The sequence below is a fragment of the Pseudomonas pisciculturae genome (assembly GCF_015461805.1).
GTDB classification, from domain to species: Bacteria; Pseudomonadota; Gammaproteobacteria; order Pseudomonadales; family Pseudomonadaceae; genus Aquipseudomonas; species Aquipseudomonas pisciculturae.
The window spans coordinates 112,260-168,442 of record NZ_JACVZE010000004.1 but is presented as its reverse complement, the minus strand read 5'-3'; the positions used below and the strand labels follow the sequence as shown (position 1 = coordinate 168,442).

Genomic DNA, 56,183 nt, shown 5'->3' with positions numbered 1-56,183 from the left:
ACATGACCAACGAGCTGACGCCTAAAGCCGCTCCGGCCAAGAAGAAGTAAGCAGGAATGACCATGCAACAGCGTATCGAAACGGCGCTTGCCGCCCTGGGCACCGACCACCTGAGCGTGCTGGATGAAAGCCATATGCATAGCCGTGGGTTGCAGACCCACTTCAAGGCCGTGCTGGTCAGCCCGCAGTTCGAGGGGCTCAACCGCGTCAAGCGCCACCAGAAGGTCTACGCCACTTTGGGTGACCTGATGAGCGAGTTTCATGCGCTGGCGCTGCATACCTATACGCCTGAAGAATGGGCGAAAATCGACGCAGCCCCGGCCTCGCCGACCTGCGCCGGCGGACATTGACGGGGTATCCCTGATAGAATCCGCAACGCGCCGCTTAGTCGGCGCGTTTTTTTTTGCATCCGGTTCACCCTTTACGAGGGTAGCCACCTGGAGAGAACACCCATGACTCAACCGATTGTCGTGGCGGCACTGTATAAGTTCGTCACCCTCGAAGATTACGTCGCCCTGCGCGAGCCCCTGCTGCAGGCGATGGTCGACAACGGCATCAAAGGCACCTTGCTGATCGCCGAAGAAGGCATCAACGGCACCGTTTCCGGCAGCCGCGAAGGCATTGATGGCCTGATGGCGTGGCTGAAGAACGACCCACGCATGGTCGACATCGACCACAAAGAATCCTACTGCGACGACCAGCCGTTCTACCGCACCAAGGTCAAGCTCAAGAAAGAGATCGTGACCCTGGGCGTCGAAGGCGTCGACCCGAACAAAAAGGTTGGCACCTACGTCGACCCGCAGGACTGGAACACGCTGATCAGCGACCCGGAAGTACTGCTGATCGACACCCGTAACGACTACGAAGTGTCCATCGGCACCTTTGAAGGCGCGATCGACCCGAAAACCACCAGTTTTCGCGAATTTCCTGACTATATCAAAGCCAACTTCGACCCGGCCGTGCACAAGAAAGTCGCCATGTTCTGCACCGGTGGCATTCGTTGCGAGAAGGCGTCGAGCTACATGCTCAGCGAAGGCTATGGCGAGGTTTACCACCTCAAGGGCGGCATCCTGAAGTACCTCGAAGAGGTGCCGCAAGAAGAGACCAAATGGCAGGGCGACTGCTTTGTTTTCGACAATCGCGTGACCGTGCGCCACGACTTGAGCGAAGGCGACTACGATCAATGTCATGCGTGCCGAACCCCGATCAGCGTCGAAGATCGCACCTCCGAGCACTATGTGGCCGGCATCAGCTGCCCGCACTGCTGGGACAAGCTGCCGGAGAAAACCCGTCGCAGCGCGATTGACCGGCAAAAGCAGATCGAGTTGGCCAAGGCCCGCAATATGCCGCACCCGATTGGCTTCAACTATAAGCAATCCCCTTCCGAGGCTTGAGCCATGTCTGCGCGCCTGCTCTATGTAATGGACCCGATGTGTTCCTGGTGCTGGGGCTTTGCCCCGGTGGCCGAGGCATTGGTGGCGCAGGCCCAGGCGGCCGGCGTGGAGCTGCACCTTGTAGTGGGCGGCTTGCGCACCGGCAGTGGCGCGGCCCTGGAGCCGACCACGCGGCGTTATATTCTTGAACACTGGCAGGCGGTCACCGAGGCCACCGGCCAACCGTTCAAGCGCGAAGGCGCGTTGCCCGACGGTTTTGTGTATGACACCGAGCCTGCGTGCCGCGCCCTCGTGACGGCTCGCAGCCTGGCGCCGGATTGCGCGTGGACGCTGCTGGGGCTGATTCAGCGTGCGTTCTATGTCGAGGGTCGCGACGTGACTCTCGCCAGCGTGCTGGTGGAGTTGGCCGAACAGGCGGGCATCCCGCGTATCGAGTTTGCCGGCGCCTTCGACCAGGCTGAGCAGCATGCTGCCACGGCGGCCGACTTCACCTGGGTGCAAGACCTGGGCATCGCCGGTTTCCCGACGCTATTGGCCGAGCGCAATGGTCAACTGGCCTTGTTGACCAACGGTTATCAGCCGTTGTCCGAGTTATCGCCGTTGTTAGCCCGATGGCTGGAGCGAGCAAGCTGTGCATGAACCCGCCCAGCGCGCTGACCGACTGACCTGGGCGGAAATTCGCCGTCTGGCCCTGCGCCACAAAAAGTCACTATGGATCGCCAATGGCGTCGCCGTATTCGCGACGCTGTGCAGCGTGCCCATCCCACTGCTGCTGCCGTTGCTGGTAGACGAAGTGCTGCTGGGGCACGGCGACGCCGCCCTTAAAGTCATGAATCACGCATTGCCCATGGGTTGGCAGAAAGCGGCAGGTTATATCGGCCTGATGTTGCTGGTGACTCTGTTGCTGCGTTGCGGCGCATTGGTGTTCAACGTGGTGCAGGCGCGCCTGTTTGCGCGGCTGGCCAAAGACATCGTGTACCGCATCCGCGTGCGCCTGATCGAACGGCTTAAGCGCATCTCTTTGGGCGAATACGAAAGCCTGGGCAGCGGCACGGTGACCACCCATCTGGTCACCGACCTGGATACCCTGGACAAATTCGTCGGCGAAACCCTCAGCCGTTTCCTGGTGGCCATGCTCACCTTGGTGGGCACTTCGGCGATTTTGGTGTGGATGCATTGGCAACTGGCGCTGCTTATCCTGCTGTTCAACCCGCTGGTGATCTACGCCACGGTGCAGTTGGGCAAGCGCGTCAAACACCTTAAGAAACTGGAGAACGACAGCACGTCGCGCTTCACCCAGGCGCTCACTGAAACCCTCGATGCGATCCAGGAAGTACGCGCTGGCAACCGCCAGGGCTTTTTCCTCGGGCGTCTGGGCCAGCGTGCCCAGGAAGTGCGCGACTACGCCATCCACTCGCAATGGAAAACTGACGCCTCTAGCCGCGCCAGTGGCTTGTTGTTCCAGTTCGGTATCGACATCTTCCGCGCGGCGGCCATGCTCACGGTGTTGTTTTCGGACCTGTCCATCGGCCAGATGCTCGCGGTGTTCAGCTACCTGTGGTTCATGATCGGCCCGGTGGAGCAACTGCTGAACCTGCAATACGCCTACTACGCGGCGGGTGGCGCGCTGACGCGGATCAATGAGCTGCTGGCGCGTGCCGACGAGCCGCAGTACGCCGGGGGCGAAGACCCGTTCACCGGGCGTGAAACCGTGGGTATCGAAGTGCGTGGCCTCAACTTCGGCTACGGCGAAGATCGGGTGCTCGATGGGTTGAACCTGACCATCGCACCGGGCGAGAAGGTCGCGATTGTCGGTGCCAGCGGCGGCGGTAAAAGTACGTTGGTGCAACTGCTGCTCGGGCTCTATACGCCCCAGGCCGGGAGTATTCGTTTCGGCGGTGCGACCCAGCAGGAAATCGGCCTGGAGACCATCCGCGAAAATGTTGCGGTAGTGCTGCAACACCCGGCGCTGTTCAACGATACCGTGCGTGCCAACCTGACCATGGGGCGCGAGCGCAGCGACCAGGCGTGTTGGCAGGCACTGGAAATTGCCCAGCTGGATGCTACCGTCAAGGCGCTGCCGTTAGGCTTGGACAGCGTGGTGGGGCGTTCCGGGGTGCGGTTTTCTGGCGGGCAGCGCCAGCGTCTGGCGATTGCGCGCATGGTGTTGGCCGAACCCAAGGTGGTGATACTCGATGAAGCCACTTCGGCTCTGGACGCAGCCACCGAGTACAACCTGCATCAGGCGCTGGCGCGGTTTCTCAGTGGGCGTACTACACTGATCATCGCCCACCGTTTGTCGGCGGTTAAGCAAGCAGATCGAGTGTTGGTGTTTGACGGCGGTCACATTGCTGAAGATGGCGATCATCAGCAACTGATTGCCGACGGCGGCTTGTACGCCAAACTCTACGGGCATCTGCAGCAAGTGCGTTGAATTAGCCTAGGCTGAGCGAATGGAAGCGGTTTTTCGCGTGCGTATCCAGCGGTGCATGTGCAAGGGGCTTCATGAAGCAAAAGCGGACTCTCGGAACGCCAAGGCTGCTGGGCATTGTCTGGCCATTTATCGCCGTTGTGCTGTTTCAGGCATTACTGGGCTGTGTCAGCCTTTATATGCTCTCGGCGGTGCGTGGCTATGTGGCCGGTGAAAGCCTATGGTCCAAGGGCCAGAAAGACGCCATCTACTACCTCACCCTCTACGCCGACAACCGCGACGAAACCACTTACCTCAAGTACCAGCAAGCCATCGCCGTGCCGCAGGGCGGTCATGAGCTACGCATCGCCCTCGATCGCCCCACGCCTGATCTCGCCGCCGCCCGTCAAGGCATTCTCAAAGGCGGCAACCACCCGGACGACGTTTCCAGCCTGATCTGGCTCTACCTCAACTTTCGCCATTTCAGCTATCTGGAAAAAGCCATTGAGCTGTGGACAGTGGGCGATGGCTACCTGGTGCAGTTGGACGATTTGGCCCAGGAGATGCACCAATCGATCATTCGCGACCAAGTCAGTGGCAACGATGTACGCCAATGGAAGGCGCACATCATTGCGATCAACGAGGGCGTGACGCCTGCTGCCAAGGCCTTCAGCGATGCACTCGGGGAAGGCTCGCGGATGATCCTGCGCCTGCTGTTGATCACCAATCTGGCCACCGCGCTGGGCCTGATCGTGCTGGCGTTGTTGCGCACGCATAAACTGCTGGCCCAGCGGCATGCGTTCGCCGACGCTTTGCAGGCGGAAAAAGAGCGGGCGCAAATCACCCTGGAGTCGATTGGCGACGGGGTGATTACCACCGACGTCGACGGTGCCATTACCTACATGAACCCGGCAGCCGAAGCGCTGACGCATTGGAAGTCAGAACAGGCCCAGGGGCTGCCGTTGGCCGCGCTGTTCAACCTGCTGGATGACAACGCCCAGCCCGACGGCTTTACCCTGATCGAGCACATCGTCAAGGGCCAGCTCAGCGGCGGTAGCGAACATTCGAAAACCATCCAGCGTGTAGACGGCAGTACCGTGTCCGTGACCCTGGTGGGCGCGCCGATCCGCAGCGCCGGTAAGGTCAGCGGTGCGGTGCTGGTGATGCACGACATGACCCAGGAACGCCAGTACATCGCCAACCTGTCGTGGCAGGCGACTCACGACGCCTTGACCGGGCTGGCCAACCGTCGCGAGTTCGAGTATCGCCTGGAGCAAGTGCTGCACCCCGCAGGGCTCGCGCAGGGTGGGCGACATGCCTTGATGTTCCTTGACCTGGACCAGTTCAAGCTGGTCAATGACACCTGCGGCCACGCGGCGGGTGACGAGTTGCTGCGGCATATTTGCGCGCTGCTGCAATCGGACCTGCGCGAAGGTGACACCCTGGCGCGCCTGGGGGGCGATGAGTTTGGCATCCTGCTCGAGAACTGCCCGGCGGCGGTGGCGGAGAAAATCGCCGAGAGCCTGCGTCATACCGTGCAAAGCCTGCACTTTGTGTGGAAGGGGCGGCCGTTTATGACGACCGTCAGTATCGGGCTGGTGCATATCTCACACACGCCAACCACCCTGGAAACCTCGCTGCGGGCCGCGGATATGGCGTGCTACATGGCCAAGGAAAAAGGCCGCAACCGCGTGCAGGTGTACCACGCCGATGACTCGGAATTGTCCCTGCGTTTTGGCGAAATGGCCTGGGTACAGCGCTTGCACATGGCGCTGGAAGAGAATCGATTTTGCCTGTACGCCCAAGAGATTTGCCCCCTGGGCCACACGGACGGTGGCAATGGGCATATTGAAATCCTGTTACGGCTGCATGACGAAGCCGGGCGTATCATTTTGCCCGACAGTTTCATTCCGGCCGCCGAGCGTTACGGCTTGATGACGTCACTGGATCGCTGGGTGGTGGAGAACGTATTCAGGATCATTGCCCAGTGCATGCAAGAGCGTGCGGGCGCTCCGATGGCGATGTGTGCGATTAACCTGTCAGGCATAACTATTGGTGATGAAGACTTTCTTGGGTTCTTGCGTGAGAAGTTTCTTACTTACAATATCCCGCCGGCGATGATCTGTTTTGAAATCACCGAAACCAGCGCGATTGCAAACTTAGGGAGTGCGATTAGATTTATTAATGAACTCAAAGCCTTAGGGTGTCATTTCTCTCTGGATGACTTTTGTGCCGGTATGTCCTCATTCGCCTATCTCAAACATTTACCTGTAGACTTCCTGAAGATCGATGGAAGTTTCGTAAAGGATATGCTGGACGACCCGATTAACCGAGCGATGGTCGAAGTGATCAATCACATCGGCCACGTCATGGGTAAGCGCACAATTGCAGAGTTTGTCGAGACACCGCAAATCGAACAGGCGTTACTCGAGATAGGTGTGGATTACGCTCAGGGCTACCTGATTGAACGACCGCAATTGTTTACCTTTGATAGTTTGCAGTGTCGACCTGTGCGACCGCAGCCTTTGCTGTTCAAGGCGCCCGGCACGTTCCGCTGAAACATTTGCTGGTCTGTACAATCACACTTGAAAAGGAGCTTTAGCAGTGATCGACACATTCATCAGAACCGGCCCGCTTATGGAAGCCTCAAGTTACCCCGCCTGGGCTCAGAAACTGATCCTGGACTGTAGCGAGAGCAAGCGCCGAGTTGTCGAACACGAACTGTATCAGCGCATGCGTGATAACACGCTCAGCGCCAAGACCCTGCGCCACTACCTGATCGGTGGCTGGCCCGTGGTCGAACAGTTTGCTTTGTACATGGCACAAAACCTCACCAAGACCAAGTTTGCCCGCCACCCTGGGGAAGACATGGCGCGACGCTGGCTGATGCGCAATATTCGTGTGGAACTCAACCATGCCGATTATTGGGTGCATTGGGCCGGCGCCCACGGTGTCAGCCTCGAAGAGTTGCAGGCCCAGAACGTGCCGCCGGAATTGCACGCCCTGAGCCATTGGTGCTGGCACACCAGCTCATCCGATTCGCTGATCGTGGCCATTGCCGCGACCAATTACGCGATCGAAGGGGCGACGGGGGAATGGTCCGCGGTGGTGTGTTCCACTGGGGTCTACGCGGCAGCCTTCCCCGAGGAAGACCGCAAGCGCGCGATGAAATGGCTCAAGATGCACGCCCAATACGATGATGCGCACCCTTGGGAAGCGCTGGAAATCATCTGTACCCTGGCCGGGATGAACCCGAGCAAGGCCTTGCAGGTCGAGCTGGGCCAGGCCGTGCGAAAGAGCTATGACTACATGTACCTGTTCCTGGAAAGCTGCATGCGGCTGGAGCGAGAAAAAGCGCCAACCCAGGTGCGCGAGCGCCAGTTGCGGGTTGCCAGCGAAGCGTAATGGGTAAATAACCTGTGGCGAGGGAGCAAGCTCCCTCGCCACAGTTATTGAGCGTTACCCCGCCATTGCCAAGCGGTTGCGGCCTTCGCGCTTGGCCACATACAGGGCGCTGTCGGCTCGACGCAACAGGCTTTCGGCGGACTCAGCGGCCAATAAGGTCGAGCAACCCAGGCTCACCGTCAGTTCGATACGCGTACCATCGGCCCAATAATCCTGGGCCTGTGCCGCCTGGCGCAGACGCTCACCCACCAACGCCGCCGCGTCCCGGCCGGTGTTGGACAGCAAGATCAGAAACTCTTCCCCGCCAAACCGAAACACCATGTCCACGTTGCGCAACTGGCTCTTGATCGCTGCCGCCACGGCACGCAGCACGCTATCGCCCGCAGTATGGCCGTGGGTGTCATTGATGATTTTGAAGTGGTCGATGTCCAGCATCAGCAAGGACAGCGGGTTGAGGTGCCGGCGCGCCATGTCGATCTCCCGTTGCAGGGTCTGGTCCATGGCGATGCGGTTACCGGTCTCGGTCAAGGGGTCGCGCAGGGCGCTGCGGGTGGCGGCGCGGTAGAGCAGGGCGTTGCGCATCGGGTACAGCAGCGTCGCCAGCAAGGATTCGAGCTGGCCGAGTTCTTCTTCCAGCAAACGCTGGTTGCGGCGAAAGATCAGCTCACCCAAGTGCTCCCCTTCATGGCTCAGGCTGTAGCTCACCGAATGGTGGCCGCGATGGCCGAACTCCAGGCGCAAGTCGCTGGCATCGTGGTGATATTGCAGGGCGTCCAGGGGCACCAGTCGCTGGATTTCACGGAAGAACACCCCGAGGATGCGCTCCGGTTCAAGGCTGGTTTGCAGTTGCATGCCCAATTGCTGACGCAGTTGGGTAATGGTAATCGGACGGCGTGGGAGAAGGGATGGCTGACCAAACCCCAGGCGTTGCAATTTGGCACTGTCGAAGTCAATTGCGTTGGTCTGGGTTGGTGTTTTCATAAGCGAACGGCCTCTAAGCGCTTTGCTGTCTTACAGGCTCGATGAGAGTGGCAAATGCCAAGCGTCTTACTGTTCCTTCAGTTCCGTAAAACATGGGTAACAGTTTAGACCGCTTTGCAGAGGGTTATAACCCCTGGGCTCAACCGCACGTCTTGTCATCGCTTAACCTGCTTGAACGAGGTTAGAGCTAGATTCATGCCAAAACGTTTTAATTAAATAAAAAGCCTTATAAATCAAGCGGCTGTTTTTATCGCTAAAAACAGCCGCTGGATGATGGCGCCGGTTATTTGGCAACTAAGCACCGAGCAGCGTTAGACCAGGGTCGTTCGGTCAATCTGTTCGATGGCGGTGACGCCGGTGAGGGTCATGGCCACGCGCATTTCCTTGGCGAAAATGTCCAGCAGGTTTTCCACGCCATGCTGCCCATCGGCGGCGAGTGCGTAGGCGGTGGCGCGCCCCAGCAGGCAGGCCTTGGCGCCCAGGGCGAGCATGCGTACTACGTCGAGCCCTGAGCGTATGCCCGAATCCACCAGCACCGTGAGGTCATCGCCCACCGCTTCGGCAATGGCTGGCAGGGCCTTGGCAGTGGATAGCACGCCGTCCAGCTGGCGACCGCCGTGGTTGGACACCACGATGCCGTCTGCGCCGAAACTTACCGCGTCCTTGGCATCCTGGGGGTCGAGGATGCCCTTGATGATCATCGGGCCCTTCCAGAATTCGCGGATCCACTCAAGGTCTTTCCAGCTGATGGAGGGGTCAAAATTGTTTGCCAGCCAACCAATGTAATCTTCCAGGTGGGTGGGCTTGCCCAAGTACTTGGAGATATTGCCCAAGTCATGAGGGCGGCCCATCAAGCCCACATCGAAAGCCCATTGCGGCTTGGTGACAGCTTGCAGCATGCGCCGCTGCGCCGCGAACGGCCCGGACATGCCTGAGTGGGCGTCACGATAGCGTGCGCCGGGGGTCGGCATGTCCACGGTAAATACCAACGTCGTGATGCCCGCAGCCTGTGCACGCTCAAGTGCATTGCGCATAAAACCACGGTCTTTGAGCACGTAGAGTTGGAACCAGATCGCCTGGGGGCTTTGCGAGGCAACCTCTTCAATCGGGCACACCGACACTGTCGACAGGCAAAACGGAATGCCTTTGTTCGCCGCCGCCTTCGCCGCCTGCACCTCACCGCGCCGAGCGTACATGCCCGTCAAACCTACCGGGCTGATGATCACCGGCATGTCCAGCGTCTGGCCAAAGAGCGTGGTTTTGAGGCTCAGGCTGTCGACATTACGCAGGATGCGCTGGCGCAAGCTGATCTCGGCCAAATCCGAACTGTTCGCCCGCATCGTGTGCTCGGCGTAGGCGCCGCCGTCGATATAGTCGAACAGAAAGCGCGGCAGCTTGCGCTTGGCGGCTGCGCGGTAGTCGGAGGCGGACGAGATGATCATGAACGGTATCTCCACAAGGCACGGCAGGTCAGCATAGGTAAAAATCTGGCATGATAAAAACAACTTTTATCACTAGCAGCCAGTCGCAAAAGGAATACCAATGAATCTTCGAACATTGCGCGCCTTTGTCGAGGTCGTGCGCCAGGGCGGTTTCTCCCAGGCGGCCGATGTGGTGTCCCTTACCCAGTCCACCGTGAGCAAGGCGGTCAAGACCCTTGAAGATGAACTTGGCACTCCGTTGCTCAACCGCCTTGGCCACCGCAACGAGCTGACCGCCGCTGGCGAAATTGCCTACCGCCGTGCTCTGGTGCTGCTCGCAGAACACAATGACCTGGTAGCCGAGATAGACGACCTGCGCGGTCTCAAGCGCGGCCAACTGCGCATCGGCTTGCCGCCGGTAGGCTGTGGCGTGCTGTTCGCGACCATGTTCGCCACTTACCGCAGCCGTTATCCGGACATCGACATCGAACTCACTGAGTACGGCAGCAAAAAACTACGTGAATGCCTGGAAGCGGGGGAGGTGGACCTGGCGGCCCTTTTATTGCCCGTAGATGAAGGCTTCGATTTTCAGCCCGTGCGCAATGAACCTTTGATAGCCGTGCTGCCCATCAGCCACCCCCTGGCCCAGCGCAAGCGCATCGACTTCATTGACCTGGCCGACTCCCCCTTCATCCTGTTCGAAGCAGGGTTTGCCCTTAACGCCAAAATCCTCGCGGCCTGCGAGCGCAAAGGCGTCACGCCGAGAGTGACCGCCCGCAGCGGTCAGATCGACTTCATCGTCGATTTGGTCACCGCTGGCCTGGGCGTCGCCTTCTTGCCACGCATGCTGGCGCACAAGCACCAACATGACGGCATCGCCCTGATCCCCCTCGACGAACCCCACACCGACTGGCACATCGCCCTGGCCTGGCGCGCCAGTGCCCACCTGCCACCGGCTGCACTGGCCTGGCTGGAACTGGCCCAGGAACAACAAGTTGCAGGCGACCCTCCGGTTTAAACGCACCGACCGCCAGAGAAAGCTTGACTTCCTCTTTTTAATCAGTAACATACGGCGCATTCCGCGATAGCTCAGTTGGTAGAGCAAATGACTGTTAATCATTGGGTCCCTGGTTCGAGTCCAGGTCGTGGAGCCAGATAGAGAAAAGCCTGCAGAGATGCAGGCTTTTTTTTTGCCTTGGATTTGGCCCAGTAAGCGAGCAGGTGGCGCTGTACCACCCGCCACCTCTGTTACCAGCGATAAGTCAGCGAGCTGACCAACTGCCGCTCATCCCCATACCGACAAATCGCAAACTCGCAGTAGGTGTAGCGCTTGTTGGTAACGTTATTGGCGTTGAGCGCCACTTCCCAGTTGGGGTCGATTTCATAGCTGGCGCGGGCGTCGTACAGGGTGTAGGCGGGCATCGATGAGGGTACGCCGGACGCTTGGGTGGTGCCTTTGTATCGTGCGCCACCGCCGATGCGCAGCTGTGGCACGCCCAGTGCGGCGAGGCGGTAATCAGCCCAGAGGGCGGCTTGGTGGTAGGGGGTGTCTTCGCTGCGTTGGCCGATTTCGCTGGCAATATCGCTTTGGGTGATGCGTGCGTCGATGTAGGCATAGGAGGCGATCAGGCTGAGGTTGGGGCTGACTTCAGTCTTGGCTTCCAGCTCGAAGCCTCGGGAGCGCACTTCGCCGACCTGCACCGAAAAGTTGATATCGGTACGGTCCTGGCTCAATACGTTTTTCTGCTCCAGTTGGTACACCGCCGCACTCAGCAGAGTGGCGCTGCCTTCGGGCTGGTAGCGAATACCGATTTCGTACTGCCGGCCTTCGGTGGGCACAAAGCTTTGCTCGGCTTTGTTGGTGCCGGCTACCGGAAAGAACGATTCGCTGTAGCTGATGTACGGCGCCAGGCCATTGTCGGCCTTGTACACCAAGCCTGCACGCCAGGTGGTGGCTTCATCGCTTTTACCGCTGTCGACCCCGTTGCGGAACAGTTCTGTGTGCTGGTCGGCCCAGTCATGGCGGCCGCCCAACAGCAGAATCCAATGCTCGTCGAACTTGATCTGGTCCTGGAAATAGATGCCTTTTTGCAGGGTGTCGATCTGCGAGCCGCGGTCGGTAGCGGGGTTCTTATTCACCACCACGGGTTGACCATATTGGTAGGTCGCCAGGTTCAACGACGGCGCATTGCCGCGGAAATTGTGGGAGTCGTAGCTGGTGTCATAGCCGTCGAAGCCCAGCAGGAAGGTGTGCTGCCAGTCGCCGAACTGCCATTTGCTCTCGATGTTGGTGTCGCTGGCCAGGCCGCGCGAGCGTTCTTCGCGGTCGCTGTATTGGCGGCGCAGGATGCCGGTGGTTTGCGCGGTGGCGATACCGGCGGTGTTGACCTGCAAATAACGCCAGGTCACTGCCGACTGGTAGTAACGCAGCTTGTTGCTGATACGCGTGTGCTCATCGAAACGGTGCTCGAACTCGTAGCCGATCGCCGACATTTCGCCGTTCATTTCGTCGTAGTCGGGCTCGCCGATAAAGTCGTGGCGGCCGATCTGGAAGCGGCCGCTGCCCACGCCTTTAGTCAGTTGATAGGGCAGGGGCGCGGAGAAGCCGGTTTCGGTCTTCTGGTAGAACGACAACAGGGTCAACGAGGTGTCGTCATCGGGTCGCCAAGTCAGGGCCGGGGCGACGTAGACCTTGTCGTTGTTGATGTGGTCGGCAGCGGTGTCGCTCTTGCGGTCCAGCAGGGTCAGGCGATAGCTCAGGGTGTCACTGTCGCCCAGCGGGCCGGTGAAGTCGGCAGACAGTTGCTTGCGATTGTTCTGCCCGGCTTGCAGGTTGATCTCATGGTAGGGCGTTAGGCTTGGGCGCTTGCTCACGGTGTTGATCAAGCCGCCCGGCGACAATTGGCCGTAGAGCACCGACGCAGCGCCGCGAATCACCTCGGCGCGTTCCAGCCCGTAGGGTTCCTGCACGCCGTCGTAGGAGTTGTTTTGCAGGCGCAGGCCGTCGCGTAGAGAGCCGCCGGTGGCCGACTCCACATCGAAGCCACGAATGCGGAAGCGGTCTGAGGTGCGGTTGAAACTGGTGGGTTGACTGGTGAAGCCTGGGGTGAGATCGAGGGTTTGCGACAGGGTTTCTGATTGGCGGTCGCGGATCTCATCGCTGGTGACCACCGACAACGATTGCGGCGTTTCGATGATTGGCGTGTCGGTCTTGGTGGCGCTGAGGTTGTGCGTCGCGACGTAGCCTTTGACGTGTTCGGTGCTGCTTTCTTCGGTCAGGCCGGTAATCGCTGTAGGGCCAAGTTCCAGCGAACCACCGGTATCGAGTGGCGCGAGCACGTAACCGTTGGGGCCTTGCACCGCCTGCAAACCGCTGCCGCGCAGCAATTGCGCAAAGCCCAGGGTGACGGGGAAGTCACCTTGCAGGCCCGCAGTCGTGAGGCCTGCGACGGTCTTGCTGTCGAACAACAACGCCACATGCGCCTGCTGGGCAAACAGGTTCAACGCCGGGCCGAGCGGCCCGGCGGCGATGGCGTACCGCGCAGCTTCTTGCGCGGCCACCGGGCTGCTGATGGCCAGGCCCAGGGCTGCCAGGCTGGCCAGGTTGATCGCCAGGGCGAGGGGCAAGGGGGAACGCTTGAGGTGGCGCGGCATGGAAGAAATTCCTGTTATTTGAGGTGCTTTCTTCCTTGACGGGGCGCTAGGCAAAAGCGGAACCCCACACGCAACATTATTTTTCCTGGCGTTCGATCTGCAACCACAACGGACTGAACGAGCGGATGCGCACCGGCAGGCCATCGGCAATCAGTTGCAGGGCGCGGCGAGGGTTATCCAGTGGCAGAACAGCGGATACCCGTAGATCAGCGAGCTGCTCGCGATTGAACTGCACATGCCCGCCGTATTGGCGCGCCAGTTCGTCGAGCACTTGCGGCAATGGCCAGTCCTGCACCACCAGTTGATGGCGCTTCCAGGCGTCGTCGGTGGTACTCGGGTCGATCTTGCCCAGCCGTGTCACTGCGTGCGGTGTGATGCGCGCCTGCTCGCCCGCGCTGACCTTCACATCGTCGTGGTGGCCTGCATCGGTGGCGGCGACTGTGGATTCGAGCATGCTCAGCAGGGTGCCCGAGGTTTCGCGCTTGACCGTAAAGCGCGTGCCGAGCGCGCGCATCTGGCCGTCGTCAGTGACCACCGTAAACTGCCGCGCCGCATCGTGGGCCACCTGCACCAGGATCTCGCCGCGCAGCAACCGCACTTGGCGTTGCTGGCCGTTAAAGGTCAGGTCCACGGCGCTGTTGCCGCTTAAGGTCAATTGCGAACCGTCTTCCAGGTTGACCTGTTGCCATTGGGCCGGCGCGGTTCGCTGGTCGGCCAGCAGGTAGCTTGGAGGATATACCCGCAGTGCCAGGGCCACCGGTAATGCGACGAGCACACCCAGCAGCACACGACCTGCCGGGTTGCGCCGACGCACCCGCGCCGCTTCCAGCGCGGCCTGCACCGGCGCCTGTTGCGGGCGCAATGCCTGCAAACGCCCGACAAAACCTTGCAGCCGCTCAAACGCCGCGCCATGCCGCGGGTCGGCGGCTTTCCAGCGTTCGAATTGCTGATGCTCGCGCTCGCTGAGGTGGCCTTCGTTCAGGCGGATCACCCAGTTGGCAGCCTGTTGGTCGAGGTCGGTGCTCATATATCCAGCGCGTGGTTGCAGTGCATCAGCGCATTCATCAGATGCTTGCGCACCATGCGCTCGGAAATCCCCAGGCAGTTGGCGATCTCGCTTTGGCGCAGGCCTTCGAGGAAGTACAGCAGGAACGCCTGTCGCGCATTCAGGGCCAGGCCGTCGAGCACGAAGGCAATCTGCTCCAGCGCTTCAAGGGTGACCAGGATCTGTTCTGGCGATTGCTGGCACTGCTCCATCATCTCGACGGTCAGCGCCAGCTCCCGCAGGTACGCGTCTTCGAGCTGGCGACGGCGCGCGCGGTCGATGATCAGGTGGCGCGCCGTGGTGGTGAGGAAGGCCCGAGGTTCGCGCATACCGCCAAGGGCATCACGGGAGGCGAGGATTCTTACAAAGGTGTCGTGGGACAAATCCGCAGCGTTATGGGGGCAACCGAGCTTTTTGCGCAGCCAGCCGAACAACCAGCCATGGTGCTCAGTGTAGAGCGCATGGACGGCCTGATTCAGGGGAAGTTCGCTGGCCGACATGGGGTAAGTCTGCGGATAAGAATTATTCGCAAGAGTAGCGGGGTGCCATTACGGAAAGCAAGTGGGGGCAGGGCAATCAGTCGCCTTTAAGGCGTGGCGCCACAATCGAAGCGCTTAGATCCCAGCTCATCAGCAATTGTGTGATCGCGGCATCGATCGCGCCATGGGGGACGTTATCACGCGCCAGGATCGAAACGCCCTGCAAGAAACTGTCAAACACCGTCGCCATCACTGCCGGGTCAGTGGTGCCGGGCAACTGGCCGGCATCCACTGCACGTTTCACGCAGGCCACGATCCCGGCACGTGTGCGCAGGCGTGACTGGGTCAAGGCATCCGCCACTCGCGCATTCTCCGGGCTCGGCGCACTCATCACCCCCAGCGCCACCATGCAGCCCTTGGGGTGCCCGTCTTCACATTGCATGCGTGCCGACTGGCGCAGGGCGGTTTCGATGGCCTGGCGTGGCGGCAGGGTTTCGTCCCACAAACATTCGGTGACCTGGGCGTAGGTCGCCAGGTAGCGCTGCACGCACTCATCGAACAGCGCCTCTTTGGAGCCAAACGCGGCGTAAAAACTCGGCGCAGAAATACCGCCACCCAAGCCGGCCTTGAGCTGGGCCAGCGAGGTGGCGTCGTAGCCGTGCTGCCAAAATAGGTGCAGGGCCTGATCCACGGCCTGGTCGCGGTCGAAGTTACGGGGGCGGCCCATTTGTGCCATGTCAGGTCTCCGGTGGGGAAGGCGAGATAAATACTAGTCGATACATAAGTCGTTGACAATGTGCTGCGGGCACCTGCAACATTTATATCGATCAGTATCTAAGTCCCTCTCAAGGAGTTTCCCGTGACACCTTCACTGACTTTATCGGCGTCATCCGACCGCCTGCCCATCGGCGCCTTGCTCGCCCTGGCCATGACCGGCTTTATCTGCATCGTCACCGAAACCTTGCCCGCCGGCCTACTGCCGTTGATCAGCGAGGGCCTGGCAGTTTCGCCGTCGATGGCGGGGCAGATGGTTACCGCGTATGCGCTGGGCTCGGTGCTGGCGGTGATCCCCATGACCATTGCGACCCGTGGCTGGCGTCGGCGCAATGTGCTGTTGCTGACCATCGTCGGCTTTCTGCTGTTCAATTCCATCACCGCGTTGTCGTCCCACTATGGCGTGACCCTGGTAGCGCGGTTTTTTGCCGGTGTGGCGGCGGGGTTGGCCTGGAGCCTGCTGGCCGGTTATGCCCGGCGGATGGTCGCACCGCATCAACAGGGCCGGGCGTTGGCGTTGGCGATGGTGGGTACGCCGATTGCGCTGTCGCTGGGCGTGCCGTTGGGCACCTGGCTGGGTGGCCTGGTGGGCTGGCGCACCACGTTTGGGCTGATGTCGGCGCTGACATTGGTGCTGATTGTGTGGGTGCTGGTGAAGGTTCCGGACTATCCACCGCAGGCTGCGCACCAGCGCTTGTCCCTGGGTAAGGTGCTGACCACGCCGGGTGTGCGGCCGGTACTGGCGGTGGTGATCAGTTGGATGCTGGCCCACAACATTCTCTACACCTACATCGCGCCGTTCGTGGCACCGGCGGGTTTGGCAGAGCGGGTTGACTTGGTGCTGTTGGTGTTTGGCATTGCCGCCTTGGTCGGGATCTGGCTCACGGCCAAGCTGGTCGAGCCACTGTTGCGCAAAACCGTATTGGTTAGCCTGGCGACCTTTGCACTGGTCAGCGTGGCGTTCGGTTTGCTGGGCAATCAGCCCCACGTGATTTACCTCGGTGTGGCGGTGTGGGGCCTGAGCTTCGGCGGTGCCGCGACCCTGCTGCAAACAGCCTTGGCCGATGCGGCGGGGGAGGGCGCCGACGTGGCGCTGTCGTTGAATGTGGTGGCGTGGAACAGCGCGATTGCCGGCAGCGGCGTGGTGGGCGGGGTGTTGCTCGACACATGGGGCGTGGCGTCGTTTCCCTGGGCGATGGTGGTGTTGATCGGCGTGTCATTTGCGATTGCCTGGGGGGCGCGTGGGCATGGGTTTAAACCTGGGGCGCGCAGTGCGGATAATCCTGCGGTGGCCGGGCACTAATCTGACAAAGATAGGTCAATAAACCCTGCAATATCATCCACTTGGCTCCGTGCTTCGGAGCCTGTCGCTTTACTCCCTCTTGAAGACTTAACCCATGCACTTACGCAAAATGGCCATTGCGCTGTCGGCCCTTGTATTGCTTTCCAGCGGTGCCCACGCCCGGGCCGTGGCGGATCTGTATTCCCATCAGGAAAAACAACTGTCGTTCGACAGCTGCGCCGAACTGTTCCCCACCGCCACGCCGATCAAGACCGCTACCGTACCCACCGCCATGAAACCTCTGGCGCTGTGTTCCGATCACTTTGCCGTACTCTATTCGCAAACCAGCAAGACCCCGCTGGTGGTGGTCGAACGCCTGAACGCTGCCCAGTTGAAAGACGCCAAGGGTGAGGAGCGTACTAACCAGTTCTACGCCGACCCACGTATCCCCAAAAGTGGGCGCGCCGAGCTGAGCGACTACCGCGCCCAGCACATGGACCGTGGTCACCAATCCCCGGCCGCCGATGCGCCGGATGCCAATGCCATGGCTCAGTCATTTGCGCTGTCGAACATGGTGCCGCAAGACCCTACCAACAACCGCAAGATCTGGAGCAAGGTCGAGGCCGATGTGCGCAAGTTCGCCTTGCGTGCCGGCGGCGATGTGTACGTGTTTACCGGGCCGCTGTTTGACGCGGGCTACAGCACCATCGGCGACAACAAGGTGTGGGTGCCGACGCGGCTGTTCAAATTGGTGTATGACGCCTCGTCCAAACGTGCCTGGGCCTATGTGCTGCCTAACGCTGAAACACGTATCCAAAAACCGATGGATTACGACACCTTCGTGAAAAGCACCGGCCTGAAGTTGCTCGGCAACCTGCCGGTGTCGGGCTCGGTGGGGCGTGGCTGATCGTTACTTGGCTTTTTTCAGCGCCTTCAAGCGTTGCGTGGCGCGTTGCACGGCGGCCATCTTTTCGGGGCGCTTCATGCGTTTCCATTTGCGGATGTCTTCCTTGCTGCGCCCGCAACTGACGCACAGGTCGCCGCTGAGCTGACAGGTGGAAATGCAGGGGTTTTCAATGTCTTTTGCCAAGGGAGTCGTCCTTTGAAATGCAGTCAGGTGTGGGAGCTGTCTTGACAGCGATAGCGGTGGTTCAGGCCCAGCATCTCTATCGCCAATACCGCCGCCTTCGCAGCCTCGCTAAAGCTCGACAGCTCCCACATTTACACCGCGCACACCCGTTTGGAATGCGGTCAGCTGTGGGAGCTGGCTTTGCTGCGAAAGCGGCGGTGCAGGCTCAGCATCTCTATCGCCAATACCGCCGCCTTCGCAGCCTCGCTAAAGCTCGACAGCTCCCACATTTACACCGCGTACACCCGTTTGGAATGCGGTCAACTGTGGGAGCTGGCTTGCCTGCGAAAGCGGTGGTTCAGGCCCAGCATCTCTATCGCCAATACCGCCGCCTTCGCAACCTCACTAAAGCTCGACAGCTCCCACATTTACACCGCGTACACCCGTTTGGAATGCGGTCAACTGTGGGAGCTGGCTTGCCTGCGAAAGCGGCGGTGCAGGCACAACATCTCTATCGCCAATACCGCCGCCTTCGCAACCTCACTAAAGCTCGACAACTCCCACAGGTGTTTAAGGTGTTTTTCGAGTGGCGGGCAACCATGCCATCATTCGCTATCCCTATTCAAATAAACCGAGATACACGATGACCCCCACTCTTCCCATGACGCCTGCGCGCAAGCCTCTTGCGCCGCTGGTGGCCTTTATCATCCTGGTGCTCGGCGCCTTGTTCCTCCAAAACAGCGTGGGTTCGCCCCAGGTGCTGTTGCTGGTGGTCGGCGCCGCACTGGGCCTCACGCTCTACCACGCCGCCTTCGGTTTCACTTCGGCCTGGCGCGTGTTCATCAATGAGCGTCGGGGCGCGGGCTTGCGTGCGCAGATGGTGATGCTGGCGCTGGCGGTGTTGCTGTTTTTCCCGGCGCTGGGGGCGGGCACCTTGTTCGGGCAGCCAGTGGCCGGGCTGGTGGCGCCGGCCGGCGTGTCGGTGGTATTCGGGGCGTTTATCTTCGGGATCGGCATGCAACTCGGCGGCGGCTGTGCCTCGGGCACGCTGTTCACTGTGGGCGGTGGCAATGCGCGCATGCTGGTGACGCTGTTCTTTTTCATCTGCGGCTCGTTGATCGCGACCCACCACGTGGACTGGTGGTTTGCATTGCCGGCGTTCCCGGCCGTATCCATCGTCAAGAGCTTTGGCGCAGGGCCCGCCATGGGCTTGAGCCTGGCTGTATTCGCGCTGATCGCCTGGGCGACGGTGCGCCTGGAGAAAGGTCGTCACGGCCAGCTGGAAGAAGGCGTGACCAGTGAGCACACCGGTCTGCGCCGCTTCCTGCGCGGCCCGTGGCCGTTGCTGTGGGGCGCCATTGGCCTGGCACTGCTCAACTACGCCACCCTCGCATTGGCCGGTCGCCCTTGGGGCATCACGTCGGCGTTCGCGTTGTGGGGCGCCAAGGTCGCGAGCGGCCTGGGTGTGGACGTTGCCAGTTGGGCGTTCTGGCAGATGCCCGGCAATGCCAAGGCTTTGGCCGCGCCGGTGTGGGAAGACATCACCAGCGTGATGGACATCGGCATCGTCCTCGGCGCGCTGTTGGCCGCAGGCCTGGCCGGACGCTTCGCCCCCAGCCTGAAAATCCCCGCCCGCTCGCTGGTGGCGGCAGTGATCGGCGGCCTGCTGCTCGGTTACGGTTCGCGCCTGGCGTACGGCTGCAACATCGGCGCGTACTTCAGCGGTATCGCCTCAGGCAGCCTGCATGGCTGGGTATGGCTGGTGGCAGCGTTTATCGGCAACAGCGTGGGCGTGCGGTTGCGGCCGTGGTTCTTTGAAGGCGAGCGGCGGCAGGTCGGTTTGACCGGCTGCTGAAACCCCTCAACTCTCGGCAGGCGGCACCGGCGTTTCAGCAGACTCTGCGTCGAGTTTCAACCGGTCCGCTTTGCTGATGTACCTGTCCTTGGATTTGGGCGCCAGTTTGGCACTGGCCTTTTTGGCTTTGGCCTTGAAGAGTTGCTGGAGTTTTTTCTGGCGGTTCATGGGGTTTTATCCGGCGGGTGAAGGTCGGGATGATACCAGCTTAAAAACCCCCGCCAGAAAATCGCTGATCAACCCCACCACCTGCTGCTGAATCACCTCTCGCGGCCGAGCCCCTTCGCCATCGTGGCAAATCATCCCGTCCCCTGGTGAGCTCTCTTCAATCAGCGCTTCACCCGTCGGTTTGCAGATCGCCATAAAGCTGAAGTGGGTGGCATCGTTGATCTTCAGGTACTGCGTCGAGGCCTTGGGCAGGCGTCTGGCCAGGTCGGCCGACTCCAGCTCCGCTGGCAACTCCGGCGTCGTCACACCTGCTGTGAGTACCAGCACCGGCACCTTCATCGCGGCCAGGCTGGCATCGGTCATGCCGCGTGACAGGCCCAGGTCCAGGGACACCACGGCGCTGATGCGTTTGTCGCGTAAGTCGGCGGCCAACTCGGCCTTCGACGCGGCGGTGCTGGCGGTGTTCACCTTTTGGTAAGCCTTGCAGCCGGAGAGTTGCGGGTGGGCTTTGCAATCCTGGGTGAACAAGTCGGGGTCGAAGCGTGCGCCGCCGCTTTCCAGCACGGTCCAGCCGCCGAGAGAGTGGCCCACTGCGGCAATCCGACCGCTTGCCACCGCGCCGAATTGCTTCGGTTGCGCGAGTACCGCGTCGATGGCTCGGCTCAAGTCTTTGGGCCGCTGCCACAACTGCGCAGCGGTTTCAGGGTTGCGATCCTTGCTGGTGGTGCCGGGGTGGTTGACTGCCGCGACGATATAACCGCGCTGCGCCAATGCACTGGCCAACCACACCTGATTGCCCCAATTGCCGCCGTTGCCGTGGGACATCACCACCAAGGGGTGTTCACCACTGGCCGGTGGCGCATCGGGTACGGCGAGTGCGCCGAAGAACACGGCGTCGTCGCGGATCAACTCCGGTGTGGCGGTGGTTGCGGCGGGATACCACACGACCATTTGCAGCGGGCGTTGATTCTGCGGGGCGGGAAGGGTGGAGCTCTGGAAGCCGATGGGCAGTGTGTCGGCGAATACAGGGGCGGCGAAGCATGTCATTAACAGAGCGGCGAGGCGGATTCTCATTGTTTTTATCGTCCTTGAAGTGAGGCGCGAAGCATGCCCGGGTATCGCTGTTTTGGGTAGAGGGGAGGCGGGACTAGGAGCTTACTTACTTATTCCTACTGTTAGGGATGACGGAGTTGTCCTGCGTGATTTTAGGAAGTGGGTGGGTTTATTCGGTTAATAAATCGTGCAATGGTAATCGCGTGATTCTTACAGTTTTATTGATTTGAGCCTGAAGTGTTAATTTCTGACTTGAAGGTGATGATTATGAAATGGTTAGTTACTTTTCCAAGCACTATGTTTTTGGCTCTCTTGGGGGGTGTTGGACATGGTTCAGCTTTTGCGGCAGAAGCCGTTATTACTAAGTCGGTCGCCCCCGGTCCTATACTGATATTGTCTAACTCTAACGTTGAGCCTAGTGTTGGCTTCTCTCGCTTTAATGTTTCTCCATCGGATATTCCCGGCGAAGTAAGTCTAAAGCAAAAGCAATTGTTGGGCATTCAATGGAGCACAACCTATTATCCTCAGACGCTCAATGACGAGGTCGAACTCTGTTACTACCGGCCCTATAGTTCTGACCGAAGTTGCGAGCCCATTCAGCCCAATTCGTCAGGGGTTGTTGAGCGTTTTAACGACCAGCCTTTTGGACGTGGGTCCACTGTTGAGATCAGGCACCGTGTGTTAGGTGGTATGCGTCCTTACGCTCGCCCAGCGGGCGTCGATTCTGTGACGTTTCGGTATCGCTATTAATGAAGTACGAACACTTATGATCCATTGGGCTTCAAGTGTTCTCTAGGTCGCTCAATGGAGTCTCGTACAAAACCGGTGCGCCTTTTTGCAAGGTGAGTATTCATGATCACTCTCAATGCTTATACCCTGGCATCTAACAATCGGGTGGCAAGTAATACCGTCGATGCTGCACTGCCGATCGTCATGCCTGATGACAGTAGGATCGAGGTTCCCACTCTTTCGAATAGCAGCGATACCACCACCGTCTCGACCCTGGCCCGCCAGTTGAGCGAGGCGGCAACTCGGGCTGAAGCGCGTGTGGGGCAAACTAGCGCCGATAGGCTTGGCTCAATTACAGGCGACAGGTATTTAGCCAACAAGGCGCAACACGATACGCAAACGCCAAATACCAATAACCCCGAACTTCTGGCACGAGCAAGGCAAGCGACCGGTTTTATCAATGGCACTGACAGCAACCCCTTTAAAGGGCTGACGCGTGATCAACTCAATCTGATTGCCCACGACGATGGCGGCTCTTTCACCATTAACGAACGACGCGCAGCTTGGCAGGCGGTGCAACCGACGGCCTCCCTAGAAATTTCGAGCTCGACGTCGGGTTCCGTTAACGGTCGTGAAATATTGATTTCGCGTTATTTTGGCGGCAGCGAACCGCCGGTGGCGCTTCCACCTGCGACGTTGTACAACGCCTTTATGCGCCCCGGCAGTTTTCTTAACCGCGATGATCGTGCCTTGATCGCCGATATGTACGCTTATGCCCAGGCGGAGGGCGCTGATCTGGCATTCGTCGATCGGTTGGCCAGCACACTCGGAAACTATCGTAATTACAGTGACGGCCGTCAGATGCTGAGCTGCAATATCAGCAGCTACGATGCGGATCGGTATTGGGTGACTTTTGACTTTGCGCCAGAGGAGAGCGCAAGCGCTTCACGCATCCTGAACGGTTCGGCGATTGGCAGCACCCGCCTTGATCAAGGGTTTGTGCGATACATCCTGGACCCGGGTTTCGGAGCGCTCCAACACGCGGGGGGCATATCCTTCCTGGAACGGATGGTAAACAAATTCTCCAGCGAAGGCGCTGATCAACCCCCGCTTGGCAACGAATTCGCCAACCTCGATTGGAGCAAGGTAGAGGACCAGATCGTACGTACCGTACACAAGGACGTAAGGTTGCCCCCCTTTACGGAGCCCGATGGGGTTCGCACGCTGAGCGAAGAAGCCAAGGCCGCTGGCGACCGCCTCGATGACACTACCGGTGATGCGCGCCTTCTGCCACGCAGGTCTGGCAATCGCGCAACGCAACCCGTTGAGGAGTTGCCGGTGCGCCGGGTGAAATTCCGCGCATTGGTTGACGTCATCGCGAGTACTCAAGCGCCTCTCGCGGTTAAACCTAAAGGGTTGAGTAGTCTGTTCCAGGTGCTGCGCAATAACAGGCCTTGAGGTTTTGCAATGGGTTGGTTAGCCATGGGTCAACCCCGTCAACGTATCCGCAGCGCCGCTGCTCTCCTACACAGGAGGAGTGCCCGTGAATACTATTAACCCGCATGTAGCGTCTAATAACCAAGCAATAACAGACCGTTCGGTCACGGCACCTACCGTTTCTTCGAATCAATCGGATAAGAAGGTGATGCAAGCGCTTACATCTACGCGCCGCGTCGGTACCGACAGCACCGTCTCAACCTTGGCGCGTCAATTGAGTGAAGCCGCAACGCGTGCCGACAAGCAGGGCACTAACCCGCTGCACGCAATTACCGGCGACAACTACTTCGCCAACAAAGCACAACACGATGCAGAGCGCCCCAACACTGATGATCCAGAGCTCCTCGCGCGGGCCCGGCAAGCCACCGGCTTCATCAGCGGTGCCGACAGCAACCCTTTTAAAGGGCTGGCACGCGATCAACTCAGCCTGATTGCACGGGACGAGGGCGGCGCTTTCACCATCAACGAGCGACGTGCCGCATGGGAAGAACTTCAGATAATGGCCCCCCCAGCGGCGACTGACCCGAAACCGGTGCCTATTAACGGCCGCGACATTATGATTTCTATCCTATTCAATGGCACTGAACCTCCGGTCGCCAAGCCACCGGCCACTTCAGAGAATGGCGCCCAAAACGACAGCGATTTTCTCAATCTCGATGATCGGGCCGTGGTCGCAGATATGTACGCTTATGCAAAAGAACAAGGTGCCGATCTTGCTTTTGTCACTAAGTTGGCCTCGCTGCTGGGCAACTACCGCCATTACAGTGACGGTCGTCAAAACGGGGGGGGCAATACCGGCTATGACGCCGACGGGTATCGAGTGACGTTTGATTACAAGCCGGAGGGCGTCGCACTGGCCGCCAGCATCCTGAACGGTTCGGCGATCAACAGCACCCGTATCGACCAGGGTTTTTTGCGATATATCCTGAACCCGGATCATGGCGCGTTCCAAAATGTGGGCGGCATACCCTTTCTGGAGCGGATGGTGAAGAAATTCTCCGATGAAGGCGCGGATCAACCCCCACTCGGCAGTGAGTTCGCTACCTTCAAAAAGGTCAGGTTTGAGGACCATATCGTTCAAACCACGTACAAGCACCTCAGGCTCCCGCCCTCCAAGGCACTCGTCATTTACGACAACGGCGCCTGGACCCTTACCGAGCTCGGCAAATCCCAGGGCTACGTACTGGACAAAGCCACCGGCCATGTGAGCAAGCCACAGTTACCCACCGAGGATAAGCCGCCGCTGGGCCCCGAGCGTAAAACGGCCACGGGGACTCTTGTGGATGCCCTGAGCGGTATCCGCGCTCAGCTCGCAACGCAGCGGGCCTCGCCAGGGAGCCTGTTCAAGCTGATAAAAAACTACAAGCCATGAGCTGGGATAAGCAACACCCTACGGCACCGCATAATCCTCATACCTCAAGGAGATCCCATCGTCCTGTGGGTAGCTGACATACACCACTACCCCATCACTGGCATCCACCAATGCGTAAGGCCATTTACCGTTGGCCTTGCGCATATGCTCATACAGCGGCAGGAAAAAGTCCTTGGTCTGGCCTCGCGGATCGTAGGGCGCCTGCACCTGGAAGATCGGAAAGTGCCCGCCATTGCATAACTGGATGCGTTCCAGCTTGAAATCGTTTTTCTCCAGCAAGGCACGGGTTGGGTGCTGCCAAGTGGCGAGGTCGACGTCGTGGCAGCCCTTGGTTTTTTCGGTGTAGAGCGTGGTGTTTTCCAGCGCGGGGAAGGCGTGGGCCAGGCCAGGTAACATCAGCAGTAGCAACGGTATTAGGCGTGGCATGGTGGCAATCCGAAAGAGGGGGCGATTGTAGAGTGCGTTGACCGCCAGCTGTTTACCCATGGGGTAGCCCGGCCAAGGTATCTGCAATTGTATGTGTGCGCTACGCCGTGCCCTCAGTGGCGCGGCTGGACGTCTCCAGTGGTTCGCATCTTAACCCTGAGGCCCCTTTATTTTGCCCACCGGGTGAAATGATTTGAATCCTCCGCCCGCCTTGTAGAGAATCCCCGCCTTTGGCTCGAAAGGATGCGTGCGATGAAGTTCGAAGGGACTTTTCAATACATGGGTAATCACGGGATCGTGTTCAACGTTTCACAGATCACCCTTACCGACAGCGAACGCGGACGCCTGCGCGAGCTGCATTTTGGCGAGGCGAAAAGTGCCCATTACGAGGTCAACAGCAAGGTTGTCGAGGTGTACGACAAGATGTTGGCCAAGAACCTGCCGTGCGTGATGATGATCGGCATCTCCAAGCCCCTCACTCGGCAACAGGGCGACGCCCTCAATGCCCAGCGCACCAAGATCGCCAACCTGGCCGCTAGCGCCTTCGCTGGCGCCACTTCTGCTGTCGCGTCGCCTTATGTGGGCGTGCCTGTCGGCGCCGGTGTGCGCATGTATGCCAATGAAATCCTGCCCACCTATCATGCTGGCGACGTACTGGTCAGCATCGAGGCGCAGGTCAACGGCGGTATCGGCCCACAACGCAGCGCTTCGACGCTGATCATCAAGACCTGACGGAGCAAGCCCATGTCTGAAATCACCCAGCTGGTCATTGCCCTGGTGCTGTTTTTTTTGCTCGACCGTTTGCTCAAACCTTACCTGCTTCGCAAGTGGCTCGGGGTGCTGCTGGTGGTGGCGGGGGCGATCGGTTGCGTGGCGGCAAGCCAGGTCCACCTAGTAGGGGTTGACCTGGGGCTGCTGTCGATTTTTGCGGTTGCGCTGGGGGTGGGGTTGTTCCTGAAGCGGCGCCGTTTTGAGTCTGTTGGTTGAGCGTGTAGGTATCTACACAATCTTCGACGCTGACATAAAGCCATCGGGAGCAAGCCCCCTCCCACAGGGTTTGCCCTGGGCGTTACGTTTTCTCGTACGCCTTGTACTCGTTCTGCAGCACGATATGGTCTGCCACGTACTTCGCGTCGTGCCACACCCCATAAATAAACGACGACGCACGGTTCACCAAATTCGGCAGGCCCAAAAAGTAGATGCCGCTTTCTGCCGAGATCCCACGCTTGTGGAACGGCTCGCCTTTGTCATCAAATGCATCCACCTTGAGCCAGCTGAAATCGAACTTGAAGCCGGTGGCCCAGAGGATGGTGGTTACGCCCGCTTCGGCCAGGTCCAGGCTCAAGATCGGGTTAACCAAGCACTCAGGGTCTGGCAACAACTCCCACGCTGATCGTTCCTCTGGAAACGGCAACCCGTTCGCCTCGATATACGCATCCGCATCCCGCAGCACATCAAAGTACGCCCGGTCCCCTTCAGCGACGTTGTCGGCCAAGCCGGGTTGGAACGTCAGGGTGCCTTCGTTCCAATCCTTAGTGACGCCGACCAGTTGAATTCCCTGGTGCGCCAACCGGCGGAAGTCGACGGTCTTGCCGCCTTCATACCCGCTCACCGCAAACGCCACGTGTTTTTTCTTCGGCTGGATTTTGACTTCGTCCCACAGGCCCAACGCGCCCAACCACCAGCAGTAATCGCGGCCGCGATAGGCGCGGGGAGGGCGGTAGTGTTCGCCCACCGAGAGGTACACGGTCTTGCCGGCTTTTTGCAGCTCTTCGGCGATCTGCGAGCCGGAGGCACCGGCGCCCACCACCAGCACGGCACCTTCGGGCAATTGGGCCGGGTTTTTGTAGGTGGAGGAGTGCAGTTGGTGAATCGGCGCGGTGGCCGGGACGATGTCTGGCATCGACGGGCGCTGGAACGGGCCGGTGGCGGCGACGACGTTCGTGGCTTCGATCACACCGGCTGAGGTGGTGACTTTGAAGCCGGGGCGGCCAGCGTGGCGTTCCACTTGCTGCACTTCTACGCCGGTGCGGACCGGCGCTTGCAATTTGTCGACATAGGCTTCGAAGTAATCGGCCATGCGTTCTTTGGGAGGGAAAGCCTCCGGGGAGATGCCCTCAAATTTCAACCCTGGGAAGCGGTCGTGCCAGGCCGGGCCGTTGGCGACAAGCGAGTCCCAGCGCTCCGAGCGCCAGCGTTCGGCGATGCGGTGGCGTTCAAGCACGATGTGCGGCACGCCCATCAGTGACAGGTGTTCACTCATGGCGACGCCGGCCTGACCTGCGCCGACCACCAGGGTGTTGATTTTCTCGATGGACATAAGCGTTTCCTGAAAAGTGATTAGGCGTTCTGGCCCAGCAACTCGGCCACCGCCGTGAGTGCCAGTTCGTAACCCAAGGCCCCGAGCCCGGCGATCACACCGGTGGCGGCCTTGGATATGTAGGAGTGATGCCGGAAGCTTTCGCGCTTCCAGATATTGCTCATATGCGCTTCGATAACCGGGCCATCGAACGCCAGCAGCGCATCGAGGATCGGCACCGAGCTGTAGCTCAAGCCCGCGGCGTTGATCACGATGGCATCGCTGTGCAGGCGCGCTTCCTGGATCCAGTCCACCAGCACGCCTTCGTGGTTGCTTTGGCGAAAGTCCAGGCTCAGGCCCAACGCAGCGGCATGCCGCTGGCAGCGCGCTTCAATGCTGGCGAAGCTTTCGCTGCCGTAGGTGCCGCTGGTGTCCAGCCCGTAGAGGTTGGCGTTGGGCCCATTGAGGAAGTACACGCGGTGAGTCATGAAGGGCTCCAGATTATTCAGCGACGGTCAGCACGACTTTGCCGACATTGGCATTGGCTTCCAGCAGGCGATGGGCCTCGGCGGCCTGGGCCAAGGGCAACTGTGCGTATAGCTGCGGGCTGACCAGGCCGGATGCCAACCAAGGCAGCAACCGCGAGCGGATGCACACCGCCAACCGGGCTTTTTCGGCGTGGCTTTTGGGGCGCAACGTTGAGGAGGTCAGGCTCAGGTTCTTGCGCATCAGCACCAGCAAATCCAGCTCGATGTTCGCGCCCTGCAAGAACGACAAACTCACATGCCGCCCCCCCATCGCCATCGCGGCAAGGTTGCGCGCCACGTAGGGGCCGCCGACGTTATCGAGCACCACGTCCACGCCGCGGCCTTCGGTGCAGTCGTTGACCACACAGACGAAGTCCTCGACGTGGCGATCAATCGCGCGCCACACCCCCAGCGCTTGCAACATCGCGACTTTCTGCGGGCCACCGGCCGTGGCGATTACCCGCGCACCGGCGGCATGGGCGCACTGCACCGCAAAGCTGCCGACACCGCTGGCGGCGCCGTGGATCAGCACCGTGTCGCCACTGCGCAGGCGGCCCAGTTCAAACAGGTTGTGCCACACGGTAAAGGCCGCTTCCGGCACCCCGGCGGCGCTCTCTAGCGACAGCCCCGCAGGCACCGGCAGGCAATGCGCCGCCTGGGCCACGCAGTACTCGGCGTAACCGCCGCCATTGAGCAGCGCCATTACGCGGTCGCCCACTGCCCATTCATCCACGCCGCTGCCTGTGGCGACAACAACACCGGCCGCCTCCAACCCCAATACATCGGTAGCGCCGGGCGCAATGGGCGCGCCGCTGCGTTGCATCAGGTCGGGGCGATTGACTCCGGCAGCGGCCACACGAATCAGCACCTCGCCAGCACCGGGTGTTGGCGCCGGGCGCTGGGTCAACGCCAGCACCTCTGGCCCACCCGGCTCGCGGGCAATCACGGCTTTCATACGGCCCAGTCGTCCGGTACGACGGCGATCACATCGATCTCCATCAACCATTCCGGCTGGCCCAGGCCCGAGATCACCAAACCGGTGGAAATCGGAAACACGCCTTTGAGCCACTTGCCGACTTCCTGGTACACCGGCTCGCGGTAGCGCGGGTCGATCAAATAGGTGGTGGTCTTGACGATATGGCTCAGGTCGCTGCCGGCTTCTTCCAGCAGTTGCTTGACGTTCTTCATCGCCTGTTCGGCCTGGGCACGTGGGTCGCCAAGGCCCACCAGGTTGCCGTCGAAATCGGTGCCGATCTGACCGCGCACATAAATGGTGTTGCCAGCGCGCACGGCCTGGCACAGGTCGTTGTCCAGCGACTGGTTGGGGTACGTCTCTTTGGTGTTGAACATGCGGATGCGGGTGTGGGTAGGCATAACGGCAACTCGTAGGAAGCGGGATGAACAGAGCTTCACATCGCGCCGTGTCTGGCGAAACCAGCATTTGTACGGGGTAGTGCTTAGGAAAAACCGAAGCCCGTGCAGGTCATCGGTTTGCCCGTGACTCGGCACGAACCCTGCAACGCTCGTCGTACAGTCATTGTTGAGGGGCAGGTGTAATGCTCAGTCGTATTACTCAGCGTCAACTGGAGTATTTCGTGGCGTCGGGAGAGGCGGGCAGCATCAGTGCGGCCGCCGAGCGCATTCACGTGTCGTCACCGTCGATCTCGGCGGCGATCACCCATATGGAGGCCGAGCTGGGCATCCAGCTGTTTATAAGGCACCACGCCCAGGGCATTTCGCTGACGGCAGTGGGCCGGCAGGTGATGCAAGAGGCCAAGCAGATTCTGGAGCAGATGACCAACCTCTACACCATCGCGTCCGAGTCGCTCAACACGGTGCGCGGGCCGCTGCGGGTAGGGTGCCTGGCGTCGCTGGCGCCGATGATCACCCCGGAATTGGTGTTCGGTTTTGGCCGTGCGTTTCCCGGCGTACGGCTGACCCAGGCCGAAGGCAATCACGAAGAGCTGTTGGAAAAGCTACGCAGCGGCGAGCTGGACATCGCCCTGACCTACGACCTGGTCACCAGCCCGGATATCGACTTCCAACCCCTGGCCAAACTGCCGCCCTATGTGATGGTCGGCGAGTATCACCCGCTGGCGAACTTGCCCGCCGTGAGCATGCAAGACCTTGAGGCCTACCCGGTGGTGCTGCTGGATACGCCCTGGAGTCGTGACTATTTCCTCAGCCTGTTTATCCAGGCCGGCACCACGCCGAACATCATCATGCGCTCCACCAACCTCGAAACGGTGCGCGCCATGGTGGGTAATGGCATTGGCTATTCCTTCGCGAATGCGCGGCCCAAATCCAATATGTCCCAGGACGGCAAACGGGTGATTCGCCTGCGTCTGGCGGGCGCTCATCGCGCCATGCAACTGGGCTACGCCACGGCCAGCAACACTCAGCTGTCACGGGTGGTGTCGGCGTTTGCCGAGCGATGCCGCATGTTTGTCTCGGATCAGTACATCCCCGGCATGGCGCCGCCGAGCTTTTTTGACCCGCATGCGGTGCGGGTGATGAGTGAGGTGAGTTGAAAGTGCACCAATAGGTGGCGCGTGCAAGGCGGCGAATTCAAGCGCGCACCAAATGTGGGAGGGGGCTTGCCCCCGATGGCAATGGATCAGTCACATCACCTTTGACTGACCCACCGCTATCGGGGGCAAACCCCCTCCCACATTTGATTTGTGGTGTCTTCAGGGTGTTTTTCGGCTGCATAGGTTCTACCTACCCAGTGCCCCGGCTTTTACGAATTGACCCCAACCCCCTCCCGCCACGACTCTCAACCCATCGATGTAGATCAACTTATTCAGGGCACAGCGACGATGACATTCGACTGGAATTACATGTTTGGTTTGCTGGGCGATGCCGAGTTCTGGCGCGCGACGTGGACGGTGATCAAGCTCAGCACCCTGACCTGGGTGTTGAGCATCGCACTCGGCTTTCTACTGGCGCTGGCCAAGCAGTCCAAGCACGGCCTGCTCAGCGTGCCGGCTCGCGGCTACATCTGGTTGTTCCGCAGCCTGCCGCTGCTGGTGCTGCTGATCTTTATCTACAACTTGCCCCAAGCACTGCCGGGTACATCGGCGATTCTGGCCGACCCGTTCTGGTCTGGCCTGTTGGCGCTGGTGATCTGTGAGACGGCTTACGTTGCCGAGATCCATCGCGGCGGCCTGCTGTCGATCCCCAAGGGGCAAGGTGAAGCAGCGCGGGCGCTGGGCCTTAAGTTTTTCGGCACCCAATGGCGAGTGGTGATTCCCCAGGCGTTGCGGGTGGCCTTGCCGTCGCTGGCCAACGAATACATCTCTATCGTCAAGCTCACTTCTTTGGTGTCGGTGATCTCCCTTACCGAGATTCTGATGGTGGGCCAGCGCCTGTATTCGCAGAACTTTCTGGTGATCGAAACCATGGCGGCGGTGGCGTTCTTCTACGTGTTCATCGTCACCGTGTTCGACTTTTTGCTCAAACGCCTGGAGCGCTTTCTCGACGTCAACCAGCGCAACGTTTCCCGCGTGCCGGATGCCGAAGTGTTGGCGTTGGCCACCCAACAGCGCACAGCGTTGGCACGCCCTGCCACCAACGGCGAGCCCGCGTTGCAGGCGGCGCGGCTGCACAAGGCCTACAACGATATCGAGGTGTTGGGCTCGGTGAATCTGCAGATCCAACCCGGTGAAGTGGTGTCGGTGATCGGCCCGTCCGGCTCGGGCAAGACTACCCTGATTCGCCTGCTCAACGGCTTGGAGCAACTGGACAACGGCGAGATCAAGATCAACGGCCAGCCGTTCATTCATCTCAACAAAGTCGGCGCGCAAAAGCCTCAATACATCGAGCACGCCGAGCACCGCCTGAACATCGGCATGGTGTTCCAGAGCTTCAACCTGTTCCCCCATTTGAGCGTGCTCGACAACCTGCTGATGGCGCCCAAATACCACCGCCTGGGCGCAACCGCCGAGCTCAAGCAACAGGCCTACGCGCTGCTGCACAAGGTCGGCATGCTCGACCACGCCTGGAAGTACCCGCACCAATTGTCCGGCGGTCAGCAGCAACGTGTGGCCATCGCCCGCGCCTTGATGATGCGCCCGCAAATCATGTTGTTCGACGAGCCCACCTCGGCGCTCGACCCCGAGAAAGTCAACGAAGTACTCCAGGTGATCGAAGCCCTGGCCGAGGAGGGCATCACCATGGTGATCGTCACCCACGAGATGAACTTCGCCTTCAAGGTCTCCGACCGCATCGTGTTCATGGAGAAGGGCCGCGTGGTCTGCGACGACACGCCGGGCGCCCTGCGCAGCGGCCACAACCCACGCGTGGAGGCGTTCCTCAAGGACGTCTCGCTGGCGTGACCTCTTTAACGTTCAGGAAAACTACAATGATCTCGCAATCGCAACTCGAACAATTCCAGCGTGACGGTTTCTTGGTGGTCGAAGACGTATTGTCCCAGGACGACGTGGCCGCACTGCAACACGATTTCGACCAATGGGTAGAAGAGAGCCGCAGCCACGACAAGGGCTGGGGCGCCACCGTCGATGGCCGCGAGCGCTTTGACCTCGAAGGTGACCACCGTGCCGACCACCCATCACTGCGTCGGGTCAGCTCGCCCACCGAGATTTCCCCGGTGTATGAGCGCGTGGCACTGCAGTCGCGCATGGCGGCGATTGCCGCGCAGCTCATTGGCGGCAACGGCGCACGTTTTCACCACAGCAAGATCAACTCCAAACTGCCCCACACCGCGACCCAGGTGAAGTGGCACCAAGACTTTTTGTTCACACCCCATAGCAATGACGACATCGTCACCGCCTTGCTGATGGTCAGCGAAGTGACCCCGCAGAACGGCCCGCTGAATGTGATCCCCGGCAGCCACAAGGGCCCGCTGTGGTCGCACTGGCAGCATCAGCGGTTTACCGGTTCGGTGGATGACGCCGTGGTCGAAGAACACTGCCAGCAACCGGTCGCCTGCTACGGCCCGGCCGGTTCCGTGTGCTTTATGCACACCCGTCTTTTGCATGCTTCGAGCCCTAACGAGACCGAACTCCCACGCACCCTCTTCATCAGCGTATACGCCGCTGAAGACGCGCTGCCATTCGGCGAAAACCCGTTGCCCAGTGCACACGCCGGCCTGCTGGTGGCCGGTGAAGAAAGTGGCTTGGTGCGCAGCACCGACAACCACATGCGCTTGCCACAGAAACCCCGTGGCGCCTCGTTCTTCGTGCAACAGGCCGGACAAGATTCAGCCACTGCCTAACCTCCTAAAAACCTTGCGGGTAATCACCATGACAGCGTTTCGTAAAAGTGTTCGTCCCCTTGCCGTGTGCCTGTTGGGCGCTGCGGTTGCAGTGACTTCGTTGGCGGCCTCGGCGTTCCAGCAGGACGGCAAGATCATCGCCGGCTCCGATGTGACCTTCTTCCCCTACGAGTACATGGATAACAACAAGCCCGCCGGCTTTGATATCGAGTTCATGGACGGCCTGGGCAAGGTCATGGGCCGTAAGGTCGAGACCCTCGACACGCGCTTTCCCAACCTGATCACTGGCCTGCAAGCCGGGCGTTTCGACGTGACCAACTCGTCGATGTACATCACCGCCGAGCGGGTCAAGGTGATCGACATGATCCCGTATCTCAAGAGCGGCGAGTCGATCCTGACCCTCAAGGACAGCACCTTCCAGCCCAAGACCCCGGAAGAGTTCTGCGGCCACAAGATCGGCTCCATGGGCGCCACCTCGTGGTTGGCGCAGATGAACAAACTGTCGGCCGAGTACTGCGTGGCCAAGGGCTTGAAGCCGATCCAGATCAGCGAATACAGCACCGACCCGCAAACCACCCAGGCCTTGCTGGCCCACGCTGTCGAAGCGCAGATCACCGACGCCGCCGTGGCCCGTGGCGTGATCGACAAGCTGGGCAGCCGCGTGGTGATTTCGTCCGACACCCTGATCTACCCGGTGCTCAATGGCTTCGGCGTGAAAAAGGGCAATGACACGGTCAAGAAAGCCTTGCTCGAAGGCCTGGAAAAATACCGAGCCACCCCGGAATACGCAGCCTTGCTGAAGAAGTACAACTTTGAAGCGCCGACTGAAGCTGACCTTGCGGCGCTGATGCCGAAGTAATCCTGTCGCGCGGCCGCGCTAGGCGGCCGCGCCCTGCGGAGACCGATTCATGGCGTTATCCCACGAAGAACAGACGCGCATCGACCTGGCGGCGACCTTTCGCATCATCGCGCACCTGGGCATGCACGAAGCGGTGGCCAACCATTTCAGCGCCGCCGTGTCGGCCGATGGCAAACAGTTTTTGCTTAACCCGAAGTGGAAGCACTTCTCGCGTATCCGGGCCAGCGATCTGTTGTTGCTCAATGCCGACGATTCAGCCTGTGCCGATCACCCGAATGTGGACTCAACGGCGTGGTCGATCCACGGCCAGATCCACCGGCTATTGCCGCAAACCCGCGCCGTGCTGCACTTGCACCCGGTGTACACCACGGCGGTGGCGTGCCTGGCCAAGCCGCATATCCCGCCGATCGACCAGAACACTGCGCGTTATTTCAACCGCGTGGCGGTGGACGAGTTGTACGGCGGCATGGCCGATACCGAAGCCGAAGGTGCGCGCCTGGCCGGGTTGCTGGACGGCAAGAGCCGGCTGTTGATGGGCAACCATGGCGTGATGGTCACGGCCGCGTCCATCGGTGAAGCCTTTGACGATATCTGGACCCTGGAACGCTCCTGCCAGATCCTCGTCACGGCGTGGTCCACCGGGCAGCCGCTGCGGGTGTTGTCCGATGACGTGGCGGAAAAAACCGCGCGGGGCTGGGAAGGCATCACCGACTTTTCGCGCCGGCATTTTGAAGAAATGAAGCAGTTGATGATCGACGCTGACCCGTCAGTGCTCGACTGAGGAGCCCCCATGACTTTTTCCGTTGTCGCTCGCTGTGCCGAAACAGGCCAGTTGGGCATTGCCATCAGCTCATCCAGTATCGCTGTGGGTGCCCGTTGCCCGTGGCTGCGGCCGGGGGTTGGCGCGGTGGCTTCGCAGAACATCACCTTGCCGAGCCTGGGGCCTCACGTGTTGGACTTGCTGGAGCAGGGCGCTGCGCCGAGTGAGGCGCTGGCCGCTTTGGTTGAGCAGCAACACAGTGAATATCGCCAGGTAACCGTGATTGATAGCCAGGGCCGCACTGCCCATTTCAGCGGTGCGAAAACCTTGGGCATTCATGCGGCCGTGAGCGGTGAGCAGTGCGTGGCGGCGGGCAACATGCTCGCCAACCCCGGCGTGATCGGCGCCATGGTGCGGGCGTTCGAAAACGCCTCGGGGCATTTGGCTGATCGCTTGCTGGCTGCGATGCACACCGGCCAGGCCCAGGGCGGTGAAGCGGGGCCGGTGCATTCGGCGGCGTTGCTGGTGGTGGATGAGGTGCAGTGGCCCATCATCAACCTGCGTGTCGACTGGGCCGATGAAGACCCCATCGGCGCCCTCGACCAACTCTGGCAGGCCTATCGCCCGCAACTACAGGACTACATCGACCGCGCCCTCAACCCGCAGATCGCGCCGGGTTATGCGGTGCCAGGAGACGACCGATGAACAGCCGCGAGCTGCTGGCGCAACTGGTGCGGTTCGACACCACCAGCCGCGAGTCCAACCTGGCCTTGATCGACTTTGTGCGCACCTATTTGCAAGGCCACGGCGTGGCCTGCGAGCTGGTGTACAACGCTCAGAAGAGCAAGGCCAACCTGCTGGCGACCATTGGCCCGGCAGATGTGCCGGGCATCGTGTTGTCCGGGCATACCGATGTGGTGCCGGTGGACGGCCAGCGCTGGAGCATGGCGCCGTTCGAACTCACTGAAAAGGACGGCAAGCTGTACGGGCGTGGCACGGCCGACATGAAGGGCTACATCGCCTGCGTACTGGCCAGCGTGCCCGCGCTGGTGGCGGCGCCGTTGCGCATGCCGGTGCATATTGCGCTGTCGTATGACGAAGAAGTCGGCTGCCTGGGCGTGCGCGCGTTGATCGAGCGGTTTCACGGCCAACCGGTCAAGCCGCTGCTGTGTGTGATCGGCGAACCCACCGAACTCAAACCGGTGCTCGGCCACAAGGGCAAGTTGGCGGTGCGCTGTGAAGTGCACGGCGCGGCGTGTCATTCGGCGTATGCACCGTCGGGGGTCAATGCCATTGAATACGCGGCGCGCCTGATCGGCGAGCTGGTGCGACTCGGCGAAGAACTTAAGGCGCCACAGCATCTGGATCAACGGTTTGACCCGCCGTTCTCCACGGTGCAGACCGGTGTGATCAGCGGCGGCAAGGCGCTGAACATCGTCCCGCAAAATTGCAGCTTCGATTTTGAAGTGCGCGCGTTGCCCGCCCAAGACCCGTGGCAGGTTGCTCAGCAATTGCAGCGTTATGCCGAGCAGACATTGCTGCCCGCGATGCAGGCGGTCAGTGCGCAAGCGGCGATCAGTTTCAGTGAACTGTCCAGTTATCCGGGGTTGGCGACGTCGCTGCAAAGCCAGGCCGCCGAGTGGGTGGCGCAGTTCTGCGGCTCCCAGGCATTCGGCACCGTGGCGTTCGGCACCGAGGGAGGTCTGTTTGACCAGGCCGGTATCCCCACGGTGGTGTGCGGGCCGGGCAGCATGGAGCAGGGGCACAAGCCGGATGAATTTATCAGCGTTGAGCAATTGGCCGCGTGTGACCGGATGTTGGCGCGGGTGGTGGAGTTTGTGAGCGAGGGTTTCACCCGTCCCCCTGTGGGAGCTGTCGAGCTTTAGCGAGGCTGCGAAGGCGGCGGCATGGCTGGCAGATATGCCGGCTGACCCACCGCAACGTATGCACGCTCTATACCCATGTATGGTTCCGAGCCCTGTTGCCGAGTCGCACACTGTTTTGCAGGCGAGCCCCTTGCCGCAAACCCTAGGAGAGCGACCATGTCCACAGTACTCAAAGCCCCGACCGAAGAACTGGTGCCATCGCGCTACGCCGTGCGCGTCGGTGAAATCGATGTGCTGGTAATCAGCGACGGCGTGCTGCCGCTGCCGACGCAAACCATGTCCACCAACGCCACCCCGGCCGCCCGCGCCGCGTGGTTCAAAGAGATGTTCCTGGGGCCGGATGCATTCGACTGGGCGTTGAATGTGCTGGTGGTGCGCAGCGGCGAGCAGGTCATCCTGGTGGACGCCGGCCTGGGCGGGCAATTCCCCGGCTTCCCTCGGGCCGGGCAGTTTCCCAAGCGCCTTGAGGCGGCCGGTATCGCGCTGTCGTCTGTGACCGATATCGTCATCACCCATATGCACATGGATCACATCGGCGGCCTGCTGGTCGATGAGGTCAAGAACAAACTGCGCCCCGACGTGCGCATCCACGTGGCCGCCATCGAGGTCGACTTCTGGGCCTCGCCAGACTTCACCTACACCGACATGCCCGCGCCGGTGCCCGACGTCCTGAAGGCCACGGCCCAGCAATTCATGGCGCTGTACCAAGATAACCTGCACACCTTTGACGATGAACACCAGGTAGCGCCCGGGGTAGTCGCCAAACTGACTGGCGGCCATACACCGGGGCATAGCGTGGTGTATGTGACATCTGGAGGTGAACGGCTGACCTTCGCTGGCGACGCGCTGTTCCCGGTGGCCTTCGAACACCCTGAGTGGCACAACGGCTTTGAGCATGACCCTGAAGAATCCGTGCGCGTGCGTGTGCGCCTGATGACCGAAGCGGCGGCCAGTGGCGAGCTGTTTGTGGCGACGCATCTGCCGTTCCCGTCGGTGGGCCGTGTGGTGGTCGATGGGGAGGCGTTTCGCTGGGTGGCGGCGTTTTGGGATTTTTGAGGGCGGCCAGGTGCTTGGGAAATAAGCGCTAATAGAATCGAACGGCTACTTCTGTGGGGGCTGGGCTAGGGTTTTTCTACCGGTTATCGCCGGGACTAAACATTCGCTAGCATCTACAAGGAGTAGCCAGTAGGCTACAGGTGATACTGTGACCCACTTGATCGGCAGGACGCCGGAGTTTGATACATGGCTCGACGGTATGAGGGATGTGTGCGGGAAAACAGCGGTATTGACCCGGCTGGACCGGGCCGAAGAGAACAACTTTGGCGATTGCGAGGCGGTAGGCGAGGGCCTGAGTGAAATGCGCGTATTTGTTGGGCCCGGCTACAGAATCTACTTCGTGCGCACGGGAATCACCGCTTACCTGATGCTGTGGGGCAGTGATAAAACCGACCAAAAGCGAGGAATCAAACGGGCAAGAGAGATCCTCGAAGCCCTGAGAGGTCAATGATATGAGCGAATCGAAATTCAACCCCGAGGACATGCCGATCCTCGATCTGGATACCACCGGCACCAGCGTTTATGAAGCATCGCGCTTCCTCGACAGCCCGCAGGTTATCAGCGCTTATCTGGCGCAGAGCATGAAGTCTCAAGACCCGCAGATCCTTATGAAGGCACTTGCCGAAGTGGCCAAGGCCCAGGGGGTCAATAAGGTGGCTGAGGCGGCGGGGGTTAACCGGGAGAGCCTGTATAAAACCCTGAAGGGCGGCTCGAAAACCCGTTATGAAACCATTCAGAAGCTGATGCTGGCGTTGGGTGTGGAGCTGACGGTGCAGCCGATTGCAGCTGGCAAGACGCCGCGCTGAACAGGCGTGGGAGGCGGCATTAAGGATTAACACCTTACCTGTGGCGAGGGAGCTTGCTCCCGCTGGGGCGCGAAGCGGCCCCGCTATTTGTTTAAAAGAATGGGGACTGCTGCGCAGTCCAGCGGGAGCAAGCTCCCTCGCCACAGGTACAGTGTTCATCCTTGACTGGCTGGCATCAGGGCTTACCCTTCCACCGGTTTATCGCACCAGGCAGGGCTGTTTGTTATTGAATGTCCACCCGGGAATCAAAAACTGCATCGCCACGCTATCATCCCGCGCGCCCAGGCCCATGCCTTTGTACAGCTCGTGGGCCTTGGCCACGGCGTCCATATCGATGTCTACCCCCAAGCCAGGCTTGGCCGGCACCTTCACATAGCCTCCTTCAATTTTCAGCGGTTCTCGGGTCAGGCGCTGGCCGTCCTGCCAGATCCAGTGGGTGTCGATGGCGGTGATATCCCCCGGTGCGGCGGCGGCGACCTGGGTGAACATCGCCAGGGAAATATCAAAGTGGTTGTTGGAATGCGAGCCCCAGGTCAGGCCCCACTCGTTGCACATCTGCGCGACGCGAACCGAGCCTTGCATGGTCCAGAAGTGCGGGTCGGCCAACGGGATGTCCACCGATTGCAGCTGGATCGCGTGGCCCATTTCGCGCCAGTCGGTGGCGATCATGTTGGTAGCGGTTTTCAGCCCCGTGGCACGGCGAAATTCAGCCATGACTTCACGGCCCGAGTAGCCGTTTTCGGCGCCGCAGGGGTCTTCGGCATACGCCAGCACTTTGTGCTGGTCGCGGCACAGGCGGGTGGCTTCCTTGAGTGACCAGGCACCGTTCGGGTCGAGGGTGATGCGCGCATCGGGGAAGCGTTCGGCCAGGGCGGTGACGGCTTCGATTTCTTCGTCGCCACTGAGCACGCCGCCCTTGAGTTTGAAGTCGTTGAAGCCGTACTTGGCCTTGGCGGCTTCGGCCAGGCACACCACTGCGTCGGCAGTCAGCGCCTTTTCATGGCGCAGGCGGAACCACTCATCGTCGGCGTCGGCTTCATTGCGGTAAGCCAGGTCGGTCGCGTTGCGGTCGCCGACATAAAACAGATAGCCGAGCATTTTCACCGCATCGCGCTGCTGACCCTCACCGAGCAAGGCGGCCACCGGCACTTCGAGGAACTGACCCAGCAAGTCGAGCAGGGCGGCTTCCATGGCAGTGACGGCATGGATGGTGATACGCAGGTCAAAGGTTTGCAGGCCGCGACCGGCAGAGTCCCTTGAGGCAAAGGTGGTGCGCATCTGGTTGAGCATGCGCTGGTACTGGCCGATAGGCTGGCCGATCACCAGGCTGCGCGCATCCTCCAGGGTTTCGCGGATGCGCTCACCGCCGGGCACTTCGCCCACGCCGGTGTTACCGCTGCTGTCCTTGAGGATAACGATATTGCGCGTGAAGTAAGGGCCGTGGGCGCCGCTGAGGTTGAGCAGCATGCTGTCGTGGCCGGCGACGGGGATGACCTGAAAGTGGGTGACGACGGGCGTATTCATGGCAGGTTCCTAAACAGGTTCAAAGAGGTTTGCTGAGGGTTGCGCCCGCGGGCACAGCGCTCGGTGAGCTCAGCACAGGGGCGGGTGATGTCTTGGCAAAAAACACCAGCATCGCGGCGAGCACCGACGTACCCGCCAGGCCGTATAGGCCGCCCTGGATCGAGCCGGTGGTCTGCTCCAGAAAGCCGAAGGTGGTCGGCGCGACGAAGCCGCCCAGGTTGCCAATGGAGTTGATCAACGCGATCACCGCTGCGGCGATGCGCGCATCCAGATAACCCTGCGGGATCGGCCAAAACAGCGACGACGCCGACTTGAAACCAATGGCTGCAAAGCAGATCGCCACAAAGGCAAAGATCGGCCCGCCGGTGGTGGACATGAACATCCCCGCCGCCGCAATCAGCAACGCCGTCGCCACCCACGCCTGTTGGAACTTGAACTTGCCCGACAACGACGCGAAGGCGTACATGGCGATGATCGAGATCAGCCACGGGATCGAGTTGAAGAAACCGACCTGCACGTCACTCAAGTCGCCCATCTTCTTGATGATGCTCGGCAGCCAGAACGTGGCGGCGTAGATCGTCAGTTGGATGCAGAAATACAGGGCGCAGAACAGCATGATCTGGCGGTCTTTGAGCAGCTTGCCAATGGTGGGTTTGACCGTGTTGACGGCGTCACGCTCGCGCTGTTCCTGGTCGATGGCGTTGACCAGCGCGTCCTGCTCTTCGCGGGTCATCCATTTGGCGTCATGGGGTTTGGAGTCGAGCCAGAACCACACAAAGAAGCCGATCACCACCGAGGCCAGGCCTTCGATGGCAAACATCCATTGCCAGCCGTGCAAGCCAAAGCCTTCGATTTGCAACAGCGCGCCCGACAATGGGCCGGAGATCAGCGAGGCGACGGCTGAGCCACTGAGGAAAATCGCAATGGCCTTACCGCGCTCCACGCCAGGCAACCAGCGCGTGAAGTAATAGATCACGCCTGGAAAGAAGCCGGCTTCGGCCACCCCCAGCAGAAAGCGCAGGATGTAGAAGTGGGTTTCGTTCTGGATGAACGCCATCAGTGTGGCGACGATGCCCCAGGTGAACATGATGCGGGTCAGCCAGATACGTGCCCCGACCTTTTGCAGCAGCATGTTGGAGGGCACTTCGAAGAGGGCGTAGCCGATGAAGAACAGCCCGGCGCCGAACCCGTAGGCGGCCGCGCCGATGCCCAGGTCATGCTCCATGTGCGTGCGCACAAAGCCGATATTGACCCGGTCGATGTAGTTGAGGATGAACATGACCACGAACAGTGGGAGCACATGGCCCTTCACTTTGCGCACGGCACGCGCGAGGACTGGATCACTTTCTGGAGCGGTAGATGCATGGCTTGAATTGGTCACAATTCAAACTCCCCCTGATTTGTTTTTATGTGGGATTGCGTGTTTTGTTGATAGACATCATACAAGTGATTTTCTGAGTATCGCAATGCGGGGGAGGATGTATTTGTTCTTATAAGGCTGATGGTGAGCCCTTTGTTTTGGTTATTTTCCATGTTTTATTGGGGTTTGTGGTTGTGCTGGGCGATGCGGATCGCCCGAAGAAAATGATTTCGACCTTACACGGGTCATAGCGTGATCGTGTTGGTTGTCATACAAGTTTGGCGTTTTTTTACTCAGCTCCGCCTTGGCCTCGGGCAGGGTGTTAAGCTCCCTCCCAGCCCAACCCCGTGGACCCGTAGCGATGCCTATTGAAAGCGAACCCCCTGTTCGTCGACGTTCCCATAACCTGGCCCAAGGCGTGGTCGAAGCACTGAGCCAGCGCATCTTGCTGGGGCAGTTGAAGCCCGGTGAAAAACTGCCGTCCGAATCCACCATCGTGGCCGAGCATGGCGTCAGCCGCACGGTGGTACGTGAAGCGCTATCCAAGTTGCAAGCGTCGGGGTTGGTGGAAACGCGACATGGCATCGGCACCTTCGTGTTGGCGCCGCAAGCGCAATCCGGGCTGCGCCTTAACGTCGACACCGTGGCCAGCGTGCGCAGCATGCTCGAACTGCGCCTGGGCCTTGAGGTGCAGGCCGTGGCCTTGGCGGCGCTGCGTAGAAGCGATGAGCAACTGACCCGCATGCGCGAGGCGCTCACCGACTACCAGGCCTCCCTGGCCAACAACGACAGCTGCGTGGAAGAGGACAAACGCTTCCACCAATTGATCGCCGAGGCCACCGGCAACACCTTCTTCACCGAAATCATGCTGCACCTGGGCAACGCGATGATCCCTCGTACCCAGGTCAAAGGTGCCGAACGCGGCGGTGCCGACTTTGCCCAACTGGGGTACTTGGCGAACCTTGAGCACGAGGCCATTTTCAACGCGATCAAGCGCCAGGACCCCGACGCCGCACGCGCCGCGATGGTGCTGCACTTGACCAACAGTCGCGACCGTTTTTCCGGAGAGTAGGGCAGTTGAACGAACACACTTTATCCATGCGCCTTGAGCGTGTGGCGGCGAACGTGCCTGCTGGCGCACGCCTGGCCGATATTGGCTCCGACCATGGCTACCTGCCCGTGGCCTTGATGCGCCGTGGTGCAATCACGGCAGCGGTGGCGGGGGAGGTGGCGGCTACACCCTTTCATGCCGCCCAACGTACCGTGCGTGACAACGGCCTGGAGCAGCACATCACCGTGCGCCTGGCCGATGGCCTGGCGGCGATAGCGCCCGCAGACGGCATCACCGCGATCAGCGTGTGCGGCATGGGGGGCGAGACGATCCGCGACATTCTCGACAGCGGCAAGGCGCACTTGAGTGGCCAGGAACGCTTGATCCTGCAACCCAACGGCGGCGAGCAGCCGTTGCGCCAATGGTTGATGCACAACGGCTACTCGATCCTGATTGAAGAGCTGCTGCACGAAAACCGCTTCTACTATGAAATCATCGTCGCCGAACGTGCCGAACCGGTGGCCTACAGCGCTGAACAGCTGTACTTCGGCCCCCTGCACATGCAAGCGCGTAGCCCGGCGTTTATCGCGAAATGGCAACGCCTGCTTCGGCAAAAACACAAAACCCTGGCCGGCCTGGAACGCGCACAACAGGCCGTGCCCCAAGACAAACTTGAAGACATCACCCAGCAGATCAAGTGGATCACCGCACTGCTGGCCTGATAGCCCTTTATTACCAAGGAACCACGCAATGGCCGACGCCACCAACCAACCCTTCTACGACCGCGCCGACGCGCACATCGAGTTGTCCAACGAGCAGCTCAAGACCTGCGATAACCTCGGCGAGGTCAGTGCTTCGATGATGTTTGGCACCACCCGATTCAATGCCTGGGCCAGTGCGCGCAACTTCAAGTCCGGTGCAGAAATGGCCGATGCGCGGGAAGCGATGTTGAAGTATTTCTGTGATCAGTACCGGATGATGCTTGAGGATAATCTGGATGATCACATCAATAATTTCAGCCGGTACAGCGTCGAGAAAACCGCAGAGCAGTGATGTCTGGTGAGATCTAAAATGTGGGAGCTGGCTTGCCTGCGATAGCGGTGGGTCAGCTAAAACTGTGTTGACTGAACTGCCGCTATCGCAGGCAAGCCAGCTCCCACACTCGATTTGTGGTGTGGTTACAAATTGGGGCTCAAGACTGAGTGCTTTTGCCCCATCTTAGTGCGCAAACCCTGCACCTTTAGCGTGCCACCCCGCCTATCCCCGGCCTCCCACCCTCCGGCCCGTATCTTGCTAGTGCCTTCCCAATCAATGACATGGCGTTTTGCTGCTAGTCATTTCAAGGCTTCACCCTGCGGTGCACCGCGTGGGTCGTTTTTGGGGAGTGGTCGCATATGCACAGCCTTTTATCACCGGGTATCGCCCTGCTGGGGCGCTTTGGCTTTGCGCGTAAATTCCAGATCCTGTTCTTCCTGTTCATGCTGCCGTTGGCGGGCAGCTTGTGGCTAATCGGCTCGGACTACCGCGACAAACTCACCGTCATCACTCGCGAGCAGTCCGGCGTTCGCCAGCTGCTGGCCCTGGATGCGCTGGACGGCCAACTCACGGCCCAGCGCAACCTGGCTGCACGCTGGAAAGCCGCCGATATCCTGCACGCCCCGACCCCGGCGGCGAAGGCGGCAATGGACAAAGTAGATGCCAACTTTCCGTTGATCCTGCAAAGCCTGCAAGCCCTGGGCGAAGCGCTGAAAACCCAGAACGCCAGCGCCGACACCCTGGCCCGCTTCGAAGCGTTGCAAGCCACAGTCAAGGGCATGGACTCCGCCTCCCTGCGCACCGTGGGTTGGTGGCCAGACGGCTACGACCGTTTCACCTCGGCCCTGACGGCCATGCAAGCCCTGCGTGAACAGGTCACCCTGGACTCCGGTTTGATCCTCGACCCCTGGCTGGAAACCTACCTGCTGATGCAGATTTGCACCCAGCAAACCCCCGACCTGATCGAGCGTATCGGCCGTATGGCCAGCGTGGGGCAGTCGTCGATCGCTTCGGGGCAGTTCACCCTGCAAAGCCGCTTGCAGATGCGCGACTTGCGCGGCCGTATGGGCGATGCGCGGGACCAACTGGTCAAGGCGGCCGCGTCCCTCAAGGCCAAGCAATACGCCGGCATGGAGCCGTGGACGGCGCAGTACGACAACAGCGTGCAACGCCTGGACAGCGAACTCAAAGTGCTCGACGACGGCGTGTTCGGCGGCACCATCAAGCTTGATACAGCGGCGTTTGAAAACAGCGTGGACGCCATGCTCGGCAGCCTCGGCGAGTTGCGCAACAGGTCGCTGACGTCACTCGACCAACGCCTGGGCTATTACCACGACCGCTCGCTGCGCCAAATCATTCCCGTGGCGGCCACGTTCAGCTTGTTGGCCCTCGCAGCGCTGTACCTGTTTATCTGCCTGCAAGCTTCGATTCGTCGCAGTACCAGCGGCATCACCACGTTGGCCGAGTCCCTGCGTGACGGCAACTTGTGCGTGGAAGTGGCAGTGCAAGGGCGCGACGAACTGGCCGCGATCAGTGCGGCGCTGAACGCCGCCGTGGTGCAATTGCGTACCAGCCTGCTGGGCGTCAACCACGAGACCCAGCAGTTGGGCAGCGCCGTGCTGACGTTGAATTCGCAATCGGGCAGCACCCTGGGTGAGGTCGAAGACCAGCAGACCCAAATCAGCCAGATCGCCGCTGCCGCGACGCAATTGGCCGCCACCTCAATGGGCGTCGCCCGCAGCTGCGAACAGGCCTCCGGCAGCGCCCAGCACACCCGGCGCATTGCCGAAGACAGCAGCCGTGACAGCCAGCGCACCACGGCCAGCATCCAGCAACTCAACCTGCGCCTTACCGATACCGCCGATGCGTTGGAACAAGTGAGCCAGCAGGGCCAGCAGATTCAATCGGTGGTCGACACCATTCGCGGCATCGCCGAGCAGACCAACCTGTTGGCACTCAACGCCGCCATCGAAGCCGCCCGCGCCGGTGAGCAGGGCCGGGGCTTTGCGGTGGTGGCCGATGAAGTGCGCAGCCTGTCGCAGCGCACCCAGGCCTCCACCGCGCAGATCGCGAGCACCGTGGACAGCCTGCGGGCGACGGTGAGCCAGGCGGTCAACCTGATGGGCGCGGCGTGCGAACAGGCGTTGGCGGATGCCGAGTCGGTCACCGGGCTGGGCACGCGCTTGGGCGAGATTGCCGGCGCGGTGCAGAACGTCACCGACACCCTGGCGCACATCGCCACGGCGGTGGAAGAGCAAGCGGCGACGGCCGATGAAGTGAGCGGCAATATCCAGCAGGTGGACCAGGCGGCAGGGCGGTTGTTGGAGGGCGCGCGTGCGGTCAATCGAGCGGCGGATACCTTGAGCAAGGGTAGCCAGGCCTTAAGTGATAACACCGCAAGGTTCCGCCTGAGCTGAGTACCTCCTGTGGGAGCTGGCTTGCCTGCGATGGTGGCGGCATGGCTGGTAGAGTTGATGCCTGGCTCACCGCTTTCGCAGGCAAGCCAGCTCCCACCTTTGACTGCATTTCACTTGTAAATCCGAGTGTCATTGGGCGGGGATTACGGCTGGGGATGAACCTTCGGGGCCTACAGGGCTCACTTGTTAGGTCGCCCTGTTTTCTTGCCGAAAGGACTGCGCATGACCTCACTCCCCCCGCCCGGCCCGGTCACCCGTGAACTCAGCCTGCGCGCCGTCATCACTGGCAGCGTGCTCGGCATCCTGTTGACCCCTTCCAATGTGTACGCCGGGTTGAAGATCGGGTGGTCGTTCAACATGTCGATCATTGCCCTGCTGGTGGGCTATGCGATCTGGCAAGGCTTGGCCAAACGCTCCAGTGAGCAACTGCCGTGGACGCTGCACGAAAGCAATATCAACCAGACGGTGGCGTCGGCGGCGGCCTCGATTATTTCCGGCGGGCTGGTGGCGCCGATCCCGGCCTACACCTTGCTCACGGGCAACCAGCTGGACGCTGTGCCGATGATCGCGTGGGTGTTCTCGGTGAGTTTTTTGGGGATCTGGATCGCCTGGTACCTGCGCCCTTCGTTGCTCAATGACAAGGCGCTGAAATTTCCCGAAGGCATGGCCACGCTCGAAACCCTGTTGCACATCTACAACCATGGCCGCGAGGCGGCGACGCGCTTGAAGGTGCTGCTCAGCGCTGCGTTGCTGTCGGGTCTGGTGAAGTGGGTGGACACCTTTATGTGGGCCTTCCCGCGCTGGTCGCCGAGCGCTCAGTTAGAGCGCCTGACCTTCACCGCCGACCCTTCGCTGTTGCTGGTGGGTTTTGGCGGCATCATCGGTATTCGCGTGGGCTTGACCCTATTGCTCGGCGCGTTGCTCGCGTGGGGTGGGTTGGGCCCGTGGTTGCTGGCGCACAACCTGGTGACCCTGCCCGCCGACAGCAGCGGCCCGCAATTCGCCGCGTTGGTGGAGTGGCTGCTGTGGCCGGGGGTGAGCCTGATGGTGTGTTCTACCCTGGCCTCGTTGGCGATTCGGTTATGGGCGCTGTACCGCTCGAACCAGTCCGATGGGCGCTCGGCCTGGACGCTGCCCAAGCCCGGGCCCGCTGCCGGTTTTATCCTGTCGATCGTATTGGTGGTCAGCCTGCAGGCAGCGTTGTTTGGCATCAACCTGTGGATGGCTTTGCTCACCATCCCGTTGGCTATCTGCCTGGCTGCGGTTGCCGCGCGGGTGGTGGGCGCCACGGGGATTCCGCCGATTGGCGCCATCGGGCAACTGTCCCAACTGAGCTTCGGCATCGTCGCGCCGGGGCAGGTGCCGATCAACCTGATGAGCGCCAATACCGCTGGCGGCTCGGCCGGGCAGTGTACCGACCTGATGAATGACTTCAAGGTAGGCAAGGCCATTGGGGCCACACCGCATAAGCAAGTGATTGCGCAGATCCTGGGGATCTTCATCGGCAGTATCGTCGGTGTGTTCGCCTACCTGGCCTTGATCCCCGACCCGCAAACCATGCTGCTCACCGAGGAGTGGCCGGCACCGGCGGTTGCCACTTGGAAAGCCGTGGCGCAAACCCTGACCCATGGGCTTGAGTCACTGTCCACCAGCATCCGCTGGGCGATTGCCATTGGCGGCTTGGTCGGCGTGCTGCTGGGTGTGTTGGACAGCCTCCTTCCGGCCCATCGTGCGCGCTACCTGCCGAGCGCCGCTGCATTGGGCCTGGCGTTTGTATTGCCAGCCTCGGTCTCGCTGATGATGGCACTGGGGGCGGTGTTGACCTGGTTGGTGAGTTGCCGCTGGCCGAGTATCACCGAGCGTTTCGCGATCACTGCTGCCGCTGGGTTGATCGCGGGTGAGAGCATCACGGGGGTCGGGGCATCACTGTGGTCGATGGTGGGCAATTAATCGCGGGCACTCTGTGGCGTTGGCGTAGTCTCTTGCAGAACATCCCCTCTTACTCAGCGGAGCCGCCAATGATCACCGTCCATCACCTCAACAACTCGCGCTCGCAACGTATCCTGTGGCTGCTTGAAGAGCTTGGCCTGCCGTACGAAATCAAGCGCTACCAACGCGACCCGAAGACCAACCTCGCGCCGCCTGAACTCAAGGCGATTCACCCGCTGGGCAAATCCCCGGTGATTGAAGAGGGCGGCCAGGTGCTGATCGAATCGGCCGCGATCATCGACTACCTGATCCGCCGCCACGGCGCCGGCCGCCTGCAACCGAACCCGGCTAGCGCCGAGTACGACAAGTACGTGCAATGGCTGCACTTCGCCGAAGGCTCGGCCATGTTGCCGTTGATGCTTAACCTCTACGTCGGGCGCCTGGGTGAAGCGGGCGCGCCGTTGCACCCGCGCATTGAGTCGGAAGTGGCCAATTACCTCGGCTACCTCAACGATGTGCTGGGGCAGACGCCATACCTGCTGGGGGATGAGCTGAGCGGGGCGGATATTCAGATGAGCTTTATCGGCGAAGTGGCCGGAGCGCAGGGCAAGTTGGCGGCGTACCCGCATTTGGCGGCGTGGGTCAAACGCTTCCAGGCACGGCCTGCGTATCGCAAAGCGGTGGAGCAGGGTGGCGAGTACGCGTTCGCCAAATGATTGTGGTGATCGGGCTTGCTTTCAGGAAACAAGAGGCGGTCCTACTCTTGTGGTGAGCGGGCAAGCCCGCTCACCACACGTTGAAACGCTTTAACGAAAACGACGACAGATCCAGCTCGCTCTTGCCCCGCATACACCACTGTGCAAACGCCTCCCCCAGCGCCGCCGAATGCTTGAAGCCATGCCCTGAGCACGGCGATACCACCAACGTGTGCTGTAACGTCGGGTGCTCGTCGATGATGAAGTGATGATCCGGCGTCACCGTGTAGGCACACACCGCCGCCTTGACCACTTTGCCTGTCACCCCGTTGATACGGCCTTTCACCTGCTGTTCATACATCTCCCGCACCTGCGCTGCCGACACCGTGCGGTCCAGCGTCTCTGGCGTAGAAACGGTGTGAAATTGCGCCGTGGCAATCTTCAAACTGCCCTCGCCGGGCAAGGCGGGGAACCCATAATGAGTGTCGTCCTGGCCATGGGTGAGGATGTACGTAGGAGACGTTCCCTCCAACTGCGCTCCCGGTTCCAGTTCGAACCAGAACAGCTGTTGCCGATAAACGCCGAGCAGCCGATCAAACGGTGCCCCCAGCAACCCGCCGGCCCAGTTGCCCGCGCTCACCACCAGCTTGTCGGCCTGTAGCGTGCGTTGGTCTGTCGTCACCGTGACACCGTGCGCATCCGAGCGGATATCCGTCACGGTCTCGCCCTTGTACAGCGTCGCACCGTGCTGCTCGGCCAGCGTGAGCTGCACGTCGATGCAACGCTCAGGCCGCACAAACCCGCCTTCGGGCTCGTAGTAGCCGATGGCGTTGTCAGCCACGTTGGCAAATTGCGGGAAGCGCTGACGAATCTGCGTGGCATCCAGCACTTCGTGTTCGATGCCATAGGTTTGCGCCAGCCCGATGGTGCGCAAGGTGAAGTCGGTTTGATCGTCGGGGTCAAAGCCCTCCCAGGACGTCAGCACCAGCAAGCCCGACTGCTCGAACAACACCTGCCCAGACAACGCCTCCAGCTCCCGCCAGATACGGTGCGAATTGCGCACGATGGGTACGTATTGCGCGCCTTCGCCCACTGACAATCGCGTGATCCGCGTATCGCCATGGCTTGAACCGAACGTGTGGGGCGGGTGATGGCGGTCGATCCCGGCAACCTTTACGCCGGCTTTCGCCAGTTGGTACACCGTGGCGGCACCCATGGCGCCGAGGCCGATGACCAGCGATTCAAAGCGTTCCATCGTTCAGCCCCTGACCGTGTGCAGTTTGGCCAGACGCAAGCCCCAATCACCGCCGTGCTTTAGGCGGCAGGCTTCTTCGGAGTCGAAGTGCACCGGTGAGGATGCGGCGATATCCGCCTCGGCCAGCGCAGCAGCCGTCAGCTCGCGCATGCGCGCCTCTTGCCCGCTGGCGAGGGCGTGATCCTTATTGACCTGGGTATCGAACACCCAAATCACCTGCAGGCTGGCGGGGAAGGCGTCGTAATTGACCGTGTGCGTCAACCACTCAAACCCTGGGATCTCGGCCTTGGCGGTTTCGCAGGCATTGGTGAGCGTGGCGACCAGGCTGCGCTCAACCTGGGCGGCCTCGCGTTTGGATAAGGCCATCAAAGGCTCCTCGAAGTAGGCAGAGTGGCCGTAGATACTGCCACAACCCTGAAAATATTCACGGTCAAATGTGGGAGCTGTCGAGCTTTAGCGAGGCTGCGAAGGCGGCGGCATGGGCGATAGAGATGTAGTGCCTGAACCACCGCTTTCGCAGGCAAGCCAGCTCCCACATGTTGACCGCATTTCAAGCGGGTGTACGCGGTGCAAATGTGGGAGCTGTCGAGCTTTAGTGAGGCTGCGAAGGCGGCGGCATTGGCGATAGAGATGTAGTGCCTGAGCCACCGCTTTCGCAGGCAAGCCAGCTCCCACATTTTGACCGCATTTCAAGCGGGTATACGCGGTGCAAATGTGTGAGCTGTCGAGCTTTAGTGAGGCTGCGAAGAGGGCTACGCCTACGGCCTAAGCGCGCTGATGATGAATGCATGCAAACTATCAACCGCCTTGGCACCCCGAGAAGCCCGGCTACGCAAAATCGACACCTCCATCGGCTCAATCGGCCCCAACCCATGCTCCCCACTCAACACCTGAAGCGACGGCTGCACCGTGCACTGAGTAATCGCCGCAATCGCCAGCCCGCCCTCCACCGCAGCCACCTGGCCCGCCAGGCTGGAGCTGTTGTACACCACCTTGAACTGTCGGCCCTGCTGGGCCAATGAGTTCACCGCATACCGACGCGCCAGGCTGGCGCTTTCGTAGACGGCGATGGGCAACGGGTCGCGGCGCCACAGTTCGAACTGCGGCGAGCCCACCCACACCATCGGTTCCTTGAACAAAAACGTGCCACTTTGCGGCGCGTCCCTGGACACCAGCGCCAGATCCAGCTCGCCGCTGCGCACCCGTGGGATAAGGGCCGTCGACTGCTCACAGGTGAGTTCGATCTCCACCCCCGCGTAACGCGGCGCAAAGCGTTTGAGCACTGGCGTGAGGTACTTGGCCGCATAGTCTTCGGCAACCCCCAGGCGGATTCGCCCGGTCAGGGTTTCACCGTGAAATGCCGCCTGCGTCTCGGCATGCAGGGCGAGCATGCGGCGGGCGTAACCCAGCAGCGTCTGGCCGTCATCGGTCAGTTGCAGATGCCTTGGGCCACGGCTTAACAAGGAGCGCCCCAGCGCGGCCTCCAGCTTCTTCATCTGCATGCTCACGGCCGACTGCGAGCGGTTGACCTCATGGGCCGCGCCCGACAGCGAACCGGCATCCACCACCGCCACGAAGCACTTAAGCCAATCGATCTGCAAATCGCTGGAAGGCATCGCTGTAACCTCTATTCGTTAATCGAATGGCTGAGGTGCGAATTATGCGCTTTTCATGCCGAATGTCAGCACCGCACTATTCAACCTTGAAGCATTCAACTTTGAAGCATGCACCCTTTAATCCACCCCTGCCGGACCTGACCATGCCCTTCGACACCTGGCTGCTCTACGTGATCACCTGCTTCGGCATCGCCGTCGTGCCCGGCCCCAACGCACTGTTGGTGCTCACCCACGGCGCACTCCACGGCAGCCGCCGAACCCTGTTCACCATCAGCGGCGGCGTGCTTGGTTTTGCCCTGGTGCTCGCGCTGTGCGCCTTGGGCTTGGGCGCACTCATCCAGGCCTCGGCCACCTGGTTCACCGCGTTGAAAATTGCCGGTGGGCTCTACCTGATCTGGCTGGGCTTCGGTCTGTGGCGAGCGGCCCCCGTCAGCCTGGAAACGGCTGCGACCGCCAGCCTGCGCAATGGCCCGCTGTTTCGCCAAGGGTTGGTCTCGGCGATTTCAAACCCCAAGGCGCTGCTGCTGTTCACCGCGTTTATCCCGCCCTTCCTGGACCCCCACCGGAACATCATCGCGCAGACCGCCGCCATCGCGCTCACTTACGCCGTGGTGGAGTTTTTTGTCGAGTTCATGGTGGCCAGCGCCGCACACCGAGTGCGGCCATGGCTGGCACGCACCGGGCGGCGCTTCAATAAAGTCTGCGGCGGGTTCTTTGTGCTGTTTGGGTTGGCCTTGCCCATTCACAGCTGAGGGCGAGACGGCCCTTAGAAGTTATCGCCAAAATTGCACAATTTGCTTTCGTCCAACGGCTCGGACGTGCCCTCGGTTTTGCCGAACGCCATGCGCTTGAGCGTCACGCCGCATTTGTAGCGGCTGGCGGCGTCAAGCTCATAGTCCATGCCGGCCTCGGGCACAAAGCTGAACATGTTGTAGCAACGGTTGGCGAGGTAATGAAACGCGATGGGCTGGCCGGCAGGCACCAGCAGTTCACTCATCACCGTGCCGTTCGATTGATGCTGGGCGGGCGCCATGCCCAGGGTTTCACCGTTGCGATTCGCATAACCGTCACGCGCGACCACCATCACCCCCGCGCCCGGCACGCGGAAGTTCACGCAGCTGGACTTGGGTATACCGCGCACCATGCCATCGCTGATCACGCGCAAACGCACGGTCTCGCCGCCGGGCGGGGTTGAATAGGGGGTGGAGAACGAGCGTACGCTGTTCAATGCGCCGCAGCCGGTGAGAGAGGCGAGGAGGGTGAGGCAGATCAGCGGGTGTGAGGGTTTGATCACGAGGGGGCTCCGTGCGGGGTGAGTATCCGGGGTGTCCTTCTTGAACGACGAAAAAGGGCGGGTGCAAGTATGCTCGATTCAGAGAATCAGCGTGATGTCTTGCACCGCCCTATGCCGCACTTCTTACCTGAAATGACGTCTGTTTTAGGACTTGTTCCCCCTGAACCAGGATGGGAAAAACCCGCCCTCTAGCTTTATTTCACCGCTCAAAAGGTTTCCGGCAAAGGCAGAAGCTAATGTAGAACCCGCTACTTTGCCCTGGGAGGGGGTGCTTACCGTGCTACTCGGTTGGGGTTTCACCTCGGTGCGGGTCTTGCCCGCAGCGTCATCGCGTACCACGGGCGTGTAACCCTGTTCGATCAGGGCCTCGCGGGCCTCGTCGCTGAGGTTGGGATTACTCGCCAGACAAGTTTGCAGTGATAGGTCGTCACTGCTGGCAAATTTGAGTTGTAAGCGGTGGGGGAGTACCGGGTTGCTGGCCAAGCTAAAATTGATTCGCGAGTAGCCCATTTGTCGCCCAAATGACTCCAGCACCTTGATGGCGTCGGTGCTCAGGTTGCGGTTGCTTGCAAGCTCGCAGAACACCTCTTCGAAGTCGCCGCCACTGAACTCATATGGGTCGTAGTCGTCAGAGAGGGAAATCTCGTCAACACCCTGTTGCAGGGCGTCTAAAACGAATTTGGCGTTTACTTCCGACAGCCCCTGCAACAAGAGCGACAACTGAGCATGTGCGCTGATATTCGGATTCTCAGCAAGTTTAAACACATGGCTCTCATCACCTAGCAACACCATCTGCGCTTCCTCAGACAGGTTCTCCAGCTTGAGCAACGCATTCACAACCGTATGCTTGTCGTGGCTGGCAATCTTCCTGTGAAGCGACGGATCAAGTACCGGGTTGTTGATGAACGCAACAAACTGCTCCGCATGATTGTGCAGCACCACCTCCCACAGGCTTTCCACCAACTGCCCCTGCAACTCCACCGACAACGTCGTCTGCTGGCAAATCTCCAACCGCGTTGCGTGCTTCTTGCTGTTATTGAACAGCGCCAACACCACCTCATCGGTCAGGTGCGAGCACGCCAGCAATTTCTCTTCCTGGATATAGTCACTGCCATCCCACTTACTAAGCTCACTGGCCAACAAGTCCATAGGCGCCCGTGGGTGCAGGCAGCTGAGTTGATAGGTGGTCATATCAAAGTCGGCGGCTTTCTTGTCTTTACTCAAGCAGCCGGCCAGCAACCGCTCGGTGCAGTTGGGGTTGCGGTACACGCTGCGGCGTACTTCGGCGTCGGTATCGGCGCTGAGTTTTTCCAGCAGGTCGTCCGGGCACTCCAAGTGACACGCCACTTCTTTGCGGCGCACCGGGTTGGGGCTGTCGGCCAGTTGGATCATCTGCGCGATGCTCAGCCCGTCGATTCGCGAGGCGGGCTTGAGCTTGAGCTTTTCAAACAACACTTCGTATTTGCCGACTTGCTCACGCAGGGTTTCGCGCAGCGGCACTGTGGTGCGGATCGCGCGTTCGATGTCTTCGTGGGTCAGCGCTTGGCCGTCCAGAAAGGCGCTCTCACGCGCCTCACCCACGGCGTTCTGGATGTCGGCGCCGGAGTAGTCGCGACACAGCGCCGCCAGGGTTTGTTGTTGCTGCTCAGTGAACTGCCGCCAGTCGTCCTTGAGGTGAATGCTCAGAATGGCCGAGCGTTCCTTGGCGTTGGGGAAGCCGACGTAGAACACCTCGTCAAAACGGCCTTTGCGCAGCAGCTCGGCGGGCAGGGCGCTGATGTTGTTGGCGGTGGCGATCACGAACACAGCGCCGGTTTTTTCCTGCATCCAGGTCAGGAAGTAACCGAACAGCCGGGATGACACCTCAGAGCCTTCGCCACTGCCCATCCCGACGAAGGCTTTTTCCAGCTCGTCGATCCAGAGAATGCACGGGCTGACGCTTTCGGCCATGGTCAGTGCGCGGCGCATGTTGTGCTCGCTTTCACCCACGTACTTGCCCAGCAGCGAGCCGATATCCAGGCGCAGCAGCGGTAATTGGAACAGGTGGGCAGCGGCTTTGGCGGTGAGGGACTTACCGCAACCGGGCATGCCCGCGATCAATACGCCCTTGGGCGCCGTCACACCGGCACGTTCGGCTTCGTCGAGGCGGCGGAAGATCTCAGCCCGGCGTTTGAGCCACTGCTTGAGGTTTTCCAGGCCGCCGATGTCGTTGGCTGTCTCGCCGACCTTGACCATTTCCAGCACGCCACTTTTGGCGATGATCTGTTCTTTCTCGTAATGAATCAGGCCAAGGGCGGCCTCGTTCAGCTCAGGGTGAGGTTGTCTCACCATGGCCAGCACCTGACGGATTTCCTCTTCGCTCAGCCCGCTGCACGTGGCGGCCAGGCGTGGCAGCAACGCCTTGGGAATACTCAGTGCGTGCTCCACGGCGAAGGCTTCGATTTGCGCAAGAATGTCTTCGCGCCCCGGCAAGGGCAGCGGTAGCAAGGTAATTTGCGCTTCAATCTGCGACGCAATGAACAGGCTTTCGGCAACCAACACCACCGCACATTCGCCGCGATGATGGCGCTGGATGCGGTTGAGCAGTTGCTTGAGCCGTGCGATCGCCAGTGGCTGGTTTTCCAGGGCGGATTTGGCATCCTTGATCACGATCAGCTTGCGGCTCAGGTCCTCGTCCGCCAGCGCTGGCAGGCAGTGGGCCAACTCGGTCTGGGTGGCGTCGGTGCGCGGCTGCTTGGTGTGAAAGTCCACCCAGCCATAGGCGAGGTTCCACTCCATGACATGCAGGCCCAGGTTTTCGCCGGCCTGCGCAAGCACCCGGTCAACCCGCGCTTCTTCACTGGACTGAATGTAGAAGCCAGGGTAACCGGCGATCAGGTGCGCACGGAGTTTGTCATTCAGCGCTGCGAGGCTGGAGCTCATGCGAACAGTCCTTTGGCGAAGTTACCCAGGCTGCCGGCCAGTGCTTTGGCGCCTTCTACCACGCTGGCCGTGACGCGATTGACCACCGTGACCGAGGCCTGCACCAGGCTTTTGCTGGCCTCGAATAACTGCTCACCGATCACACCGCCCGCCATGGCGCCAATCATGCCGCCGATAAACCCGCCCGCAGCGATGCCGGGTGGGCCGAACACGGTGCCAATCGCCATGCCCAACGCACTGCCCTTGGAGCCCGCCGCAATCGCAAACACCGCCGAGGTGGTGGTTTGGCCCATGCGGTTGAGCGCCTCTTCCTTGGAGAGCTTGCCGGTGGCGAGCTGGTAGAGAATTTTGGTGTTGGCCAGGGCGATACAGGCAATATTCGCAATCTGGCCGGCCGGGGTGCGCTTCATGATGGCACCGAGCAAACCGTTCTTGGCCGCCACCACCAACGCACCGCTGACGGCGACTTGGGTGAAGACTTGGGCGGTGCTGCTCAGGGAGCTAGTGACGAAGTCGCTGAGGTCTACGCTGGCCGGTGGGTTTTCTGTGCCCATCAGCGCATTCCAGGTACGTCGCGCCAGAATACGCACGCCGTGCAAACCTGCCGCGATGCTTGCACCGACCAACGCTTGCTTGCCGATC

55 protein-coding genes and 1 tRNA gene (2 of these 56 cut by a window edge) are annotated in these 56,183 nt (G+C 60.7%); 34 read left to right on the top strand and 22 right to left on the bottom strand.

All coding sequences use genetic code 11. The features are described from left to right. From ICY20_RS12735 to ICY20_RS12705, 7 genes are all read left to right on the top strand, one after another. Positions 1 to 50 carry the 3' end of a DUF2059 domain-containing protein gene (locus ICY20_RS12735; RefSeq protein ID WP_122486796.1) on the top strand. 466 nt of this gene lie to the left of the window's left edge, so the window shows 50 of its 516 coding nt (coding positions 467-516); the start codon falls outside the window, past its left edge; the stop codon is at positions 48 to 50. Positions 51 to 56: 6 nt separating this feature from the next. Next, entirely contained in the window at positions 57 to 350 is a 294-nt protein-coding gene (locus ICY20_RS12730) for a BolA family protein (protein WP_069077894.1), read from the top strand. Positions 351 to 452: 102 nt separating this feature from the next. Further along, a complete protein-coding gene (gene trhO, locus ICY20_RS12725; RefSeq protein WP_194937657.1) occupies positions 453 to 1,394 on the top strand; it encodes an oxygen-dependent tRNA uridine(34) hydroxylase TrhO in 942 nt (313 codons plus the stop codon). A gap of 36 nt (positions 1,395 to 1,430) precedes the next feature. Continuing rightward, positions 1,431 to 2,033 (top strand): DsbA family protein, encoded by a 603-nt coding sequence (locus ICY20_RS12720; RefSeq protein ID WP_194937803.1) that lies wholly within the window; start codon positions 1,431 to 1,433, stop codon positions 2,031 to 2,033. Then, positions 2,026 to 3,828, top strand: a complete 1,803-nt coding sequence (locus tag ICY20_RS12715) for an ABC transporter ATP-binding protein (protein ID WP_159962367.1) — start codon at positions 2,026 to 2,028, stop codon at positions 3,826 to 3,828. Before ICY20_RS12720 ends, ICY20_RS12715 begins: the two co-directional genes overlap by 8 nt. 71 nt (positions 3,829 to 3,899) lie before the next feature. Continuing rightward, positions 3,900 to 6,362, top strand: coding sequence for an EAL domain-containing protein (locus ICY20_RS12710; RefSeq protein ID WP_159962366.1), 2,463 nt, complete (start codon positions 3,900 to 3,902; stop codon positions 6,360 to 6,362). A gap of 79 nt (positions 6,363 to 6,441) precedes the next feature. Then, positions 6,442 to 7,209, top strand: a complete 768-nt coding sequence (locus tag ICY20_RS12705) for a TenA family transcriptional regulator (RefSeq protein WP_228758424.1) — start codon at positions 6,442 to 6,444, stop codon at positions 7,207 to 7,209. 54 nt (positions 7,210 to 7,263) lie between these two features. Here the strand turns inward: ICY20_RS12705 and ICY20_RS12700 are convergent, their stop codons facing one another. Beyond that, positions 7,264 to 8,190 carry a GGDEF domain-containing protein gene (locus ICY20_RS12700; protein ID WP_194937656.1) on the bottom strand — a complete coding sequence of 309 codons (927 nt, stop codon included), beginning with the start codon at positions 8,188 to 8,190 and terminating at the stop codon, positions 7,264 to 7,266. A gap of 311 nt (positions 8,191 to 8,501) precedes the next feature. Continuing rightward, complete coding sequence (gene lldD / locus ICY20_RS12695) at positions 8,502 to 9,632, bottom strand: FMN-dependent L-lactate dehydrogenase LldD (protein ID WP_159962363.1); 1,131 nt, start codon at positions 9,630 to 9,632, stop codon at positions 8,502 to 8,504. A 100-nt stretch (positions 9,633 to 9,732) separates the two neighbouring features. On the opposite strand from lldD, the gene ICY20_RS12690 reads away from it, so the two are divergent. Both ICY20_RS12690 and ICY20_RS12685 read left to right on the top strand, forming a co-directional pair. Continuing rightward, on the top strand, positions 9,733 to 10,629 hold the full coding sequence (locus tag ICY20_RS12690) for a LysR family transcriptional regulator (protein WP_194937655.1): 897 nt from the start codon (positions 9,733 to 9,735) through the stop codon (positions 10,627 to 10,629). Positions 10,630 to 10,689: 60 nt separating this feature from the next. Next, positions 10,690 to 10,765: transfer RNA gene (locus tag ICY20_RS12685), tRNA-Asn, on the top strand. Between the two features lie 94 nt (positions 10,766 to 10,859). Here the strand turns inward: ICY20_RS12685 and ICY20_RS12680 are convergent. The 4 genes from ICY20_RS12680 to ICY20_RS12665 all read right to left on the bottom strand — a co-directional run bounded on the left by ICY20_RS12680 (position 10,860) and on the right by ICY20_RS12665 (position 15,525). Next, complete coding sequence (locus tag ICY20_RS12680; RefSeq protein WP_194937654.1) at positions 10,860 to 13,265, bottom strand: TonB-dependent siderophore receptor; 2,406 nt, start codon at positions 13,263 to 13,265, stop codon at positions 10,860 to 10,862. 76 nt (positions 13,266 to 13,341) lie between these two features. After that, positions 13,342 to 14,292, bottom strand: a complete 951-nt coding sequence (locus ICY20_RS12675; protein WP_194937653.1) for a FecR family protein — start codon at positions 14,290 to 14,292, stop codon at positions 13,342 to 13,344. After that, on the bottom strand, positions 14,289 to 14,810 hold the full coding sequence (locus tag ICY20_RS12670) for a sigma-70 family RNA polymerase sigma factor (RefSeq protein WP_194937652.1): 522 nt from the start codon (positions 14,808 to 14,810) through the stop codon (positions 14,289 to 14,291). The genes ICY20_RS12675 and ICY20_RS12670 overlap by 4 nt, the downstream gene beginning before the upstream one ends. A 76-nt stretch (positions 14,811 to 14,886) precedes the next feature. Then, positions 14,887 to 15,525, bottom strand: coding sequence for a TetR/AcrR family transcriptional regulator (locus ICY20_RS12665; RefSeq protein WP_194937651.1), 639 nt, complete (start codon positions 15,523 to 15,525; stop codon positions 14,887 to 14,889). A 123-nt stretch (positions 15,526 to 15,648) separates the two neighbouring features. Between ICY20_RS12665 and ICY20_RS12660 the strand changes: the two genes are divergently transcribed. Both ICY20_RS12660 and ICY20_RS12655 read left to right on the top strand, forming a co-directional pair. Then, complete coding sequence (locus ICY20_RS12660; protein ID WP_159962357.1) at positions 15,649 to 16,866, top strand: MFS transporter; 1,218 nt, start codon at positions 15,649 to 15,651, stop codon at positions 16,864 to 16,866. Between the two features lie 94 nt (positions 16,867 to 16,960). Further along, on the top strand, positions 16,961 to 17,752 hold the full coding sequence (locus ICY20_RS12655) for a DNA/RNA non-specific endonuclease (protein ID WP_159962356.1): 792 nt from the start codon (positions 16,961 to 16,963) through the stop codon (positions 17,750 to 17,752). 3 nt (positions 17,753 to 17,755) lie between these two features. Here the strand turns inward: ICY20_RS12655 and ICY20_RS12650 are convergent, their stop codons facing one another. Next, positions 17,756 to 17,935, bottom strand: coding sequence for a DUF1289 domain-containing protein (locus ICY20_RS12650; RefSeq protein WP_159962355.1), 180 nt, complete (start codon positions 17,933 to 17,935; stop codon positions 17,756 to 17,758). A 622-nt stretch (positions 17,936 to 18,557) separates the two neighbouring features. Between ICY20_RS12650 and ICY20_RS12645 the strand changes: the two genes are divergently transcribed. Next, entirely contained in the window at positions 18,558 to 19,769 is a 1,212-nt protein-coding gene (locus tag ICY20_RS12645; protein WP_159962354.1) for a YeeE/YedE family protein, read from the top strand. 6 nt (positions 19,770 to 19,775) lie between these two features. Here the strand turns inward: ICY20_RS12645 and ICY20_RS12640 are convergent, their stop codons facing one another. After that, positions 19,776 to 19,937 (bottom strand): DUF2986 domain-containing protein, encoded by a 162-nt coding sequence (locus tag ICY20_RS12640; RefSeq protein ID WP_159962353.1) that lies wholly within the window; start codon positions 19,935 to 19,937, stop codon positions 19,776 to 19,778. Between the two features lie 6 nt (positions 19,938 to 19,943). Continuing rightward, positions 19,944 to 21,011 carry an alpha/beta hydrolase family protein gene (locus tag ICY20_RS12635; RefSeq protein WP_194937650.1) on the bottom strand — a complete coding sequence of 356 codons (1,068 nt, stop codon included), beginning with the start codon at positions 21,009 to 21,011 and terminating at the stop codon, positions 19,944 to 19,946. A gap of 246 nt (positions 21,012 to 21,257) precedes the next feature. Between ICY20_RS12635 and ICY20_RS12630 the strand changes: the two genes are divergently transcribed. From ICY20_RS12630 to ICY20_RS12620, 3 genes are all read left to right on the top strand, one after another. Further along, the gene (locus tag ICY20_RS12630) at positions 21,258 to 21,740 is read left to right on the top strand and encodes a hypothetical protein (protein ID WP_194937649.1); all 483 of its coding nucleotides are present in this window, start codon (positions 21,258 to 21,260) and stop codon (positions 21,738 to 21,740) included. 102 nt (positions 21,741 to 21,842) lie between these two features. Next, positions 21,843 to 23,177 (top strand): hypothetical protein, encoded by a 1,335-nt coding sequence (locus ICY20_RS12625; RefSeq protein WP_194937648.1) that lies wholly within the window; start codon positions 21,843 to 21,845, stop codon positions 23,175 to 23,177. A gap of 85 nt (positions 23,178 to 23,262) precedes the next feature. Continuing rightward, positions 23,263 to 24,588, top strand: coding sequence for a hypothetical protein (locus ICY20_RS12620; RefSeq protein WP_194937647.1), 1,326 nt, complete (start codon positions 23,263 to 23,265; stop codon positions 24,586 to 24,588). 18 nt (positions 24,589 to 24,606) lie between these two features. Here ICY20_RS12620 and ICY20_RS12615 read toward each other — a convergent pair whose 3' ends face one another. Further along, entirely contained in the window at positions 24,607 to 25,014 is a 408-nt protein-coding gene (locus ICY20_RS12615) for a hypothetical protein (protein ID WP_159962348.1), read from the bottom strand. Between the two features lie 252 nt (positions 25,015 to 25,266). Here ICY20_RS12615 and ICY20_RS12610 point away from each other — a divergent pair, with 252 nt between their 5' ends. Next, positions 25,267 to 25,746, top strand: coding sequence for a hypothetical protein (locus ICY20_RS12610; protein ID WP_194937646.1), 480 nt, complete (start codon positions 25,267 to 25,269; stop codon positions 25,744 to 25,746). 12 nt (positions 25,747 to 25,758) lie between these two features. Continuing rightward, positions 25,759 to 26,001, top strand: coding sequence for a hypothetical protein (locus ICY20_RS12605; protein WP_159962346.1), 243 nt, complete (start codon positions 25,759 to 25,761; stop codon positions 25,999 to 26,001). 82 nt (positions 26,002 to 26,083) lie between these two features. Here the strand turns inward: ICY20_RS12605 and ICY20_RS12600 are convergent, their stop codons facing one another. The 4 genes from ICY20_RS12600 to ICY20_RS12585 are packed head-to-tail and all read right to left on the bottom strand — an operon-like array spanning position 26,084 to position 29,214. Beyond that, positions 26,084 to 27,334 carry a flavin-containing monooxygenase gene (locus ICY20_RS12600; protein ID WP_194937645.1) on the bottom strand — a complete coding sequence of 417 codons (1,251 nt, stop codon included), beginning with the start codon at positions 27,332 to 27,334 and terminating at the stop codon, positions 26,084 to 26,086. Between the two features lie 20 nt (positions 27,335 to 27,354). After that, positions 27,355 to 27,801 carry a type II 3-dehydroquinate dehydratase gene (locus ICY20_RS12595; RefSeq protein WP_159962344.1) on the bottom strand — a complete coding sequence of 149 codons (447 nt, stop codon included), beginning with the start codon at positions 27,799 to 27,801 and terminating at the stop codon, positions 27,355 to 27,357. Positions 27,802 to 27,814: 13 nt separating this feature from the next. Further along, the gene (locus ICY20_RS12590; RefSeq protein ID WP_159962343.1) at positions 27,815 to 28,795 is read right to left on the bottom strand and encodes an NAD(P)H-quinone oxidoreductase; all 981 of its coding nucleotides are present in this window, start codon (positions 28,793 to 28,795) and stop codon (positions 27,815 to 27,817) included. Beyond that, positions 28,792 to 29,214, bottom strand: coding sequence for a RidA family protein (locus ICY20_RS12585; RefSeq protein WP_159962342.1), 423 nt, complete (start codon positions 29,212 to 29,214; stop codon positions 28,792 to 28,794). The genes ICY20_RS12590 and ICY20_RS12585 overlap by 4 nt, the downstream gene beginning before the upstream one ends. A 182-nt stretch (positions 29,215 to 29,396) precedes the next feature. On the opposite strand from ICY20_RS12585, the gene ICY20_RS12580 reads away from it, so the two are divergent. From ICY20_RS12580 to ICY20_RS12535, 10 genes are all read left to right on the top strand, one after another. Beyond that, the gene (locus tag ICY20_RS12580; RefSeq protein ID WP_159962341.1) at positions 29,397 to 30,371 is read left to right on the top strand and encodes a LysR family transcriptional regulator; all 975 of its coding nucleotides are present in this window, start codon (positions 29,397 to 29,399) and stop codon (positions 30,369 to 30,371) included. A gap of 288 nt (positions 30,372 to 30,659) precedes the next feature. Continuing rightward, positions 30,660 to 32,177, top strand: coding sequence for an amino acid ABC transporter permease/ATP-binding protein (locus ICY20_RS12575; protein WP_159962340.1), 1,518 nt, complete (start codon positions 30,660 to 30,662; stop codon positions 32,175 to 32,177). Between the two features lie 26 nt (positions 32,178 to 32,203). Beyond that, positions 32,204 to 33,076 carry a phytanoyl-CoA dioxygenase family protein gene (locus tag ICY20_RS12570; protein ID WP_194937644.1) on the top strand — a complete coding sequence of 291 codons (873 nt, stop codon included), beginning with the start codon at positions 32,204 to 32,206 and terminating at the stop codon, positions 33,074 to 33,076. Positions 33,077 to 33,104: 28 nt separating this feature from the next. After that, the gene (locus ICY20_RS12565; RefSeq protein WP_194937643.1) at positions 33,105 to 33,935 is read left to right on the top strand and encodes an ABC transporter substrate-binding protein; all 831 of its coding nucleotides are present in this window, start codon (positions 33,105 to 33,107) and stop codon (positions 33,933 to 33,935) included. Between the two features lie 49 nt (positions 33,936 to 33,984). Beyond that, complete coding sequence (locus ICY20_RS12560) at positions 33,985 to 34,716, top strand: class II aldolase and adducin N-terminal domain-containing protein (protein ID WP_194937642.1); 732 nt, start codon at positions 33,985 to 33,987, stop codon at positions 34,714 to 34,716. Between the two features lie 9 nt (positions 34,717 to 34,725). After that, the gene (locus ICY20_RS12555) at positions 34,726 to 35,400 is read left to right on the top strand and encodes a DUF1028 domain-containing protein (RefSeq protein ID WP_194937641.1); all 675 of its coding nucleotides are present in this window, start codon (positions 34,726 to 34,728) and stop codon (positions 35,398 to 35,400) included. Next, the gene (gene argE, locus ICY20_RS12550; protein WP_194937640.1) at positions 35,397 to 36,581 is read left to right on the top strand and encodes an acetylornithine deacetylase; all 1,185 of its coding nucleotides are present in this window, start codon (positions 35,397 to 35,399) and stop codon (positions 36,579 to 36,581) included. Before ICY20_RS12555 ends, argE begins: the two co-directional genes overlap by 4 nt. A gap of 156 nt (positions 36,582 to 36,737) precedes the next feature. After that, positions 36,738 to 37,637 carry an MBL fold metallo-hydrolase gene (locus tag ICY20_RS12545; protein ID WP_194937639.1) on the top strand — a complete coding sequence of 300 codons (900 nt, stop codon included), beginning with the start codon at positions 36,738 to 36,740 and terminating at the stop codon, positions 37,635 to 37,637. 148 nt (positions 37,638 to 37,785) lie between these two features. Further along, positions 37,786 to 38,088, top strand: coding sequence for a type II toxin-antitoxin system RelE/ParE family toxin (locus ICY20_RS12540; RefSeq protein ID WP_159962333.1), 303 nt, complete (start codon positions 37,786 to 37,788; stop codon positions 38,086 to 38,088). A 1-nt stretch (position 38,089) separates the two neighbouring features. Then, the gene (locus tag ICY20_RS12535; RefSeq protein ID WP_159962332.1) at positions 38,090 to 38,443 is read left to right on the top strand and encodes an addiction module antidote protein; all 354 of its coding nucleotides are present in this window, start codon (positions 38,090 to 38,092) and stop codon (positions 38,441 to 38,443) included. Between the two features lie 198 nt (positions 38,444 to 38,641). On the opposite strand, the gene gudD is transcribed toward ICY20_RS12535, so the two are convergent. Continuing rightward, positions 38,642 to 39,967 (bottom strand): glucarate dehydratase, encoded by a 1,326-nt coding sequence (gene gudD / locus ICY20_RS12530; protein ID WP_194937638.1) that lies wholly within the window; start codon positions 39,965 to 39,967, stop codon positions 38,642 to 38,644. A 19-nt stretch (positions 39,968 to 39,986) separates the two neighbouring features. Then, positions 39,987 to 41,348 carry an MFS transporter gene (locus tag ICY20_RS12525; RefSeq protein ID WP_159962330.1) on the bottom strand — a complete coding sequence of 454 codons (1,362 nt, stop codon included), beginning with the start codon at positions 41,346 to 41,348 and terminating at the stop codon, positions 39,987 to 39,989. Between the two features lie 340 nt (positions 41,349 to 41,688). On the opposite strand from ICY20_RS12525, the gene ICY20_RS12520 reads away from it, so the two are divergent. The 6 genes from ICY20_RS12520 to ICY20_RS12495 all read left to right on the top strand — a co-directional run bounded on the left by ICY20_RS12520 (position 41,689) and on the right by ICY20_RS12495 (position 48,475). Beyond that, positions 41,689 to 42,399, top strand: coding sequence for a FadR/GntR family transcriptional regulator (locus tag ICY20_RS12520; RefSeq protein WP_159962329.1), 711 nt, complete (start codon positions 41,689 to 41,691; stop codon positions 42,397 to 42,399). 5 nt (positions 42,400 to 42,404) lie between these two features. Next, positions 42,405 to 43,100: a tRNA (adenine(22)-N(1))-methyltransferase gene (locus ICY20_RS12515; protein ID WP_194937637.1), complete on the top strand. Its 696-nt coding sequence runs from the start codon at positions 42,405 to 42,407 to the stop codon at positions 43,098 to 43,100. A gap of 28 nt (positions 43,101 to 43,128) precedes the next feature. Then, positions 43,129 to 43,431: a DUF3144 domain-containing protein gene (locus ICY20_RS12510; protein ID WP_159962327.1), complete on the top strand. Its 303-nt coding sequence runs from the start codon at positions 43,129 to 43,131 to the stop codon at positions 43,429 to 43,431. A gap of 341 nt (positions 43,432 to 43,772) precedes the next feature. Then, positions 43,773 to 45,830, top strand: a complete 2,058-nt coding sequence (locus ICY20_RS12505; protein ID WP_194937636.1) for a methyl-accepting chemotaxis protein — start codon at positions 43,773 to 43,775, stop codon at positions 45,828 to 45,830. Between the two features lie 222 nt (positions 45,831 to 46,052). Continuing rightward, on the top strand, positions 46,053 to 47,780 hold the full coding sequence (locus tag ICY20_RS12500; RefSeq protein WP_194937635.1) for an OPT family oligopeptide transporter: 1,728 nt from the start codon (positions 46,053 to 46,055) through the stop codon (positions 47,778 to 47,780). Between the two features lie 68 nt (positions 47,781 to 47,848). Beyond that, complete coding sequence (locus ICY20_RS12495; RefSeq protein ID WP_159962324.1) at positions 47,849 to 48,475, top strand: glutathione S-transferase family protein; 627 nt, start codon at positions 47,849 to 47,851, stop codon at positions 48,473 to 48,475. Positions 48,476 to 48,545: 70 nt separating this feature from the next. Here ICY20_RS12495 and solA read toward each other — a convergent pair whose 3' ends face one another. The 3 genes from solA to ICY20_RS12480 all read right to left on the bottom strand — a co-directional run bounded on the left by solA (position 48,546) and on the right by ICY20_RS12480 (position 51,325). Next, positions 48,546 to 49,709, bottom strand: coding sequence for an N-methyl-L-tryptophan oxidase (gene solA / locus ICY20_RS12490; RefSeq protein ID WP_194937634.1), 1,164 nt, complete (start codon positions 49,707 to 49,709; stop codon positions 48,546 to 48,548). 3 nt (positions 49,710 to 49,712) lie between these two features. Next, positions 49,713 to 50,075, bottom strand: coding sequence for a hypothetical protein (locus ICY20_RS12485; RefSeq protein WP_194937633.1), 363 nt, complete (start codon positions 50,073 to 50,075; stop codon positions 49,713 to 49,715). Positions 50,076 to 50,467: 392 nt separating this feature from the next. After that, complete coding sequence (locus ICY20_RS12480; protein ID WP_194937632.1) at positions 50,468 to 51,325, bottom strand: LysR family transcriptional regulator; 858 nt, start codon at positions 51,323 to 51,325, stop codon at positions 50,468 to 50,470. Between the two features lie 143 nt (positions 51,326 to 51,468). Here ICY20_RS12480 and ICY20_RS12475 point away from each other — a divergent pair, with 143 nt between their 5' ends. Next, positions 51,469 to 52,077: a LysE family translocator gene (locus tag ICY20_RS12475; protein ID WP_159962320.1), complete on the top strand. Its 609-nt coding sequence runs from the start codon at positions 51,469 to 51,471 to the stop codon at positions 52,075 to 52,077. A 14-nt stretch (positions 52,078 to 52,091) separates the two neighbouring features. Here ICY20_RS12475 and ICY20_RS12470 read toward each other — a convergent pair whose 3' ends face one another. From ICY20_RS12470 to ICY20_RS12460, 3 genes are all read right to left on the bottom strand, one after another. After that, positions 52,092 to 52,619, bottom strand: a complete 528-nt coding sequence (locus ICY20_RS12470) for a cupredoxin domain-containing protein (protein WP_324187954.1) — start codon at positions 52,617 to 52,619, stop codon at positions 52,092 to 52,094. A gap of 144 nt (positions 52,620 to 52,763) precedes the next feature. Continuing rightward, positions 52,764 to 55,541: an AAA family ATPase gene (locus tag ICY20_RS12465; protein ID WP_228758415.1), complete on the bottom strand. Its 2,778-nt coding sequence runs from the start codon at positions 55,539 to 55,541 to the stop codon at positions 52,764 to 52,766. After that, a protein-coding gene (locus ICY20_RS12460; protein ID WP_194937631.1) for a hypothetical protein crosses the window boundary here: on the bottom strand, positions 55,538 to 56,183 show its end. Its footprint extends 935 nt past the window's final position; only the last 646 of its 1,581 coding nucleotides appear in the window; its start codon lies off the right edge, out of view — the gene reads right to left on this strand; its stop codon occupies positions 55,538 to 55,540. Before ICY20_RS12460 ends, ICY20_RS12465 begins: the two co-directional genes overlap by 4 nt.

Coding starts and splice junctions, on each gene's coding strand:
- ICY20_RS12465 (WP_228758415.1), bottom strand. CDS start 55,541: ATGAGCTCCAGCCTCGCAGCGCTGAATGACAAACTCCGTGCGCACCTG.
- ICY20_RS12535 (WP_159962332.1), top strand. CDS start 38,090: ATGAGCGAATCGAAATTCAACCCCGAGGACATGCCGATCCTCGATCTG.
- ICY20_RS12505 (WP_194937636.1), top strand. CDS start 43,773: ATGCACAGCCTTTTATCACCGGGTATCGCCCTGCTGGGGCGCTTTGGC.
- ICY20_RS12580 (WP_159962341.1), top strand. CDS start 29,397: ATGCTCAGTCGTATTACTCAGCGTCAACTGGAGTATTTCGTGGCGTCG.
- trhO (WP_194937657.1), top strand. CDS start 453: ATGACTCAACCGATTGTCGTGGCGGCACTGTATAAGTTCGTCACCCTC.
- ICY20_RS12675 (WP_194937653.1), bottom strand. CDS start 14,292: ATGAGCACCGACCTCGACCAACAGGCTGCCAACTGGGTGATCCGCCTG.
- gudD (WP_194937638.1), bottom strand. CDS start 39,967: ATGAATACGCCCGTCGTCACCCACTTTCAGGTCATCCCCGTCGCCGGC.
- ICY20_RS12590 (WP_159962343.1), bottom strand. CDS start 28,795: ATGAAAGCCGTGATTGCCCGCGAGCCGGGTGGGCCAGAGGTGCTGGCG.
- ICY20_RS12730 (WP_069077894.1), top strand. CDS start 57: ATGACCATGCAACAGCGTATCGAAACGGCGCTTGCCGCCCTGGGCACC.
- ICY20_RS12500 (WP_194937635.1), top strand. CDS start 46,053: ATGACCTCACTCCCCCCGCCCGGCCCGGTCACCCGTGAACTCAGCCTG.
- ICY20_RS12700 (WP_194937656.1), bottom strand. CDS start 8,190: ATGAAAACACCAACCCAGACCAACGCAATTGACTTCGACAGTGCCAAA.
- ICY20_RS12600 (WP_194937645.1), bottom strand. CDS start 27,334: ATGTCCATCGAGAAAATCAACACCCTGGTGGTCGGCGCAGGTCAGGCC.
- solA (WP_194937634.1), bottom strand. CDS start 49,709: ATGGAACGCTTTGAATCGCTGGTCATCGGCCTCGGCGCCATGGGTGCC.
- ICY20_RS12640 (WP_159962353.1), bottom strand. CDS start 19,937: ATGAACCGCCAGAAAAAACTCCAGCAACTCTTCAAGGCCAAAGCCAAA.
- ICY20_RS12480 (WP_194937632.1), bottom strand. CDS start 51,325: ATGCCTTCCAGCGATTTGCAGATCGATTGGCTTAAGTGCTTCGTGGCG.
- ICY20_RS12545 (WP_194937639.1), top strand. CDS start 36,738: ATGTCCACAGTACTCAAAGCCCCGACCGAAGAACTGGTGCCATCGCGC.
- ICY20_RS12630 (WP_194937649.1), top strand. CDS start 21,258: ATGAAATGGTTAGTTACTTTTCCAAGCACTATGTTTTTGGCTCTCTTG.
- argE (WP_194937640.1), top strand. CDS start 35,397: ATGAACAGCCGCGAGCTGCTGGCGCAACTGGTGCGGTTCGACACCACC.
- ICY20_RS12555 (WP_194937641.1), top strand. CDS start 34,726: ATGACTTTTTCCGTTGTCGCTCGCTGTGCCGAAACAGGCCAGTTGGGC.
- ICY20_RS12570 (WP_194937644.1), top strand. CDS start 32,204: ATGATCTCGCAATCGCAACTCGAACAATTCCAGCGTGACGGTTTCTTG.
- ICY20_RS12475 (WP_159962320.1), top strand. CDS start 51,469: ATGCCCTTCGACACCTGGCTGCTCTACGTGATCACCTGCTTCGGCATC.
- ICY20_RS12610 (WP_194937646.1), top strand. CDS start 25,267: ATGAAGTTCGAAGGGACTTTTCAATACATGGGTAATCACGGGATCGTG.
- ICY20_RS12635 (WP_194937650.1), bottom strand. CDS start 21,011: ATGAGAATCCGCCTCGCCGCTCTGTTAATGACATGCTTCGCCGCCCCT.
- ICY20_RS12710 (WP_159962366.1), top strand. CDS start 3,900: ATGAAGCAAAAGCGGACTCTCGGAACGCCAAGGCTGCTGGGCATTGTC.
- ICY20_RS12560 (WP_194937642.1), top strand. CDS start 33,985: ATGGCGTTATCCCACGAAGAACAGACGCGCATCGACCTGGCGGCGACC.
- ICY20_RS12585 (WP_159962342.1), bottom strand. CDS start 29,214: ATGCCTACCCACACCCGCATCCGCATGTTCAACACCAAAGAGACGTAC.
- ICY20_RS12670 (WP_194937652.1), bottom strand. CDS start 14,810: ATGTCGGCCAGCGAACTTCCCCTGAATCAGGCCGTCCATGCGCTCTAC.
- ICY20_RS12655 (WP_159962356.1), top strand. CDS start 16,961: ATGCACTTACGCAAAATGGCCATTGCGCTGTCGGCCCTTGTATTGCTT.
- ICY20_RS12510 (WP_159962327.1), top strand. CDS start 43,129: ATGGCCGACGCCACCAACCAACCCTTCTACGACCGCGCCGACGCGCAC.
- ICY20_RS12720 (WP_194937803.1), top strand. CDS start 1,431: ATGTGTTCCTGGTGCTGGGGCTTTGCCCCGGTGGCCGAGGCATTGGTG.
- ICY20_RS12690 (WP_194937655.1), top strand. CDS start 9,733: ATGAATCTTCGAACATTGCGCGCCTTTGTCGAGGTCGTGCGCCAGGGC.
- ICY20_RS12575 (WP_159962340.1), top strand. CDS start 30,660: ATGACATTCGACTGGAATTACATGTTTGGTTTGCTGGGCGATGCCGAG.
- ICY20_RS12565 (WP_194937643.1), top strand. CDS start 33,105: ATGACAGCGTTTCGTAAAAGTGTTCGTCCCCTTGCCGTGTGCCTGTTG.
- ICY20_RS12605 (WP_159962346.1), top strand. CDS start 25,759: ATGTCTGAAATCACCCAGCTGGTCATTGCCCTGGTGCTGTTTTTTTTG.
- ICY20_RS12520 (WP_159962329.1), top strand. CDS start 41,689: ATGCCTATTGAAAGCGAACCCCCTGTTCGTCGACGTTCCCATAACCTG.
- ICY20_RS12495 (WP_159962324.1), top strand. CDS start 47,849: ATGATCACCGTCCATCACCTCAACAACTCGCGCTCGCAACGTATCCTG.
- ICY20_RS12665 (WP_194937651.1), bottom strand. CDS start 15,525: ATGGCACAAATGGGCCGCCCCCGTAACTTCGACCGCGACCAGGCCGTG.
- ICY20_RS12645 (WP_159962354.1), top strand. CDS start 18,558: ATGACCCCCACTCTTCCCATGACGCCTGCGCGCAAGCCTCTTGCGCCG.
- ICY20_RS12615 (WP_159962348.1), bottom strand. CDS start 25,014: ATGCCACGCCTAATACCGTTGCTACTGCTGATGTTACCTGGCCTGGCC.
- ICY20_RS12680 (WP_194937654.1), bottom strand. CDS start 13,265: ATGCCGCGCCACCTCAAGCGTTCCCCCTTGCCCCTCGCCCTGGCGATC.
- ICY20_RS12485 (WP_194937633.1), bottom strand. CDS start 50,075: ATGGCCTTATCCAAACGCGAGGCCGCCCAGGTTGAGCGCAGCCTGGTC.
- lldD (WP_159962363.1), bottom strand. CDS start 9,632: ATGATCATCTCGTCCGCCTCCGACTACCGCGCAGCCGCCAAGCGCAAG.
- ICY20_RS12595 (WP_159962344.1), bottom strand. CDS start 27,801: ATGACTCACCGCGTGTACTTCCTCAATGGGCCCAACGCCAACCTCTAC.
- ICY20_RS12625 (WP_194937648.1), top strand. CDS start 21,843: ATGATCACTCTCAATGCTTATACCCTGGCATCTAACAATCGGGTGGCA.
- ICY20_RS12705 (WP_228758424.1), top strand. CDS start 6,442: ATGGAAGCCTCAAGTTACCCCGCCTGGGCTCAGAAACTGATCCTGGAC.